The 57,230-nt window shown below is 61.9% G+C and carries 52 protein-coding genes and 1 pseudogene (1 of these 53 running past the window's edge); 32 read left to right on the plus strand and 21 right to left on the minus strand.

Annotated elements, in window-relative coordinates; translation table 11 throughout:
• A pseudogene (locus PG898_RS01975) lies at positions 1-212 on the minus strand (IS5/IS1182 family transposase); the annotation flags it as partial.
• On the opposite strand from PG898_RS01975, the gene PG898_RS01980 reads away from it, so the two are divergent.
• Complete coding sequence (locus tag PG898_RS01980; protein WP_270823568.1) at positions 211-1,248, plus strand: hypothetical protein; 1,038 nt, start codon at positions 211-213, stop codon at positions 1,246-1,248. The pseudogene PG898_RS01975 and the gene PG898_RS01980 overlap by 2 nt on opposite strands.
• A 145-nt stretch (positions 1,249-1,393) precedes the next feature.
• Here PG898_RS01980 and PG898_RS01985 read toward each other — a convergent pair whose 3' ends face one another.
• Entirely contained in the window at positions 1,394-1,879 is a 486-nt protein-coding gene (locus PG898_RS01985; protein ID WP_270823417.1) for a VOC family protein, read from the minus strand.
• Between the two features lie 218 nt (positions 1,880-2,097).
• On the opposite strand from PG898_RS01985, the gene PG898_RS01990 reads away from it, so the two are divergent.
• Positions 2,098-2,853 (plus strand): class I SAM-dependent methyltransferase, encoded by a 756-nt coding sequence (locus tag PG898_RS01990; RefSeq protein ID WP_270823418.1) that lies wholly within the window; start codon positions 2,098-2,100, stop codon positions 2,851-2,853.
• 121 nt (positions 2,854-2,974) lie between these two features.
• On the opposite strand, the gene PG898_RS01995 is transcribed toward PG898_RS01990, so the two are convergent.
• On the minus strand, positions 2,975-3,220 hold the full coding sequence (locus PG898_RS01995) for a hypothetical protein (protein WP_005324333.1): 246 nt from the start codon (positions 3,218-3,220) through the stop codon (positions 2,975-2,977).
• A gap of 116 nt (positions 3,221-3,336) precedes the next feature.
• Here PG898_RS01995 and PG898_RS02000 point away from each other — a divergent pair, with 116 nt between their 5' ends.
• Positions 3,337-4,638, plus strand: coding sequence for an MFS transporter (locus PG898_RS02000; protein ID WP_270823419.1), 1,302 nt, complete (start codon positions 3,337-3,339; stop codon positions 4,636-4,638).
• Between the two features lie 73 nt (positions 4,639-4,711).
• Here PG898_RS02000 and ahpF read toward each other — a convergent pair whose 3' ends face one another.
• From ahpF to PG898_RS02015, 3 genes are all read right to left on the minus strand, one after another.
• Positions 4,712-6,298 carry an alkyl hydroperoxide reductase subunit F gene (gene ahpF / locus PG898_RS02005; protein WP_270823420.1) on the minus strand — a complete coding sequence of 529 codons (1,587 nt, stop codon included), beginning with the start codon at positions 6,296-6,298 and terminating at the stop codon, positions 4,712-4,714.
• Positions 6,299-6,439: 141 nt separating this feature from the next.
• A complete protein-coding gene (ahpC, locus tag PG898_RS02010; RefSeq protein WP_005324327.1) occupies positions 6,440-7,006 on the minus strand; it encodes an alkyl hydroperoxide reductase subunit C in 567 nt (188 codons plus the stop codon).
• A 642-nt stretch (positions 7,007-7,648) separates the two neighbouring features.
• Positions 7,649-8,095, minus strand: coding sequence for a CBS domain-containing protein (locus PG898_RS02015; RefSeq protein ID WP_042650441.1), 447 nt, complete (start codon positions 8,093-8,095; stop codon positions 7,649-7,651).
• A gap of 275 nt (positions 8,096-8,370) precedes the next feature.
• On the opposite strand from PG898_RS02015, the gene queA reads away from it, so the two are divergent.
• The 7 genes from queA to nlpI all read left to right on the plus strand — a co-directional run bounded on the left by queA (position 8,371) and on the right by nlpI (position 15,405).
• A complete protein-coding gene (gene queA / locus PG898_RS02020) occupies positions 8,371-9,438 on the plus strand; it encodes a tRNA preQ1(34) S-adenosylmethionine ribosyltransferase-isomerase QueA (RefSeq protein ID WP_270823423.1) in 1,068 nt (355 codons plus the stop codon).
• A 117-nt stretch (positions 9,439-9,555) separates the two neighbouring features.
• Positions 9,556-10,692: a tRNA guanosine(34) transglycosylase Tgt gene (tgt, locus tag PG898_RS02025; RefSeq protein WP_005324320.1), complete on the plus strand. Its 1,137-nt coding sequence runs from the start codon at positions 9,556-9,558 to the stop codon at positions 10,690-10,692.
• Between the two features lie 50 nt (positions 10,693-10,742).
• Positions 10,743-11,078, plus strand: a complete 336-nt coding sequence (gene yajC, locus PG898_RS02030; RefSeq protein ID WP_041205953.1) for a preprotein translocase subunit YajC — start codon at positions 10,743-10,745, stop codon at positions 11,076-11,078.
• An 18-nt stretch (positions 11,079-11,096) separates the two neighbouring features.
• Positions 11,097-12,950: a protein translocase subunit SecD gene (gene secD, locus PG898_RS02035; RefSeq protein WP_042650445.1), complete on the plus strand. Its 1,854-nt coding sequence runs from the start codon at positions 11,097-11,099 to the stop codon at positions 12,948-12,950.
• Positions 12,951-12,959: 9 nt separating this feature from the next.
• Positions 12,960-13,907 carry a protein translocase subunit SecF gene (secF, locus tag PG898_RS02040; RefSeq protein WP_182310057.1) on the plus strand — a complete coding sequence of 316 codons (948 nt, stop codon included), beginning with the start codon at positions 12,960-12,962 and terminating at the stop codon, positions 13,905-13,907.
• A gap of 106 nt (positions 13,908-14,013) precedes the next feature.
• Entirely contained in the window at positions 14,014-14,382 is a 369-nt protein-coding gene (locus PG898_RS02045; protein ID WP_042650447.1) for a rhodanese-like domain-containing protein, read from the plus strand.
• A 90-nt stretch (positions 14,383-14,472) separates the two neighbouring features.
• Positions 14,473-15,405 (plus strand): lipoprotein NlpI, encoded by a 933-nt coding sequence (gene nlpI / locus PG898_RS02050; RefSeq protein ID WP_284069885.1) that lies wholly within the window; start codon positions 14,473-14,475, stop codon positions 15,403-15,405.
• A 76-nt stretch (positions 15,406-15,481) separates the two neighbouring features.
• On the opposite strand, the gene PG898_RS02055 is transcribed toward nlpI, so the two are convergent.
• Complete coding sequence (locus PG898_RS02055; protein WP_270823425.1) at positions 15,482-16,354, minus strand: U32 family peptidase; 873 nt, start codon at positions 16,352-16,354, stop codon at positions 15,482-15,484.
• Positions 16,355-16,366: 12 nt separating this feature from the next.
• Positions 16,367-17,362 carry a ubiquinone anaerobic biosynthesis protein UbiU gene (gene ubiU, locus PG898_RS02060; RefSeq protein ID WP_270823426.1) on the minus strand — a complete coding sequence of 332 codons (996 nt, stop codon included), beginning with the start codon at positions 17,360-17,362 and terminating at the stop codon, positions 16,367-16,369.
• Positions 17,363-17,552: 190 nt separating this feature from the next.
• Between ubiU and ubiT the strand changes: the two genes are divergently transcribed.
• Positions 17,553-18,068 carry a ubiquinone anaerobic biosynthesis accessory factor UbiT gene (gene ubiT / locus PG898_RS02065; RefSeq protein ID WP_041206966.1) on the plus strand — a complete coding sequence of 172 codons (516 nt, stop codon included), beginning with the start codon at positions 17,553-17,555 and terminating at the stop codon, positions 18,066-18,068.
• Here ubiT and PG898_RS02070 read toward each other — a convergent pair.
• On the minus strand, positions 18,033-18,449 hold the full coding sequence (locus tag PG898_RS02070) for a hypothetical protein (protein WP_042650451.1): 417 nt from the start codon (positions 18,447-18,449) through the stop codon (positions 18,033-18,035). The genes ubiT and PG898_RS02070 overlap by 36 nt on opposite strands.
• 184 nt (positions 18,450-18,633) lie before the next feature.
• Between PG898_RS02070 and trmJ the strand changes: the two genes are divergently transcribed.
• From trmJ to PG898_RS02170, 20 genes are all read left to right on the plus strand, one after another.
• Positions 18,634-19,368, plus strand: a complete 735-nt coding sequence (trmJ, locus tag PG898_RS02075) for a tRNA (cytosine(32)/uridine(32)-2'-O)-methyltransferase TrmJ (protein WP_042650452.1) — start codon at positions 18,634-18,636, stop codon at positions 19,366-19,368.
• A 93-nt stretch (positions 19,369-19,461) separates the two neighbouring features.
• Entirely contained in the window at positions 19,462-19,965 is a 504-nt protein-coding gene (iscR, locus tag PG898_RS02080; protein ID WP_025327241.1) for a Fe-S cluster assembly transcriptional regulator IscR, read from the plus strand.
• Positions 19,966-20,017: 52 nt separating this feature from the next.
• Positions 20,018-21,232 carry an IscS subfamily cysteine desulfurase gene (locus PG898_RS02085; RefSeq protein WP_041205949.1) on the plus strand — a complete coding sequence of 405 codons (1,215 nt, stop codon included), beginning with the start codon at positions 20,018-20,020 and terminating at the stop codon, positions 21,230-21,232.
• A gap of 54 nt (positions 21,233-21,286) precedes the next feature.
• Positions 21,287-21,670, plus strand: a complete 384-nt coding sequence (gene iscU, locus PG898_RS02090; RefSeq protein ID WP_005299770.1) for a Fe-S cluster assembly scaffold IscU — start codon at positions 21,287-21,289, stop codon at positions 21,668-21,670.
• Positions 21,671-21,685: 15 nt separating this feature from the next.
• Entirely contained in the window at positions 21,686-22,009 is a 324-nt protein-coding gene (iscA, locus tag PG898_RS02095) for an iron-sulfur cluster assembly protein IscA (protein ID WP_005324290.1), read from the plus strand.
• A gap of 86 nt (positions 22,010-22,095) precedes the next feature.
• The gene (gene hscB / locus PG898_RS02100) at positions 22,096-22,614 is read left to right on the plus strand and encodes a co-chaperone HscB (RefSeq protein ID WP_270823427.1); all 519 of its coding nucleotides are present in this window, start codon (positions 22,096-22,098) and stop codon (positions 22,612-22,614) included.
• A gap of 28 nt (positions 22,615-22,642) precedes the next feature.
• Complete coding sequence (gene hscA, locus PG898_RS02105; RefSeq protein WP_042650454.1) at positions 22,643-24,499, plus strand: Fe-S protein assembly chaperone HscA; 1,857 nt, start codon at positions 22,643-22,645, stop codon at positions 24,497-24,499.
• 1 nt (position 24,500) lies between these two features.
• On the plus strand, positions 24,501-24,839 hold the full coding sequence (fdx, locus tag PG898_RS02110) for an ISC system 2Fe-2S type ferredoxin (protein WP_005324284.1): 339 nt from the start codon (positions 24,501-24,503) through the stop codon (positions 24,837-24,839).
• Positions 24,840-24,998: 159 nt separating this feature from the next.
• Positions 24,999-26,303, plus strand: coding sequence for an aminopeptidase PepB (gene pepB / locus PG898_RS02115; RefSeq protein WP_042650455.1), 1,305 nt, complete (start codon positions 24,999-25,001; stop codon positions 26,301-26,303).
• The gene (pepB, locus tag PG898_RS02120) at positions 26,300-27,592 is read left to right on the plus strand and encodes an aminopeptidase PepB (RefSeq protein WP_042650456.1); all 1,293 of its coding nucleotides are present in this window, start codon (positions 26,300-26,302) and stop codon (positions 27,590-27,592) included. The genes pepB (PG898_RS02115) and pepB (PG898_RS02120) overlap by 4 nt, the downstream gene beginning before the upstream one ends.
• A 270-nt stretch (positions 27,593-27,862) precedes the next feature.
• The gene (gene ndk, locus PG898_RS02125) at positions 27,863-28,291 is read left to right on the plus strand and encodes a nucleoside-diphosphate kinase (protein WP_005324280.1); all 429 of its coding nucleotides are present in this window, start codon (positions 27,863-27,865) and stop codon (positions 28,289-28,291) included.
• A 168-nt stretch (positions 28,292-28,459) separates the two neighbouring features.
• Positions 28,460-29,563: a bifunctional tRNA (adenosine(37)-C2)-methyltransferase TrmG/ribosomal RNA large subunit methyltransferase RlmN gene (locus PG898_RS02130; protein ID WP_041205947.1), complete on the plus strand. Its 1,104-nt coding sequence runs from the start codon at positions 28,460-28,462 to the stop codon at positions 29,561-29,563.
• A gap of 12 nt (positions 29,564-29,575) precedes the next feature.
• Positions 29,576-30,367, plus strand: a complete 792-nt coding sequence (gene tapF, locus PG898_RS02135; protein WP_082030168.1) for a PilW family type IVa pilus biogenesis/stability lipoprotein TapF — start codon at positions 29,576-29,578, stop codon at positions 30,365-30,367.
• The gene (locus PG898_RS02140) at positions 30,357-31,286 is read left to right on the plus strand and encodes a RodZ domain-containing protein (protein ID WP_042650458.1); all 930 of its coding nucleotides are present in this window, start codon (positions 30,357-30,359) and stop codon (positions 31,284-31,286) included. Before tapF ends, PG898_RS02140 begins: the two co-directional genes overlap by 11 nt.
• A gap of 10 nt (positions 31,287-31,296) precedes the next feature.
• Positions 31,297-32,412, plus strand: a complete 1,116-nt coding sequence (gene ispG, locus PG898_RS02145; protein WP_042650459.1) for a flavodoxin-dependent (E)-4-hydroxy-3-methylbut-2-enyl-diphosphate synthase — start codon at positions 31,297-31,299, stop codon at positions 32,410-32,412.
• A gap of 139 nt (positions 32,413-32,551) precedes the next feature.
• Positions 32,552-33,829 carry a histidine--tRNA ligase gene (gene hisS / locus PG898_RS02150; protein WP_043131699.1) on the plus strand — a complete coding sequence of 426 codons (1,278 nt, stop codon included), beginning with the start codon at positions 32,552-32,554 and terminating at the stop codon, positions 33,827-33,829.
• Positions 33,830-33,832: 3 nt separating this feature from the next.
• Positions 33,833-34,483, plus strand: a complete 651-nt coding sequence (locus PG898_RS02155) for a YfgM family protein (protein WP_270823429.1) — start codon at positions 33,833-33,835, stop codon at positions 34,481-34,483.
• Positions 34,476-35,660 carry an outer membrane protein assembly factor BamB gene (gene bamB, locus PG898_RS02160; protein WP_270823430.1) on the plus strand — a complete coding sequence of 395 codons (1,185 nt, stop codon included), beginning with the start codon at positions 34,476-34,478 and terminating at the stop codon, positions 35,658-35,660. Before PG898_RS02155 ends, bamB begins: the two co-directional genes overlap by 8 nt.
• 74 nt (positions 35,661-35,734) lie before the next feature.
• Positions 35,735-37,231 carry a ribosome biogenesis GTPase Der gene (gene der / locus PG898_RS02165; protein ID WP_041205938.1) on the plus strand — a complete coding sequence of 499 codons (1,497 nt, stop codon included), beginning with the start codon at positions 35,735-35,737 and terminating at the stop codon, positions 37,229-37,231.
• Positions 37,232-37,317: 86 nt separating this feature from the next.
• Positions 37,318-37,548, plus strand: a complete 231-nt coding sequence (locus PG898_RS02170; protein ID WP_042650463.1) for a zinc ribbon domain-containing protein — start codon at positions 37,318-37,320, stop codon at positions 37,546-37,548.
• A gap of 343 nt (positions 37,549-37,891) precedes the next feature.
• Here PG898_RS02170 and mltF read toward each other — a convergent pair whose 3' ends face one another.
• Positions 37,892-39,385 (minus strand): membrane-bound lytic murein transglycosylase MltF, encoded by a 1,494-nt coding sequence (mltF, locus tag PG898_RS02175; protein WP_270823431.1) that lies wholly within the window; start codon positions 39,383-39,385, stop codon positions 37,892-37,894.
• A gap of 149 nt (positions 39,386-39,534) precedes the next feature.
• Between mltF and purL the strand changes: the two genes are divergently transcribed.
• On the plus strand, positions 39,535-43,428 hold the full coding sequence (gene purL / locus PG898_RS02180; RefSeq protein ID WP_270823432.1) for a phosphoribosylformylglycinamidine synthase: 3,894 nt from the start codon (positions 39,535-39,537) through the stop codon (positions 43,426-43,428).
• 260 nt (positions 43,429-43,688) lie between these two features.
• Here purL and nuoN read toward each other — a convergent pair whose 3' ends face one another.
• The 11 genes from nuoN to nuoC form a co-directional block, all read right to left on the minus strand.
• A complete protein-coding gene (gene nuoN, locus PG898_RS02185) occupies positions 43,689-45,152 on the minus strand; it encodes an NADH-quinone oxidoreductase subunit NuoN (RefSeq protein ID WP_042650465.1) in 1,464 nt (487 codons plus the stop codon).
• A 49-nt stretch (positions 45,153-45,201) separates the two neighbouring features.
• Positions 45,202-46,719: an NADH-quinone oxidoreductase subunit M gene (gene nuoM, locus PG898_RS02190; RefSeq protein ID WP_270823433.1), complete on the minus strand. Its 1,518-nt coding sequence runs from the start codon at positions 46,717-46,719 to the stop codon at positions 45,202-45,204.
• A 68-nt stretch (positions 46,720-46,787) separates the two neighbouring features.
• Positions 46,788-48,635, minus strand: a complete 1,848-nt coding sequence (gene nuoL / locus PG898_RS02195; protein ID WP_171268900.1) for an NADH-quinone oxidoreductase subunit L — start codon at positions 48,633-48,635, stop codon at positions 46,788-46,790.
• Positions 48,632-48,940, minus strand: coding sequence for an NADH-quinone oxidoreductase subunit NuoK (gene nuoK / locus PG898_RS02200; protein ID WP_005314891.1), 309 nt, complete (start codon positions 48,938-48,940; stop codon positions 48,632-48,634). Before nuoK ends, nuoL begins: the two co-directional genes overlap by 4 nt.
• The gene (gene nuoJ, locus PG898_RS02205) at positions 48,937-49,488 is read right to left on the minus strand and encodes an NADH-quinone oxidoreductase subunit J (RefSeq protein WP_171268901.1); all 552 of its coding nucleotides are present in this window, start codon (positions 49,486-49,488) and stop codon (positions 48,937-48,939) included. Before nuoJ ends, nuoK begins: the two co-directional genes overlap by 4 nt.
• Positions 49,489-49,497: 9 nt before the next feature.
• Positions 49,498-50,040: an NADH-quinone oxidoreductase subunit NuoI gene (gene nuoI / locus PG898_RS02210; protein ID WP_025327221.1), complete on the minus strand. Its 543-nt coding sequence runs from the start codon at positions 50,038-50,040 to the stop codon at positions 49,498-49,500.
• Positions 50,041-50,047: 7 nt separating this feature from the next.
• Positions 50,048-51,016, minus strand: a complete 969-nt coding sequence (gene nuoH / locus PG898_RS02215) for an NADH-quinone oxidoreductase subunit NuoH (RefSeq protein ID WP_025327220.1) — start codon at positions 51,014-51,016, stop codon at positions 50,048-50,050.
• Positions 51,013-53,742 (minus strand): NADH-quinone oxidoreductase subunit NuoG, encoded by a 2,730-nt coding sequence (nuoG, locus tag PG898_RS02220; RefSeq protein WP_171268902.1) that lies wholly within the window; start codon positions 53,740-53,742, stop codon positions 51,013-51,015. The genes nuoH and nuoG overlap by 4 nt, the downstream gene beginning before the upstream one ends.
• A gap of 58 nt (positions 53,743-53,800) precedes the next feature.
• Positions 53,801-55,186: an NADH-quinone oxidoreductase subunit NuoF gene (nuoF, locus tag PG898_RS02225; protein WP_171268903.1), complete on the minus strand. Its 1,386-nt coding sequence runs from the start codon at positions 55,184-55,186 to the stop codon at positions 53,801-53,803.
• Positions 55,183-55,722, minus strand: coding sequence for an NADH-quinone oxidoreductase subunit NuoE (gene nuoE / locus PG898_RS02230; protein ID WP_043131686.1), 540 nt, complete (start codon positions 55,720-55,722; stop codon positions 55,183-55,185). Before nuoE ends, nuoF begins: the two co-directional genes overlap by 4 nt.
• A 72-nt stretch (positions 55,723-55,794) precedes the next feature.
• On the minus strand, positions 55,795-57,230 hold the 3' portion of the coding sequence (gene nuoC, locus PG898_RS02235) for an NADH-quinone oxidoreductase subunit C/D (protein ID WP_171268904.1). Its footprint extends 370 nt past the window's final position; 1,436 of the gene's 1,806 nt are visible here — the last part of the coding sequence; its start codon lies beyond the right edge, outside the window — the gene reads right to left on this strand; its stop codon occupies positions 55,795-55,797.

Genomic DNA, 57,230 nt, shown 5'->3' on the forward strand with positions numbered 1-57,230 from the left:
TTGTACCAATGCTGCATGCAGTGAATGCGTAGCATGGTTTCCAGCGGATAAGGTCGCCGGCCATTACCAGCCTTGGGGTAAAACGGCTCGATGACTTCCACCATGTTTTGCCATGGCAGAATCTGCTCCATGCGGGACAAGAAAATCTCTTTTCTGGTCTGACGGCGCTTACTGCTGAATTCACTGTCGGCGAAGGTGAGCTGATGACTCATGATGAACCCTGTTCCATGGCTCCAGATGACAAACATGATCTCATATCAGGGACTTGTTCGCACCTTCCTTAGTGCTCTTTTTAATGAGCGCCGTGATGGATTAAGTCTAAGACATGAATCATTCACGTCACAACAATTGCTCCGGCTTTTACGTTTGGCTTATCAGCATGTCAGGCCAGAAGATGATGCCGAACATGAAGGTAGTTTTACGCCAGATGTACGGGATGATGCTGAACATGCCCGTAATGCTGTCGTAAGCGCTCTGTTCGATGCAAAAGGCGAGGAAGGATGGAAAGCAAAGTTGGCAATGGCAAGCGACCCACTCTTCAGCCATATCAAGGATCGTATTTTGGCGGTGGCTCAAGAGGCATTAGCTCAGGAAGCTGACTCAGTCTTATTAAATGAGCAGGAATGTGTTGAGCTTGACAAAAAAGGTGAAGCACCACTCACAACAAACTCAGCAATGTTTGCTTTGCTACGTGACCGTTTGGTCGACCTTGATGAACTGCTAAAAAGTGATGTTTCGCCACAAGAGGCATGGGCGCAAATTGATCAAGAGCGAATTATGCGCCGCGAAATCGCGCGCGAGTTACAGCATGCAGCCAATGGTATATATAAGGTGGATCAAGAGTCAGTGACCGCTGATGAAAAGGAGACCGATATTCGCCTTCGTTCGACGGCTTCTGAATATGAGACAGTAATTGAGTTGAAACTTGGTGATAATCGCTCGGCTCGAGACCTGCGTGACACGATCGAATCTCAATTGGTAAAAAAATACTTGTCGCTTGAAACTCGCCGATCCGGTGCATTACTTATCACCTTGTCCAAGGTGCGGGACTGGGATCATCCTGATAGCGGGGAAAGAATCGGCTTAGAAGAGCTCAAGGAGCTGTTGGATGATGAAGCCAGACGTGTAGAGCGGGAAATGGGAGGTGCAGTTTCATTGACCATACATGTGCTGGATCTTAGACCGAGGCTGCTGACAGAAAAGCAGTCTCGGTCTGGGGTGATGAAGAAAAGGGTTAATCCTGCGTAAAGTTGCCAGTCTTTCGAACAGGATTTATCTCAGGCTGCAGTGAGAAATAGCTTCCAACCAGTACCTTTGGTAGGGTCTTTTCAGCACAATCTCCCACGGTGTTAGCTTTTGATCAATTAGCGAGATGTCGAGGGTTATGGTCACTTCAACCACGCCGTGCCGCCTCGATGGCGGCAATATCAATCTTGCCCATCTGCATCATGGCCTCGAAGGCGCGCTTGGCAGCCTCGGGGTCGGGATCGGTGATCGCCTCGGTGAGGGCGAGGGGGGTGATCTGCCAGGAGATGCCCCACCTGTCCTGGCACCAGCCGCACTCGCTCGCCCGGCCGCCGTTCTCGATGATGGCGTGCCAGTAGCGATCCGTCTCGGCCTGGGTCGTCGTTGCGACTTGAAACGAGAAGGCCCAGTTGTGGCTGACCCCGGGCCCGCCGTTGAGGCCGAGGCAGGGGATCCCCATCACCCTGAACTCGACCGTCAGCACATCCCCTTCCTTGCCGGCGGGATAGTCGGCCGGGGCGCGGTGTACGGCGTCGACGGCAGAGTCGGGGAAGAGGCTTGCGTAAAACCGTGCCGCCTCCTCGGCATCCCCGTCATACCAGAGGCAGATCCTGTTCTTTGCGGTTGTCATCATCTGTCGCTCCTGCCGGTTGCTGTCATCCTGTGCCCCTCCCTTTCTCTTGCCCCATTGGTTGCTACCTGGCGCCCTCTGTTGCCAGCCGGAGAGTTGCATGATGTCGTCAAGTGTAGTGGCATAGGGATCCGGCCCGCCCGGTCTGGCGTGCAACGCGGCAGGAAGAGAAACGGGATGCGGGCAGATGGTGCCCGTCACTGACAAGAGAGGTGTGCGCGATGGACAGTACCCAGCGATTCTCGACCCGGGTCGAGGCTTATGTGAAGTACCGCCCCGGTTATCCGGCGGCCATGCTGGACTTTCTGGCTGACGAGCTTGCCATGGTGCCCGAGGCCCAGGTGGCCGACATAGGGGCAGGCACCGGCATTCTGACCACCCTGCTCGCCCCCCGGGTGGCGCGGGTCTGGGCGGTAGAGCCCAACGATGAGATGCGTGGCGCCGCCAGGCGGCTGCTGGCGGATATGGGCAACATAGGCTGGTCCCACGGCAGTGCGGAGGCCACCGGCCTGCCGACGGGCTCGGTGGATCTGATCACGGTTGCCCAGGCGTTTCACTGGTTCGATCGCGCGGCCTTTCGGCTGGAGTGCCAGCGCCTGCTCAGACCCGGTGGCCGGGTCGCCCTGATCTGGAACGATCGGCTGACGAACACCGATTTTCTCAAGGCTTACGAGGAGGGGCTGCACGCCTATTCGGGGGATTACGAGGAGGTCAATCATCGCAACCTCGGCGAGCACGATTTTCGTGCCTTCTTCGAAGGGGAGTATCGGCTCGATCGCTTCGAGAACCGCCAGCTGTTCGATCTGGACGGCGTGCTGGGGCGGCTCAACTCCTCCTCCTATGCGCCCGCCGTCGGCACCCCGGCTCATGAGCAGATGACGGCGCTGATCCGCCGTGAATTTGGCCGTCATGCGGTCAACGACAGGATCTCCTTCAACTATTGCACCCTGGTTTACAGTGGTCGGGTGTCGGCCTGACCGAGGCCGGCTTCCCGACATGACAAGGCCCTCGTCGTTTACGGCGAGGGCCTTTGTTATTTCCTGAATGCCTCGTCTGGGTGTGCTGCGAAGCAGACCGTCGCGAGGGGGTACCATGACCTTACTCCATGTCGATGCCCAGGATGGCCATGGCTTTGGCCAGGGTATCGACGGATTCCTGATGTTTGCCTGCCTTGTGCAGGGTCTCTCCTTCTGCTCTCAACTGTTTTACCTCGGCCAGTTGCTCGGCGCTGAGGGCGGGGTTCGTTGCCAGGGCATCATCAATCTTCTTCATGTCCATGGGGCAGTGGAAGGCGATGGCGCTCCCGGCGAAGAGCAGGGTTGCCAACAACAGCATGAGTCTCATCTCTATGACCTCCTTGATGGGATCCCGTTAAGAATAGCCCGAGAGGGCCTGGGCCATTGGGTTGAACCGGGCAAGAAACAAAGGCTACCATGACCCTTTCGTCACGAGGAGGTGCCATGACACTCACGAGATTGCTGTCACCCCTGACCAGCCTGGTGATCTTCATTCTGGGCCACGGCATGTTCAACACCCTGCTGACGGTGCGCCTCTTTGCCGAGCAGGTGTCGGTGCAGGCCATCGGCCTGGTGTCGGCCGCCTATTTTGGCGGCCTGGTGCTGGGGGCCTTTGTCAATGCTCGCCTCATCATCCGGGTGGGCCATATCCGGGCCTATGCGGCCTACGCCTCCCTGCTCTGCTTCCTGTTCCTGCTGCACGGCATGGTGGTGGACCCTATCGCTTGGGCGGCGCTGCGGCTGCTGGGAGGCTTTGCCACCGGCGGCCTGTTCGTGGTGCTGGAGTCCTGGATGCTGGTCTCAAGCACCCCGGCCAACCGGGGGCGGCTGATGTCCCTCTACATGATCCTGCTCTATGGATCCCTGGCCATGGGCCAGTTGTTGCTCAAGTGGGTGGATCCCATGGTGTTGACCCCCTTTGCCCTGTGCGCCATGGCCGCCACCCTGTCGGTGGTGCCGCTCGCCCTCTCCCGGGTGCCCACTCCAGCCATGGTGGCACCCCAGCCGGTCGGGGTGCTGGAGCTTGTCCGGCTCACCCCGGCGGGCATGGGCAGCAGCTTCACCTCGGGCCTCATCCTCGGGGCCATCTACGGCCTGCTGCCGCTTTACTTTACCGACAGCGGCGCCTCGCTCTCGCGGGTGGCTGACATGATGGCGCTGGTGATCCTGGGGGGCATGTGCCTGCAATACCCCATCGGCCGGATGTCAGATCGTTATGACAGGCGGCTGGTGATCCTGCTGCTGTGCGGGGCGCTGACTCTGTTCGCCCTGCTGATGGTGCTGCTGCCCGAGGCGTGGCGCGAACCGATCGCGGGTGCCCTGGTGTTCCTGTTGGGGGGAATGGCGTTCTCCATCTACCCCCTGAGCCTCAGCCACGCCTGTGACGAGCTGCGCCCGGACCAGGTGTTGGGGGCCAATCAGGGGCTGCTGCTCGCCTACAGCCTGGGGGCCATGACGGGGCCACTGTTGGCGCCCTTCGTCATGGTGCAGTTCGGGCCAGAGGGGCTGTTTATCTACTTCGCCCTGTGCGGTGCCCTGCTGGCGGGTTATCTGGGCTGGCGCAGGCGGCAGCGGGCGCCCATTCCCCTGGCCGAGCACCAGGTGTTCATGCCGGTGCCGCCCAATACCCCGATGACGGCCGAGCTGGAGCCGAGAACGGATCTGGAAGGGGAGGCGGTGCCTGCGAGTTATGCCGCGCCCGAGGTTGAGGATGTGGAGGGGATGGAGGAGCCGCAGGTTCGCTGAGGGCAGGTCTGCCCGAAGACGCGCATAAAAAAGCCGACTCCAGGGAGTCGGCTTTTTACTGGCGATGAGCCTGTCAGGCGGTCACGGTATCGGCCTTGGCGGCAGCGGCTTCCGGCGCCGCATTGCGGATGAGGTAATCGAAGGCCCCCAGGGCGGCGGTGGCGCCAGCGCCCATGGAGATGATGATCTGCTTGAACGGCACAGTGGTGGCATCCCCTGCGGCGTAAACGCCGGGCAGGGAGGTGGCGCCCTTGGTGTCGATCTCGATCTCGCCGAAGCGGGTCAGGGCGACCTCGCTCCCCTTGAGGAACTCGGTGTTCGGTACCAGACCTATCTGCACGAAGATGCCGGCCACCGCCAGGTGCTTGATCTCGCCCGTGGTGCGATCCTCGTAGTCCATGCCCACCACCTTGCTGCCGTCACCGATCACTTCGGTGGTGCGGGCGCTCATGATGATGTCGATGTTGCCCATGGATCGAGCCTTCTTCTGCAGCACTTCGTCGGCGCGCAGGGTATCGGCAAACTCCACCACGGTGACGTGCTCGACGATGCCAGCCAGGTCGATGGCTGCCTCGATACCGGAGTTGCCGCCCCCGATCACCGCGACCCGCTTGCCCTTGAAGAAGGGGCCGTCACAGTGCGGGCAGTAGGCCACGCCCTTGGTGCGGTACTCGAGCTCGCCCGGCACGTTCAGGTCGCGCCAGCGGGCACCGGTCGCCAGGATCACGGCGCGGCTCTTCAAGGTGGCACCGGAGGCCAGATCCACGTTCACATAGCCATCCTTGCTGATGGCGGCGGCACGCTGCTCGGTGATCACTTCCACGCCGTACTGTTTGACGTGCTGCTCCAGGCTGGCGGCCAGCTTGGGGCCTTCGGTGTAGGGCACGGAGATGAAGTTCTCGATGCCGACGGTATCCATCACCTGACCACCGAAGCGCTCGGCGACGATGGCGGTGCGAATGCCTTTACGAGCTGCATAGATGGCCGCTGCGGCGCCAGCCGGGCCACCGCCCACTACCAGCACGTCGTAGGGGGCCTTTTCGCTCAGCTCTTGCGCCTTGCGCTCTGCCGCGCCGGTATCGAGTTTGGCGACGATCTCTTCGAGCGAGGTACGGCCCTGGCTGAATGGCTGGCCGTTCAGGTAGACGTTCGGGACCGCCATGATCTGGCGCTCGTTCACCTCGTCCTGGAACAGGGCACCGTCGATCATGGTGTGGGTGATGCCGGGGTTCAGGGTGGCCATCAGGTTCAGGGCCTGTACCACGTCCGGGCAGTTGTGGCAGGAGAGGGAGATATAGGTCTCGAAGTGGAACTCACCCTTGAGGTTCCTGACTTGCTCCAGAACGGCCGGATCGGCCTTGGAGGGGTGGCCGCCGCTTTGCAGCAGGGCGAGCACCAGGGAGGTAAATTCATGACCCATGGGGATGCCGGCAAAATGCACGCGCGGTGTCTGGCCTTGTGGCGCCACGCTCATGGAAGGCTTGCGGGCGGCAGTGCCATCGGTCATGGAAATCTTGGGGGACATCTCGGCTATCTCGTTGGCCAATGCCAGGAGCTCTGCGGATTTGTCGCTGTCATTGCCGGACACGCTGATCTCGATGGGATTGACGATGTACTGCAAGTAACCGTTGAGTTGTTGTTTGAGGTTGGTATCTAACATGGTCGAATTCCTTCTTGTTATGGCGGTCGGCACTATTAATGAATACAGAAAGCACTGGATGCAAAAAACAGTGAATACAGGAAGCGCTGGGCCAGAAAGCAGACCGGCCCTTGAGTGGGCCGGTCTTGGAGAGCAGGAGGCTTAGATTTTGCCTACCAGATCCAGGGACGGGGCCAGGGTGGCATCGCCTTCTTGCCATTTGGCCGGGCACACTTCACCCGGGTGAGCGGCAACGTACTGGGCAGCTTTGACCTTGCGCAGCAGCTCCAGAGCGTCACGGCCGATGCCACCGGCGTTGATTTCAACGATCTGGATGACACCTTGCGGGTCGATGACGAAGGTACCGCGGTCAGCCAGGCCAGCCTCTTCGATCATCACGCCGAAGTTGCGGGTGATGGTGCCGGTCGGGTCGCCTATCATCGGGTACTGGATCTTCTTGATGGTGTCAGAAGTGTCGTGCCAGGCCTTGTGAGTGAAGTGGGTGTCGGTAGAAACGGCGTAGATCTCGACGCCCAGCTTCTTGAAGGCAGCGTAGTTGTCAGCCAGGTCGCCCAGCTCGGTCGGGCAAACGAAGGTGAAGTCAGCCGGGTAGAAGAACACCACGGACCACTTGCCTTTCAGGTCAGCGTCAGACACCTGAACGAATTTGCCATTGTGGTAGGCGGTAGCGTTGAACGGCTTGATTTCAGTGTTGATATAGGTAGACATGTATTTGCTCCTTGGTGATGTACATATGCCCGTCTGGTCGTGAAGTGCTTGGCCAGGCGAGGCGCTTAACTTTCGATGGAGGCATCATAGGGCTTTTCGCTAATCGGTCAAAGCCACAATTTTGAATCACTTAAATCTATTTATTAGATAGCCCATCGCAACTGTACCTAACATGAATATCTCAGGCCTTCAGAGATAACTCATTGTCGAAGTTCAATTTCTGTCCGCCATGTCACATTTTCAAGTCCCGGATGGGAACTTGTTTTATGCCGGAGGTGATGAGAGGAGTGTTGAAGGTGCGTCGGGCAGAGGGGGAGGGCGTGAGAGACGGGCAAAAAAATCCCGGCGCCGTCGCACAGACAGGGCCGGGTCATCAAACAAGGAATGGCGATATAAAAATGCTTTACAGCAAAGACTAACTACGGGGTGTGCAAACTTGCAGACATATGAAGAGAAGACATCGGGTGCACAATCCTCATCTCCTCTTCGGCAACCATTGCATGGACGGCATCATAGTGTGATGAAGATCACAAAGCAAGTTTGTGGTGTAAGTTTTCAATCAAACTGAAAGTGTTTCAGCTATTTAGCCGATTAATCAGGCTGAAAACGCTTTTATTGTAATTTAATTACAGTTTTTTGTGATCAAAAATCGGAGGGCGGCTCCTGCTCCTCCATCAGTTCCAGCAGATTGATGGCGACAGTGATGAAGTCCGACTCCGTGACGATGCCCACCAGCTTGCGTCCCCGCACCACCGGCAGGCAGCCATATTTGTGGCGCTGCAGGTAGAGGGCCGCTTCCTTGATGCCGGCGTGGGGATCCACGCTCGCCACCTGGCGGGTCATGATCTCGTCGAGCTGGACGCTGTCGGTGAATTCCGCCTCCCGCTCCGGATTGATGAGCAGCAGCTTGGAGTCGCGGGTTGCCAGGATGTCGGAGAGGGTGACCAGCCCCAGCAGATGCAGGTGCTCGTCGACGATGGGGATGTGGCGGATCTGCTCCTGCTGCATCAGCTCCATCGCCTGCTTGACGCTGTTCTGCGGCCCCAGGGTGAAGGGGTGTTCGGTCATGATTTCAGTCAGGGTCATCATGGTGGGCCTCCTTGTGTTTCTGATCTCACCCTAGCTCAGCTCCTGGCGGTGGAACCTGATCAGGGTCAATACAGATCATTAAAGAATCATTAACCCAGGGGTTGTTGGTACGGCGGGGTACAAATTGACGCCCAAGTGTCCGTGTCGGTGCGCCAAGGGGCCCCCAGGCTCGCAAAAAGAGCTCTATCCCTTGCCGGCCTTGGGTTTTTGGTCTTTTGGGTTGCCTTGGAAGAGGGGGATAACTAGACTAGCCGCCGATTCCCCCGAGGTGAAAGATGCAAGTATCCGATTTTCATTTTGATCTGCCAGACGAGCTGATTGCCCGCTATCCGATGGCAGAGCGCACCGCCAGCCGCCTGTTGCAGCTCGATGGTCAAAGCGGCGCCCTGCGCCACGGTCAATTTGTGGATGTGCTGGACCAGCTCAACCCGGGCGACCTGCTGGTGTTCAACAACACCCGGGTCATTCCGGCGCGCATGTTTGGCCAGAAGGCCAGCGGCGGCAAGCTGGAGGTGCTGGTGGAGCGCATCCTGGACGAGCACAGCGTGCTGGCCCATGTCCGCTCTTCCAAGTCTCCCAAGCCCGGCACCCGCCTTATCCTCGATGGCGGCCCCGATGGGGAGACGGTGGAGGCAGAGATGCGCGCCCGCCACGATGCCCTGTTCGAGATCCACTTCCTGGACCCACGCCCTGTGCTTGAGATCCTGGAAGCCATAGGCCACATGCCGCTGCCCCCCTATATCGACCGTCCCGACGAGGACGCCGACAAGGAGCGCTACCAGACCGTCTACAACCAGAAGCCGGGCGCCGTGGCTGCGCCGACCGCGGGTCTGCACTTCGACGAGCCGCTGCTCGAGAAAATTCGTGCCAAAGGGGTTGAAACGGCCTTCGTCACTCTGCACGTGGGGGCGGGCACCTTCCAGCCGGTGCGGGTGGAGAAGATTGAAGATCACCACATGCATTCGGAATATGCCGAAGTGCCGCAGGAGGTGGTGGACGCCATCGCCGCGACCCGTGCCCGCGGCGGTCGCGTGGTTGCCGTGGGCACCACTTCGGTGCGATCCCTCGAGAGCGCGGCCAAGGTGACCCTGGCCCAGGACAAGCCGCTGGCGCCCTTCTTCAGCGACACCGACATCTTCATCTTCCCCGGCTACGAGTTCCAGGTGGTCGATGCCATGGTCACCAACTTCCACCTGCCTGAATCCACCCTGATCATGCTGGTCAGCGCCTTCGCGGGTTACGACAACGTGATGGCGGCTTACCAGGCAGCCGTGGCGGAGCAGTACCGTTTCTTCAGCTACGGGGACGCCATGTTCGTCACCCGTCGCCAGGTTGAGGCATAAGCCTCGGCCTTCAGAAGCCGTTCAGGGAGGCCTTGTCAGGATCCTGGCCGGTTTCTTGTATCGGGCCCATGGGGCCCTCCGTTGTCAGACTGTTTCTCTGACTGAATCGAGGTAGCAATGAAATTTGAACTGAAAACCACAGATGGTCGCGCCCGTCGCGGTCAGCTGGTATTCGAGCGCGGTGTGGTCCAGACCCCGGCCTTCATGCCGGTCGGTACCTACGGCACCGTCAAGGGGATGACCCCGGAAGAGGTGCGCGAGACCGGCGCCCAGATCCTGCTTGGCAACACCTTCCACCTCTGGCTGCGGCCGGGCCAGGCGGTGATGCGCGCCCACGGGGATCTGCATGACTTCATGAACTGGCAGGGTCCCATCCTGACCGACTCCGGTGGTTTCCAGGTGTTCAGCCTCGGTCACATTCGCAAGATCACCGAGGCCGGTGTGCACTTCCGCCATCCCATCAACGGCGAGAAGATCTTCCTCGACCCCGAGAAATCCATGGAGATCCAGTACGATCTGGGCTCCGACATCGTGATGATCTTCGACGAGTGCACGCCGTACCCCGCGACCTACGAAGAGGCGCGCAAGTCCATGGAGATGTCCCTGCGCTGGGCCAAGCGCTCCCGCGAGAAGTTTGATGCACTGGGCAACAAGAACGCCCTGTTCGGCATCATTCAGGGCTCCGTCTACGAGCCGCTGCGGGATGTGTCGCTGGACGGTCTGCTGGAAATAGGCTTTGACGGCTATGCGGTCGGCGGTCTGGCGGTGGGCGAGCCCAAGGAAGACATGCATCGCATCCTGGATCACGTCTGCCCGAAGATCCCGGCCGACAAGCCGCGCTACCTGATGGGGGTGGGCAAGCCGGAAGATCTGGTGGAAGGGGTGCGCCGCGGCATCGACATGTTCGATTGCGTGATGCCGACCCGCAACGCCCGCAACGGCCATCTGTTCACCACCGACGGGGTGGTCAAGATCCGCAACGCCAAGTATCGCGAAGACACCAGCACCCTGGATGCCGACTGCGATTGCTACACCTGCAAGAACTACACCCGCAGCTATCTGTACCATCTGGACAAGTGCAACGAGATCCTCGGTGCCCGTCTGAATACCATTCATAACCTGCGTTATTACCAGCGTGTGATGCAGGGTTTGCGGGACGCGATCGAGCAGGGTAAATTAGACGACTTTGTAACTGAGTTTTACCGTCGGCAAGGGAAGCCCGTGCCTCCGTTAACTGAAAATGACGTGAAATAACAACGACATATAAGTTAGTTTTCAAATCTACATCAATAAGAGGTTGTTAAATGAGCATTATCTCCAAGGCGTATGCAGAAGGCGCAGCTCCGGGTGCACAGGGTGGTGGCATGGAAATGATCATCATGCTGGCCGTGTTTGGCCTCATCTTCTATTTCATGATCTACCGTCCCCAGGCCAAGCGCGCCAAGACTCATCGCGATCTGATGAGCTCCCTGGCCAAGGGTGACGAAGTGCTCACCTCCGGTGGCCTGGTTGGCAAGATTGCCAAGGTGTCCGCCGATAGCGACTACATCGTGCTGGCCCTGAACGATCAGACTCAAGTCACCATCAAGCGTGATTTCGTCTCTGCCGTTCTGCCCAAGGGTTCTATTCAGTCCCTTTAATCTCCCGAGGAGCACAGCGTGTTAAATCGCTATCCGCTGTGGAAATACCTGATGGTGATCGTCGTGATCGCCATCGGTTTTCTATATGCAGCCCCCAATCTTTACGGCGAAGACCCGGCCTTGCAGGTCTCTGCCAGCCGTGGTGCCGAAGTCAAACTAGAGACGCTCGATCAGGTGAAGGAGACGCTCGAAGCGGCTCAGATCCCGGTCAAACATGCTGCGTTCGAACACGGTTTCATTCTGATCCGGTTCACCAATACCGAAGACCAGCTCAAGGCTCGTGACGTTGTCGCCAACAAGCTGGGCGACAACTTCATCACTGCCCTCAACCTGGCACCTTCCACGCCTGCCTGGCTCGAAGCCATCGGCGCCGCTCCCCTCAAGCTGGGTCTGGACCTGCGAGGTGGCGTGCACTTCCTGATGGAAGTGGACATGGCCGAGGCGCTGACCAAGCAGCAAGAGCAGATGGTGCAGGATTTCCGCTCCGAGCTGCGCACCCAGAAGATCCGTTACTCCGGTGTGCGCCGGGTGGGTGATCAGGTGCAGGTGGTGTTCCGCGAGGAGGCCGATCAGGCCAAGGCCGCCGCCTTCCTGCGTCGGCAGAATCCAGATCTCACCTTCACCACAGAGCAGAAAGGGGATGACTTCATCCTGCTGGCTGGCCTGAGTGAAGCCAAGATCAAGGAAGTGAAGAAGTACGCCCTCGAGCAGAACATCACCATCATCCGTAACCGGGTGAACGAACTGGGTGTGGCCGAACCGCTGGTACAACAGCAGGGTGCCGAGCGCATCGTGGTGGAGCTGCCCGGTATCCAGGACACCGCCCGTGCCAAGGAGATCCTGGGGGCTACCGCGACCCTGGAGTTCCACATGGTCGATGAGGCCGCCGACATCCAGGCCGCGGCCGCAGGCCGGGTGCCGCCGAGCTCCAAGGTCTACAACGATCGCAACGGTCGTCCCGTGGTGCTGCAAAAGCGCGTGATCCTGACCGGTGACCACATCGTGGGTGCCCAGTCCGGTTTCGACGAATACAGCCGTCCCCAGGTCAACATCAAGCTCGATGGCCAGGGTGGCAACAAGATGGCCAACTTTACCAAGGACAACGTTGGTAAGGGCATGGCCACCGTCTTCATCGAGTACAAGCCGGTCGGTCAACCCGGTCCGGACGGCAAGCGCAAGTTCCGCAAGCAGGAGGAGGTGATCAACGTCGCCACCATCCAGTCGCGCCTTGGCAGCCAGTTCCGCATCACAGGTATCGACAACGCCAACGAAGCCCACAACCTGGCGCTGCTGCTGCGTGCCGGTGCCCTGATAGCCCCGATCCAGATCGTCGAAGAGCGCACCATAGGCCCGAGCCTGGGTCAGCAGAACATCGACAGCGGGATGGAAGCCATCGGCTGGGCCATGCTGGTGATCGTGCTGTTCATGGGGATCTACTACCGTGCGTTCGGTTGGGTGGCCAACCTGGCTCTCTCCATGAACCTGGTGCTGATCGTCGGCATCATGTCGATGATACCGGGGGCCACCATGACCCTGCCGGGTATCGCCGGTATCGTGCTGACGCTGGGCATGGCAGTGGATGCGAACGTGCTGATCTACGAACGTATTCGTGAAGAGATCCGTAACGGCCGCGGCGTGCAGCAAGCCATCCACATGGGCTTTGACCGCGCCTTCTCGACCATCGCCGACTCGAACGTCACCTCGCTCATCACCTGTGTGATCCTGTTTGGCATCGGCACCGGCGCCATCAAGGGCTTCGCCCTGACGCTGGGCATCGGTCTGACCGCCTCCATGTTTACGGCCATCACGGTATCCCGCGCCATCATCAACCTGGCCTGGGGCGGACGGCGCATCGACAAGCTGCCGATCTAAGGAAGAGACATGTTTCAGATTCTACATTTTGAAAAGCCCATCCCCTTCATGCGCTTCGCCAAGTCGGGAATGGTGTTCTCTGCCTTGCTGACGATGCTCGCCCTGTTCTGTCTGTTCGATCGCGGTTTGAACTGGGGTCTGGACTTCACCGGGGGGACCACCATCGAGGTGGGCTTCCAGCAATCGGTGAGCCTGGACAAGATGCATGAGGCGCTGGACGAGCAGAAGATTGAAGGGGCGACCCTGCAATTCTTCGGCTCCAGCCGCGACGTGCTGGTGCGCATGGCTCCGAAAGAGGGGGTCAAGGTCGAGCAGCAGGGCAACGAGGTGCTGGCGGCCGCCAAGCTGATCGACGAGAGCGCCGTGCTCAAGCGGGTCGAGTTCGTCGGTCCTTCGGTCGGTGACGAGCTGGCGACAGACGGTGCCCTGGCCATGCTGGCCTCCATCCTCTGTATCCTGGCCTATGTGGCGGTGCGCTTCGAGTGGCGTCTGGCGATGGGGGGTATCCTCTCTCTGGCGCACGACGTGATCATCACCCTCGGCATCTTCGCCTATTTCCAGTACGAGTTCGACCTGACCGTGCTGGCGGCGTTGATGACGCTGGTGGGTTACTCCCTGAACGATACGATCGTCGTGTTCGACCGGGTGCGGGAGAACTTCCGCAAGGTGCGCCGGGGTGATACCGCCGAGATCATGGATCTCTCCATGACCGAGACCCTGAGCCGGACCATCATCACCTCGGGGTTGACCTTCGTGGTGGTGGTGGCGCTGCTGCTCAAGGGCGGCCCGCTGATCCACGGTTTTGCCATCGCCATGGTGATAGGGGTGGCCTTCGGGACCTACTCCTCCATCTATGTGGCGAGTGCCTCTGCCATGTTCTTCGGGGTCAAGCGGGAGCACATGCTGCCGACCCAGGTGGAAAAAGAAGGTGCGGATCAGCAAGAGATCTTGCCGTAACAGACAAGGGCGCCACAGGGCGCCCTTTCTCTTGGGGTGCGGCTGAGTCATTATGCTCCCCAACAGCCATCCTCATGACCCATTACAAGTACGCAAGGAGCAAGCCATGCAACACAATCCCCGTTTTCTGGCCCTGGTAGAGGCCATTCGCCCGCAGATACGGGAAACCGATGTGCACCAGATCAGGCGCTGGCAGGAAGAAGGCCGTGCTTTTCACCTGATCGACGTGCGGGAAGATAACGAGTGGGCGAAAGGGCACCTGCCGGGGGCGGAACACTTGGGCCGCGGTGTGATGGAGCGGGACATAGAGACCCGTTTTCCCGATCCCGACACCGAGCTCTACCTCTATTGTGGTGGGGGTTTTCGCTCCATCCTGGCGGCGGACAACCTGCAAAAGATGGGGTATTCCCGGGTGGTCAGCGTCGATGGAGGCTTTCGTGGTTGGAGTGATGCCGGATACCCTGTCGAATCCTGATTTATTTGAGGGATAGGGGTTGCGCCACATGACAAAAGGCCGGTTGACCTTTACCATATGCGGGGTCAAGCGTAAGCGTCGGAGTGTTCATTGAACGTCAGGAAAGGGATTGGATACCTCACCGGTATTCTGTTGTTGCTCCCCATGTGGGGATGCAGCAGTAGCAGTCAGGTTACAGCGCCTCAAGTTCCCAAGCCGCAACCCGCTTCATTGGTATTGGCGACCCCCTTGCAGGTCTCCTACCAGAGCGAGTTGGCGTTGGCGCGACTCGGGCAGATGCTCAGTGAAATGGAATTGACGACCGAACAGCGGGCGGAGCTGTTCTATGAGCGTGCCGTGGTGTTTGACCGGGTTGGCTTGCGTTCCCTTGCTCGGCTCGACTTCAACCGTGCCCTGCGGGAGAAGCCCGACTTTGCCGAGGCTTACAACTTCATCGGTGTCTATCTGGTTCAGCAACAGAACTATGACGAGGCCTATGAGGCGTTCGACTCGGCACTCGAGCTCGCCCCGGATTACGATTACGCCTATCTCAACCGTGGCATCGCGCTCTATTACGGCAATAGACCAGAGCTTGCCACCGCCGACATGAAGCGTTTCTACGAGGCGCAGCCGGAAGATCCCTACCGGGTGATCTGGCTCTATCTGGCCGAGCAGAAGCTCAACGGGCCGGCGGCCATGAGCCGGATGCGCGAACGCCTCAACAAGTACGACGACGACGCCTGGAACTGGGATCTGGTCCGCCTCTATACCGGCGAGATCAACGCCACCCAGCTGATGGGCAACGTGGTGAAAGGGGTGAAGGACAACCGGGAGCTCGCCGAGCGCCTGTGCGAAACCTACTTCTACCTCGGCAAGTTCGAGCTGGCCAAGGGCAACCGCAAGGAAGCCATCAGCTACTTCAAGCTGGCGCTGGCCAACAACGTCTATGACTTCATCGAGCATCGCTATGCCCTGCTCGAGCTGGAGCTGATGGCGCGCAAACCCTTGCCGCCGGGTGCTCAGGGCAAAAGCAGCAAAGCGTGAAAAGGGTGTCAGCCCTCAGTGAAAAAGGCCTCTTGATGAGGCCTTTTTGCTGTCTGCTGCAGTCGTCCCTGCGTGATCACTCCACCAGGCTCATGCCGGGGATCTGTCGCCAGTAACCGTTGCAGTCCCGTTCCTGCTGCAGGGGGAGGGGAGCCTGACCCTGCTGGTTGGCCTTGAAACGCGCCAGCATGTCGAGTGTCTCCATCCCTTCGGGAGAGAGGCGCACTACATCCACCAGTCCCGCCATGCCTTCGAGCTCGTTGCCGAGGTTGTAGCAGTAGCCGGACTGGGTCTGGATGCCGTTGAGATTGAACACTTTCTGCCCCTCACGGCTGTTGGCCAGCCGTCCGGTCGGGTAGTGGATGCAGGCGAGCTCGCAGTTGTCCTTGGGCTTGTCGAGGGAGCGGGCGGTGAAGCAGCGCGCCGAGTAGGCGAGCGGCAGGTGGCCGTAGGCGAACACCTCCACCTCGAACTGCTGGCGGAGCGGGCCAAGATCCTCATTGAGTTGCACCAGCCAGTCTCGGGAGAGCTCCACCGGCATCACCCAGCGCTGCATCCCCTGTTTGAGCAGCATGCGCAGCACGTCTGCGTTGTAGGCATTGATGGCCGGGCCACACACGAAGGGCAGGCCCGCCTCACAGGCGAGCTGGACGGTGCCGAGATCGTTGGCCTCGACCATGAGATCGCCGTTGTCCACCAGCCGTTTCACCTCCTTGAGCTCGGACGGCGCCGAGATCAGCGCCAGAGTGGAGAGCACGGTCTGTTTACCCGTGCTTGCCACCTGGCGGGCCAGGGTAATCCAGTCATCTACTTTCAGTTCCCGGCGTTTGCTGCACACCGTCTCACCCAGATAGATGATGTCTGCCTGGCTCTGCGCCGCCGCCTCATAGAAGGCCCGGGTGTCGGCCTTGGGCCAGTAGAAGAGCAGGGGCCCGAGAGAGAATTTCATGAACAGTGCTCCTTATTGCCACTGGCGGTGATAGGCGCCGAGGGTGGTCTGGCTTCCCTCGGAGACGCGGGCAAGCTGGGCATCCCACTCGCTCTTGACGCTGTAGGCGTCAGGGTTGGCTTGATAAGCATCGATGGCGGCGCGCCAGACCCGGGTCACCTGCTCGACATAGGCGGGGCTGCGCTGGCGGCCCTCGATCTTGACCGACTGGATCCCGGTCTGGAACAGCTCGGGCAAGAGGCCAAGCGTGTTGAGACTGGTGGGCTCCTCCAGGGCGTGATAGGTCTGGCCATCCACCTCGAAACGTCCCTTGCACAGGGTTGGGTAACCGGCGTTTTCCCCTGGGCCGTAGCGATCGATCAGCACCTCGTTGAGACGGGATTCGAGACCGCGGGGGGTCTCTTCCCAGCGTACGAACTTGGCGGGGGAGCAGGCGCCCACGGTATTGGGGCTCTCGCCGGTCATGTAGGAGGAGAGATAGCAGCGCCCCTCCGCCATGATGCAGAGGCTGCCAAAAGCGAACACCTCGAGGCCGACGTCGGTCTCGCGAGCCAGCTGCCTGACCTGGTGCATGGAGAGTACCCGTGGCAGCACCACCCGACCGACGTTGAAGTGCTGCTGGTAGAAGCGGATGGCGGCGGCGTTGGTGGCGCTCGCCTGCACCGAGACATGGAGCTCCATGTCGGGATGATGGCGGCTGGCGTAATCCAGCACGGCGAGATCGGCGATGATCAGGGCATCGGCACCGAGCGCCACCCCTCTGTCCACCGCCTGCTTCCATCTGGCATCCGAGCCCGGGTGGGCGAAGGTGTTGATGGCGATGTGCAGCTTTCGACCATGTTGATGCACATAATCCACCGCCTTTTCCAGTTTGCTGTCCGTGAAGTTGAGTCCGGCGAAGTGGCGGGCGTTGGTGTCATCCTTGAAGCCGATATAGACCGCATCGGCCCCGTTATCCACGGCTGTCTTCAGTGCCGGCAGGCTACCTGCCGGGCAGAGTAATTCCATCGGGTACGCTCCGAGAGGGCAAAAATGCAAAAAGTGGCCCGATTGTATGCAGGCTTGACCCCCCGCTTTTTGACCTGAGGCAGCTTTGTGTGGCTTTACCCTTCTAGAGGTAAGTAGGCACAAGTTTGATTTTCAACAGGATCCTGATAATTGCACTGTGTTTGAATGCGCAAAAAACTGGGAGTTTATCGTGTTTCAACAACTGCAACGCCGCCTGGTCGAACAGGCTCCTCGTCTCTTGCGCCGCCCGCTCAAGCTGGTGCCCTTCACCCTGCAGCAAAACCTGATGGAGGCTTTGTTGGCACAGGCGTTCAAGGAGGCCATCCAGGACGGGGATTTCGCCTTCCTGGCCGGCAAGTGGCTGAAAGTTGAGGTGTCGGACCTCGAACTATGCTGGTTTGTCAGCGAGCGAGAGGGAAAACTGGTGGTGGCCCGTGACTGCGAGCGAGCCGATGTCTGCTTCAGCGGCAGCAGCCAGGATCTCATCCTGATTGCCGGTCGCAAGGAGGATCCGGACTCCCTCTTCTTCCAGCGCAGGCTGAAGATAGAAGGGGATACCGAGTTGGGCCTCGAGGTGAAGAACCTGATGGACAGCCTGGATCTCGATGGGCTGCCCGGGCTGATGAAATATCCCCTGATGGACCTGGCAACCCTGATAGAGCGGGTCCGATCAGCGCAGGATCCGCTGCCCGCGTCGATGGCCTGAGCCGCGTCTCAGCTGCATCGCCAGCCCCGGGGTATGATGGCGATGACGCCGCCTGGTCCATAGGCAGCGACCAGCCCAGAGACAGGGGAGCAGGGCGAGCAGGGCCGTGGTGTCAGGCAGGCGCAGCAGCACCAGCCCGAGCGCCAGCCACAGGAAAGGCAGGGCCTCATAGTACCACTCCGGTTGCAGCCAGCGTTTGGCGGGATAGATGACCAGATCGGTGCGCCTGTAGTTGGAGCGCATCATCCAGAGGAGAGCACCCACCACAAACAGCAGGATCGCCGCGAGCCAGAACAGCGGTGAGTGGGCAAAGAACCACAACACGGCGGAGAGCAGCAGGTAAAGCAACGGCAATTGTTCATAGATCCAGGGGGGAAGCATGAGAGGAGTGCTCCGGGTAATGCAGCTTGACCCTCTAAGGTTAGCTCTCCCTTTTCCCGCCTTCAGGCCGGTTGGTTATACAAGCGGTGATTTTTGTTCTGAAATGCAGGGTCAGAAGCGATGCCAAAATAGCGATTCGTTATGTTACTATTACGCGCCATTTTTGACTGAAGATTGACTGGGCATGTTGGATCAGATTCGTATCGTTTTGGTAAACACCTCTCACACCGGCAACATGGGCTCTGCGGCGAGAGCCATGAAGACCATGGGGCTGACTCAGCTGGTGTTGGTTGATCCGCAAGCCTTGCCCGATGACGATGCCATCGCCCTGGCGGCGGGAGCCAGCGATGTACTGGTCAACGCCCGCATCGTGCCGACGCTCGATGAGGCCATCGCCGATTGTGGCTTGGTCATCGGCACCAGTGCCCGCTCTCGGACCCTGAGCTGGCCCATGCTGGATCCCCGCGAAGCGGGTGAGAAGCTGGTGACGGAGGGGGTGACGCATCCGGTCGCTCTGGTGTTTGGTCGTGAACGCACCGGCCTCACCAACGATGAGCTGCAAAAGTGCCACTACCACGTGGCCATCCCGGCCAACCCCGAATACAGCTCCCTCAATCTGGCCATGGCGGTGCAGACCCTCTGCTACGAGGTGCGGATGCGCTGGCTGGAGACTCAGGGAACTGCCACGGTGGAATCGGATGCGGAGCGGGTGGATTATCCTAGTGCCCAGCAGTTGGAAGGCTTCTATCTGCATCTGGAGCAGACCCTGCAGAAGACAGGCTTCATTGCCGATGATCACCCCGGTCATGTCATGAGCAAGCTGCGCCGTCTGTTCAACCGCGCCCGGCCGGAAGTGGTTGAATTGAATATCCTGCGAGGCATTCTCACCTCGGTGCAGAAAGCCCGGCCGCAGGATTAATCCCGACTGATTTACTCAACCATATACTTGACTGTTTTAGTCGGGTATGTGACCATGTGCCCATATTGATTTGTTCGCAAGACGGTAAGGCATATGAGACTGACCTCAAAAGGACGTTACGCAGTGACAGCTATGCTCGACGTGGCGTTGCATGCAGAGCAGGGGCCCGTTCCTCTTGCTGATATTTCAGAGCGCCAGGGCATCTCCTTGTCCTATCTGGAACAACTGTTTGCCCGTCTGCGCAAGCATGGGCTGGTGAGCAGCGTGCGCGGCCCGGGCGGCGGTTATCGCCTCGGCCTGGCCCCTGGCGAGATCTCGGTAGGTCAGGTGATCACCGCGGTCGATGAATCGGTCGATGCGACCAAGTGCCTCGGCAAGGGTGGCTGCCACGGTGGTACCCAGTGTCTGACCCACTCCCTGTGGCGTGACTTGAGTGAGCGCATTTCCAGTTTCCTGGGGGACATCACCCTGGCGGAGCTGGTCGGTCAGGCCGATGTGCGCCGCATCGCCGGCAAGCAAGATGAACAAATGAAGACCGTGTTGTCCCTGGTTGACCGGGCCGAACGCGGTGATGTGAGCTTGAAAGTCCAACTATAAACGTGCTTTCCACGACGAGTCGCTGTGTGGCCGCGTCGTAACGGAGAAAAACATGAAACTGCCTATTTACCTTGATTATTCGGCAACCTGTCCGGTGGACCCGCGTGTCGCAGAAAAAATGATGCAGTGCCTCACCATGGACGGCCTGTTTGGCAATCCTGCCTCCCGCTCTCACCGTTTCGGCTGGCAGGCCGAAGAGGCGGTGGACCTGGCCCGTAATCAAGTGGCAGAGCTGATTGGTGCAGATCCTCGCGAGATCGTCTTCACCTCCGGCGCGACCGAATCCAACAACCTGGCCATCAAGGGCATAGCCCACTTCTATGCTGGCAAGGGCAAGCACATCATCACCTCCAAGACTGAACACAAGGCGGTGCTTGACACTTGCCGCCAGCTGGAGCGTGAAGGCTATGAGGTGACCTACCTCGAACCGATGCCAAACGGCCTGTTCACCCTGGAGCAGATCGAAGGTGCCCTGCGCGATGACACCATCCTGGTCAGCATCATGCATGTGAACAACGAGATCGGTGTGGTGCAGGATATCGCCGCCATCGGCGAGCTGTGCCGCTCCCGCAAGATCCTGCTGCACGTGGACGCGGTCCAGAGCGTGGGCAAGATCCCGGTGGACGTGGAAGCGTTGAAAGTGGATCTGCTCTCCATGTCCGCCCACAAGGTATACGGCCCCAAGGGGATCGGTGCCCTGTACGTGCGCCGCAAGCCCCGCGTACGCTTGGAAGCCCAGATGCACGGTGGCGGTCATGAGCGCGGCATGCGTTCCGGCACCCTGGCGACCCACCAGATCGTTGGCATGGGTGAGGCTTTCCGCATCGCCAAGGAAGAGATGGCGAGCGAGAGCCAGCACATCATGGCCCTGCGTCAGCGTCTGTGGAATGGCATCAAGAACATCGAAGAAGTCTATATCAACGGCGATCTGGACCAGCGCGTCCCGGGTAACCTGAACGTCAGCTTCGCCTATGTGGAAGGGGAATCCCTCATCATGGCGCTGAAGGATCTGGCTGTCTCTTCCGGTTCGGCCTGTACTTCGGCCAGCCTGGAGCCTTCCTACGTGCTGCGCGCCCTGGGCCTGAACGACGAGTTGGCACACAGCTCCATCCGCTTCAGCATCGGTCGCTTCACCACAGAGGAAGAGATCGACTACGCAATCAAGCTCATCTGCGACTCCATCGGTCGTCTGCGCGAGATGTCCCCCCTGTGGGAGATGTTCAAGGACGGCGTCGATCTGAACACGGTCGAATGGGCACATCACTGATCCTTGCCAGCGTGGCAAGTGTTTGGTGAACAACGGAATTAGCAGGAGTTAGATATGGCTTATAGTGAAAAAGTAATCGACCACTACGAGAATCCCCGCAACGTCGGTGGTTTTGACAAGAACGACCCCAGCATCGCGACCGGCATGGTCGGCGCCCCGGCCTGTGGCGACGTGATGAAGCTGCAACTGAAGATCAGCGACGACGGCATCATTGAAGACGCCAAGTTCAAGACCTACGGCTGTGGCTCCGCCATCGCCTCCAGCTCACTGGTGACCGAGTGGGTCAAGGGCAAGACCCTGGACGAAGCCGCCGGCATCAAGAACACCGACATCGCCGAAGAGCTGGCCCTGCCACCGGTGAAGATCCACTGCTCCATTCTGGCGGAGGATGCCATCAAGGCCGCCATCGCCGATTACAAGCAGAAGAAAGGTCTCTAAGGTCCGGAGAGCAGTATGGCCATTACCATGACAGACGCCGCAGCGGCACGGGTTTCCTCTTTCATAACCAACCGGGGCAAGGGCATAGGCCTGCGCCTCGGCGTTAAGACCACCGGCTGTTCTGGCCTTGCCTATGTGCTCGAGTTTGTGGATGAGCTGGCCGCTGAGGATCAGGTGTTCGAGCAGAACGGTGTCAAGATCATCGTCGATGCCAAGAGCCTGATCCATCTGGATGGCACCGAGCTGGACTTCGTCAAGGAGGGCCTCAACGAGGGCTTCCAGTTCAACAACCCGAACGCCAAGGGCGAGTGCGGTTGTGGCGAGAGCTTCAGCGTCTAATCGATGAAGCCGGCAGCCTGCTGCCGGCTTTGCCGTTCAAGATGGATGGTGAGCAAGGCACTAGCCTTCGAGTCTGAGGACACAGAATGAATCATTTCGAGCTGTTCGGGCTGGCAGAGGGCTTCGAGCTCGATACCCGCCAGCTGGCAGACACCTACCGCCAGTTGCAAACCCGGTTTCACCCCGATCGTTTTGCCACCGCCCCCGAGTGGGAGCAGTTGGCCGCGGTGCAGCGTGCCGCCCAGATCAACGATGCCTTCACTACCCTCAAGTCCCCCCTGCGCCGAGCAGAATACCTGCTCTCCCTGCGCGGTACCGACATTCGAGGCGAGCAACAGACCCTGCAAGACACCTCTTTCCTGATGCAACAGCTGGAGTGGCGCGAGCGCCTGGCCGAGTTGAAAGGAGAAGCGGATCCTGAGGGGGCCATCGAAGATTTTCGTCGCGAGATCAGGCATGATCACCAGTCTCTGATGCAACGGCTGACCGATACCCTCACCGCGGGTGAAGATCTGGCGGCGGCCGATTGCGTGCGCAAACTCAAGTTTGTCGACAAGCTCCTCGAGGAGCTGGAACGATTCGAAGACTCGCTGTTCGAGTCTTGACCCTCTAACGCTGGAATTGTGATTACCCATGGCATTACTGCAAATCGCCGAGCCCGGCCAGAGCGCCGCGCCTCATCAGCACAAACGTGCCGTAGGCATCGATCTCGGCACCACCAACTCCCTGGTTGCCGCCGTACGCAGCGGCCAGGCCGACACCCTGTGTGACGAGCAGGGGCGCGATCTGCTGCCCTCTGTGGTGCACTATCAAGCTGGCCAGGACGCCGCCATCAGGGTGGGCTTTGACGCCAAGCGCGAAGCCGCCCTCGATCCCCACAACACCATCGTCTCGGTCAAACGGATGATGGGCAAGGCGCTGGCCGACATGGATACCCGTCAGCAGCCTTACGAGTTCGTGGCCGCCGACAACGGCATGCCCCAGATCCAGACCCGCCAGGGGCTGGTCAATCCGGTGCAGGTCTCGGCGGAGATCCTGAAAAAACTGGCCGAGCGCGGCGCCGCCTCCCTGGGGGGCGACCTCGACGGTGTGGTCATCACAGTGCCCGCCTATTTTGATGACGCCCAGCGCCAGGGCACCAAGGATGCGGCCCGTCTGGCCGGTCTGCACGTGCTGCGCCTGCTCAACGAGCCCACCGCCGCCGCCATCGCCTACGGCCTCGACTCCGGTCAGGAAGGGGTGATTGCCGTCTATGACCTCGGTGGCGGCACTTTCGACATCTCCATCCTGCGTCTGCATCGCGGGGTGTTCGAGGTGATGGCCACCGGCGGCGACTCGGCGCTGGGGGGCGATGACTTCGATCACCTGCTGGCGGACTGGATCAAGGCGCAGGCCGGTTTGAGTGGCCAGCTCGATGCCCGCACCCAGCGCGAGTTGCTGGACGTGGCGGCGGCGGTCAAGCACGGCCTGACGGATGCCGACCGCGTTGCCTGCTCCTTTGCCGGCTGGCAGGGGGAGGTGAGCCGCAGCCAGTTCGACGAGCTCATCCTGCCGCTGGTCAAGCGCACCCTGCTGGCCTGCCGCCGCGCCCTGCGCGATGCGGGGCTCGAGCAGATGGAAGTGCTGGAAGTGGTGATGGTGGGGGGCTCCACCCGGGTGCCGCTGGTGCGCGAGCTGGTGGGGGCGTTCTTCCAGCGTACGCCGCTCACCAGCATAGATCCGGACAAGGTGGTGGCCATCGGCGCCGCCATCCAAGCCGACATCCTGGTGGGCAACAAGCCCGATGCCGAGATGCTGCTGCTGGACGTGATCCCGCTCTCTCTGGGTCTTGAGACCATGGGGGGGCTTGCTGAGAAGGTGATCCCGCGCAACACCACCATACCGGTGGCCCGTGCCCAGGAGTTCACCACCTTCAAGGATGGCCAGACTGCCATGGCCATCCACGTGGTGCAGGGAGAACGCGAGCTGGTGGCGGATTGCCGCTCCCTGGCCCGCTTCACCCTGACCGGTATTCCGCCCATGGCGGCCGGTGCCGCCCACATTCGCGTCACCTTCCAGGTGGATGCGGACGGACTGCTGTCGGTCAGCGCCATGGAGAAATCCTCCGGCGTGCAGGCTGAGATCCAGGTCAAGCCCTCCTATGGCTTGGCGGAAGAGGACATCCTCAGCATGCTGAGCGCCTCCATCGCCAATGCCCAGCAGGACATGGATGCCCGCATGCTGGCGGAGCAGCAGGTGGAAGCCGATCGGGTGGTGGAGAGCCTCAATGCGGCGCTGGCCGCCGATGGCGAAGCGCTGCTCAATGCTGCCGAACGTGCCGAGATCGACGCCGCGATCACTCATCTGCTGGCCATGCGTGCCACAGGCACAACCAATCAAATCAAAGATGCCATCGAGGCGGCGGATGCCGTCAGTGGCGAGTTTGCGGCCCGTCGCATGGATGCGTCCATTCGCAAGGTGCTGACCGGCCAAAACGTCAACAAGGTGTAATATGCCAAAACTGATCATTCTGCCTCACCCCGAACTCTGTCCGGACGGCGCAGCCCTCGAGGGCGCGACCGGTGAGACCATACTGGACATCGCCCTGCGCAACGGCATCGAGATCGAGCATGCCTGCGAGAAGTCTTGTGCCTGTACCACTTGCCACTGCGTGGTGCGGGAGGGTTTTGACTCCCTCGAGCCGAGTGATGAGCTGGAAGACGACATGCTGGACAAGGCATGGGGACTGGAGCCGGAATCCCGCCTGAGTTGCCAGGCCCGTCTGGCGGATGAGGATCTGGTGGTGGAGCTGCCCAAGTACACCATCAACCTCGCCTCCGAGCGTCATTGATTGACCCGCTAATTACACATGAGTGAATTGCGCGTGCAGCATCTCATGGTGCAGTGATGATATGGTGAAGGCCGTACCCCTCGGGGGAACGGCCTTTTTTGTCTCCGTTACCCCGCGTTGTTAATGAATCGTGCCAAGAAGAAAAGGAAGCAAGAGAAAATGGCTGACATGATGAAGGTACTGTTATCCGCCCAGGCTGCTGCCGCCCACTGGGGTGAAGGCGCCCTGCTCAGTTTCAGCGGTGAGGAGACCCTGATCCACCTGGGTTCCACCGTCTTGCAGCAGGATATCCTGCGCACCGTTCAGCGTGCGGCTCGCCGACTCGAATCGAGCGGCATCAAGCGGGTGAGCCTGGTCGGTGAGGGTTGGGATCTGGAGCGCCGTTACGCCTTCGCCCAGGGCTTCTATGCCGCCAAGGGGCAGCGTGAACTGGACTTCGGCGAGCAGAGCGCAGCGGATGCCCTTGAGCTGGAGGCGCTGGTCAAGGCTACCCGCTGGGTGCGCGAGGTGACCAACGGTTGCCCGGAAGAGATCTACCCCATGAGCCTGGCGGAGTCCGCCCTGCTGCTGATCCGCGGCCTGGGTGGCGATCAGGTCACCGCCCGCATCACCGCAGGCGAAGCTCTGCGCGAGGCCGGCCATATCGGGATCTGGTCGGTGGGCCGCGGCAGCGAGCGCGAGCCCGTGCTGCTGGAGCTGGACTACAACCCGACCGGGGATCGCAACGCCCCCGTGGTGGCGGCTCTGGTGGGCAAGGGCATCACCTTCGACTCCGGTGGCTACTCCATGAAGTCCTCTGACAACATGCTGCCGATGAAGTCCGACATGGGTGGAGCCGCCATGGTGACCGGCGCCCTGGCGCTCGCCATCAGCCGCGGTCTGGACAAGCGGGTGAAGCTCATTCTCTGCTGCGCCGAGAACCTGGTCTCCGGCCACGCCTTCAAGCTCGGTGACATCCTCACCTACAAGAACGGCATCTCGGTGGAGATCCAGAACACCGATGCGGAAGGGCGCCTGGTGCTGGCCGATGGCCTGCTGGCAGCCTCCGACAGCGGCGCCGCCCACATTCTCGATGCCGCCACCCTGACCGGCGCCGCCAAGACCGCGCTGGGCCGCGACTACAATGCCGTGTTTGCCCTGGACGAGTGCGAGCAACAGCGCGCTCTGGCCGCCGCGAAAGCCGAGCAGGAGAAGGCCTGGCCGCTGCCGCTGGAACCCTGGCATGTGGGGCAGCTCACCTCGGCCTTCGCCGAGCTGGGTAACGTCGCCTCCGCCGAAGGCACCGCCGGGGCCACCACGGCCGCCGCGTTCTTGTCGCGCTTCGTGCGTGACGAGGGCAAGGGCTGGGTGCACCTGGATCTCGCCGCCTCTTATCAAAAATCGGGCAACGATCTCTGGGCGACCGGTGCCAAGGGTCACGGTCTGCGCACCATCGCACGCTGGCTGCAGGAGGTGACTGCATGAATGTCTGGTTAAGTCGTGAATTTGCACCAGCCGAGTGGGGTGAGGGGGCGCTGCTCTCCCACCGTGCCGATGGCATGGTGATCCACCTGGTGACGGCGTCCCCCTTGCTGGACATCCAGCAGGCGGCCCGCCGTCTCTGCGGTCAGGGGATCCAGACGGTCGCCCTGTGCGGTCACTGGGAGCGCGAGCAGCAGTGGGCCTTCGCCCAGGGGCTGCAGACCCCCAAGGCCGAGGTGGAGCTGCAGTGGGCGACCTCGTCCGAAGAGGACAGGGAGGAGCTGGAGGCGCGCTGGCTGTGCGGGCGCTGGGTGCGCGAGATGACCAATGCCACCCCGGAACAGCTGGGGCCGCTGGAGCTGGCGGTGGAGGCGGCAGCTTTCATCACCGAGCTGGCACCGGACAGGATCAGCCATCGCATCCTCAAGGGTGAAGCCTTGCAGCAGGCGGGTTGGGTCGGTCTCTATCAGGTTGGCCGCGGCAGCGATCGCGAACCCGTGATGCTGGAGCTGGACTACAACCCCACCGGGGATCGCAACGCCCCCGTGGCGGCGGCCCTGGTAGGCAAGGGCATCACCTTCGACTCCGGCGGCTACTCCATGAAAACCTCCCAGGGCATGCTCACCATGAAGCATGACATGGGGGGGGCGGCCATCGTCACCGGCGCCCTGGCGCTGGCCATACTGCGCGGCCTCGACAAGCGGGTGAAGCTCATTCTCTGCTGCGCCGAGAACCTGGTCTCCGGTCACGCCTACAAGCTGGGTGATATCCTCACCTACAAGAACGGCACCACGGTCGAGATCGTCAACACCGACGCCGAGGGGCGCCTGGTGCTGGCCGACGGTCTGCAGCTCGCCGGGGAGTCCGGCGCACCGCTCATCATCGACGCCGCCACCCTGACCGGGGCCGCCGTGATGGCGCTGGGGGGGCGCTACAACGCCCTGTTCGGCCTCGACAAGGGATTGGTGAGCCGTGCTATGGCCTATTCGGATGCGGAGCAGGAGCCAGCCTGGCCGCTGCCGCTGGAACCTTGGCACCGCCAGCAGTGCCCGTCCCACTACGCCGATACGGCCAACAGCCGTCCGGTGCCGGGCGGTGGCCCGGGCGGCGCCTCCAACGCGGCGGGTTTCCTCTCCCGCTTCGTCGGCAATGAAGGGCGGGGCTGGCTGCACGTGGATCTGGCCGCCTGTTTCAGCGAGAACGGTGACAACCTCTGGGCCCCCGGGGCCAACACCCTGGGGATGCGCACCATCGCCCATACCCTGCTGGCGGAGACGCGCCGAGGGGCATGACAAGGCGAAAGGGCACCTCGGGGTGCCCTTTTCAACGGTGCTGGTTATATGAGCAATAGATAGGGTTTTAGCGGGTTAGCGTGACTATCGTGCACAAGCGCACATTTTTTCTCAGTGCCATGGCACAAGATGAGTCACCATGTTGTTTCAAGGAATTTTTTGTTTAATAAAAAGTTGCTATTTTGTGTGTTATTTCGGTTTTTGTTTACGTATAATCGCCGCCGAACATGGATTCCTACAATAAAACTCTGTAGTTAAGGAAAGAACTCAATGGCTATCGAACGTACCTTCTCTATCGTCAAGCCGGACGCGGTCAGCAAGAACCTGATCGGTGCCATCTACAGCCGCTTCGAGAGCGCCGGCCTGAAAGTGGTCGCCGCCAAGATGCTGCACCTGAGCAGCGAGCAGGCCGCCGGTTTCTACGCCGAACACCAGGGCAAGCCTTTCTATGATGGACTGGTTGCTTTCATGACCTCTGGCCCCGTCATGGTACAGGTGCTCGAAGGGGAAGACGCCATTCGCCGTCATCGCGAAATCATGGGCGCCACCAACCCGAAAGAGGCCCTGGCCGGCACCCTGCGCTCCTGCTATGCCGAGAGCATCGATCGCAACGCCGTGCACGGTTCCGATGCCCCGGCCTCTGCCGCCCGTGAAATCGCCTACTTCTTCTCCGACGCCGAGATCTGCCCACGCGGCTGATTTTCGTCAGAAGATCATCAAGGGAGCCTCGGCTCCCTTTTGTTTTTTGGTCATTCGGTCAATATCCTCTTATTCTCCAGGTGGAAAGGCAGACCCATTATTTGTACAATGCCGCCCCCTGACGTAGGTCAGCCGATAATTTATGAAGTGTGTGAGCTGAGGCCCTTGATGAGCGAAACAAAAACCAACCTGCTGGATCTCGATCGGGATGCCATGCGTGCCTTCTTCGTCGAGCTGGGCGAGAAGCCGTTCCGGGCAGATCAGATAATGAAGTGGATCTACCACTCCGGTTGTGATGACTTCGATCAGATGAGCAACGTCAACAAGGCGTTGCGTGAGCGTCTCAAGGCCATTGCCGAGATCCGAGCCCCCGAGATCAGCCGTGAACAACGCTCCGCGGATGGCACCATCAAGTGGGCCCTGCAGGTCGGGGATCAGGAAGTCGAGACCGTCTACATCCCGGAGGCGGATCGGGCGACCCTCTGTGTCTCCTCCCAGGTCGGCTGCGCCCTGGCGTGCACCTTCTGCTCCACCGCCCAGCAAGGTTTCAACCGCAACCTGAAGGTCTCCGAGATCATCGGCCAGGTCTGGCGTGCCGCCAAGGTGGTGGGCGGCAAGCGCCCCATCACCAACGTGGTGATGATGGGCATGGGCGAGCCGCTGCTGAATCTCGCCAACGTGGTGCCGGCCATGAGCCTGATGATGGATGACTTTGGTTTTGGTATCTCCAAGCGCCGCGTCACCCTCTCCACCTCCGGCGTGGTGCCGGCGCTGGACATGCTGGGCGACCAGATCGACGTGGCGCTGGCCATCTCGTTGCATGCACCGAATGACAAGCTGCGCTCCGAGATCATGCCGATCAACGACAAGTACAACATCGAGGCCTTCCTGGCGGGGGTGCGCCGCTATCTGGCCAAGTCCAACGCCAATGGCGGCCGGGTGACGGTGGAATATGTGCTGCTCGATCATATCAATGACGACATGCAGCATGCCCACGAGCTGGCGCAGGTACTCAAAGATACCCCTTGCAAGGTCAACCTGATCCCCTTCAACCCCTTCCCGGGCAATCCGTTTGGCAAGCCGAGCAACAGTCGCATCGACCGCTTCTCCAAGGTGCTGATGGAATACGGTATGACCGTCATCGTCCGCAAGACCCGCGGGGATGACATCGATGCGGCCTGTGGCCAGCTGGTGGGGGAGGTGATCGACCGCACCAAGCGCACCATGAAAAATCGGATGCAACAGGATGGGATTTCCGTCAAAATGGTTTAACTCGCTAAGCCATTGTATAGACAGGAAATGGATATCCGTACATTGATCGTAGTGGCAGCGCTCTGCGCGCTGCCTGGCTGTGTCACCGAGACCACTTACGCTGGCCAGAATTCTACCCAGCGTGAAGTGGGTCCCGACTTCAAGGCGGCTGCCCAGACCCGCCTCGATCTGGGTATTCAATATCTGCGTCAGGGCAATGCCGAACAGGCCAAGTTCAACCTCGATCGGGCCCTCCAGTACGACCCCAGCAACCCTCAGGTGTATATCGGCTTCGCCTATTTCTACCAGCAGGTATCCGATTTCAAGGCGGCCGAAGAGAATTACAAGAAGGCACTGGCCATGGATCCGACCAACGCTGACGCGATGAACAACTACGGTGCCTTCCTGTGCAACCGTGGGCGCTTCGACGAGGCGGAGAAGGCATTCCTGCAGGCGGTCAGCCAGCCGGATTACATCAAGATCGCCGATACCTACGAGAATGCGGCGCTCTGCTCGATGCAAAATCACAGAAATGACAAGGCCAACGAGTACTATCGTCTGGCCTTGGGGTATAATCCCCGCAATCCAAGGTTATTGCTGGACATGGCCGAGCTTTCCATGAAAGATGGCAAGCTGCCTGATGTGCAGTCTTACCTCGCGCGTTTCGCCGACGTGGCAGACGAGAACGAGGAGAGCCTCTGGCTCCGGCTGAGGCTTGCCCAGGCCATGGACAAACCGGCATTACTTCACCAATTCGGGACTGAGCTGGTAAGGCAATATCCCACTTCGCAACAAGCCAAGCGTTACTTAGCCAATGACTACTGAACAGCCACACGATTTCCAAGACGACTCCCAGGCAGTTGGCCCAGGCCAGCTGCTGCGCAACGCCCGTGAACAGCTCGGCTGGACACGAGAGCAGGTTGCGTCCCGCATTCACCTTCGTCTGACCCTGATCGCCGCTATCGAATCGGATACCTACGACAAGCACACGTCCCATACCTTCATTCGGGGCTATCTGCGTACTTATGCCAAGCTGGTCGGCATTCCCGAGGAAACCATACTCGCGGCCTACGACAAGCTGGGGCTGACGCCGCCCGATAACATCGACATGCAGAGCTTCTCCCGCCGCTCCCGCCAGCAAGCCAACGACAGTCGGCTCAAGGTGGTGACCTGGCTGGTGATCCTGGTACTGATTGCGCTCTCCATCGCCTGGTGGTGGCAGAGTACAGCACGTCGCTCCGCCGGGGATGAAGCCCTTGCGGCGAGCGAGATGGGCACGGACCCGACCGCGTCGGTCGCCAACGTGACGCCTACGGTGGACGTGGCCGACCCCGTGTTGCCCGTGGCCTCCGATGCCGTGGCGACTGAGCCTGCGGTGAGTGACGCCGCCGCCACAGCACCGGATGTCGTTGCCGCGACCAGCGCCGCCCTGTCTACCGAGGCCTCGGCAGCAGAGGCGACCCTGGCGCCGGCAGAGACGGTCGCCACCGAACCTGGCAAGGCGCCCCAGCTCAAGATGAGCTTCACCGCCGACTGCTGGCTGGATGTCAAGGATGCCAACGGCAAGACCCTGTTCAGCGGTCTGAAGAAGGCGAACGACGAGCTTGTGCTGGAAGGACCCGAGCCACTCAGATTCATCATTGGCGCGCCCATGGCGGTCAATCTCGAATACCAGGGCAAGTCCTTCGACATGAGCCGTTACAACAACGGCCGGACTGCTCGCTTCTCACTGCCGCAGGAGTAATCTGTCCGCCATGTCCGCTCACGAATCCCCCATTATTCGTCGTCAATCCAGGCAGATCATGGTCGGCAACGTGCCGGTTGGGGGCAATGCCCCCATCACGGTGCAAACCATGACCAACACCAAGACTACCGATGTTGCCGCCACCGTCGAGCAGATCCAGCGGATCGAGCGGGTCGGTGCTGACATAGTCCGGGTCTCGGTGCCCACCATGGAAGCGGCGGAAGCCTTCCGGCTCATCAAGCAGCAGACCCGCATTCCCATCGTCGCCGACATCCACTTCGACTACCGTATCGCTCTGAAAGTGGCCGAGTACGGTGCTGACTGCCTGCGCATCAACCCGGGCAACATCGGCAACGAAGAGCGGGTGCGCGCCGTGGTCGACTGTGCCCGCCATTACAACATTCCGATCCGCATCGGCGTTAACGGCGGCTCTCTGGAACGTGACATCCAGGAAAAGTATGGCGAACCGACCCCGGAAGCCCTGCTCGAGTCGGCCATGCGCCACGTGGATTACCTGGATCGCCTCAACTTTGAGAACTTCAAGGTGAGCGTCAAGGCCTCCGACGTCTTCCTGGCGGTCGGTGCCTATCGCCTGCTGGCCAAGCAGATCGACCAGCCGCTGCACCTGGGGATCACCGAGGCGGGCGGATTCCGTGCCGGCGCGGTGAAATCCGCCATCGGGCTCGGCATGCTGCTGGCCGATGGTATAGGCGACACCATCCGCATCTCCCTGGCCGCCGATCCGGTGGAAGAGGTGAAGGTGGGCTTCGACATTCTCAAGTCTCTGCGCATCCGCTCCCGCGGCATCAACTTCATCGCCTGTCCCTCCTGCTCCCGTCAGGAGTTCGATGTGATAGGGACGGTGAACGCCTTGGAAGAGCGGCTCGAGGACATCATCACCCCGATGGACGTCTCCATCATCGGCTGCGTGGTCAACGGTCCGGGCGAGGCCCTGGTCTCGGATCTCGGCCTTGCCGGTGCTGCCAACAAGAGTGCCTTCTATGAAGGGGGCCAGCGGGTCGACAGGCTCGACAACAAGGATCTCATCCCCGTGCTGGAGCGCCGCATCCGCGCCCGGGCGGCCATGCTGGATCCCGCCAACCAGATCCAGGTGGACAAAGGTTGAACCATGAAGGGGCCACCTGGGGTGGCCCCGGCTTTAGGTTGTTGATTTTACATCCCGCATCCGGGCACCCTGATTTTACCTCGGGGCCGAAAATCCCTATAATGCGGCCAAATTTTACCTCTTTTTCTCGAGTATCAACGTGGCAAAACAGATCCAAGCTATTCGCGGTATGAATGATTGCCTGCCGGAGCAGAGCCCGGTATGGCAGAAAGTGGAACAGATCCTGCGCCAGGTCGTCGCCAGCTACGGCTACAGCGAAGTGCGCATGCCCATCGTCGAGCAGACCCATCTGTTCAAGCGCGCCATCGGTGAAGTGACCGACGTGGTCGAAAAAGAGATGTACACCTTTGAAGACCGTAACGGCGACAGCCTGAGCCTGCGCCCGGAAGGGACCGCCAGCTGCGTCCGTGCCGGTATCGAGCACGGCCTGCTCTACAACCAGGAACGCCGGATGTGGTACATGGGCCCCATGTTCCGTCACGAGCGTCCCCAGAAGGGCCGTTATCGCCAGTTCCACCAGTTCGGAGTCGAGCTGTTTGGTATCAACGGGCCGGACATCGATGCTGAGCTGATCATGCTGACCCACCGTCTGTGGCGCCTGTTCGGCATCAGCGATCATGTCACCCTGCAGCTCAACACGCTCGGTCAGAGTGAAGAGCGCGCCGCCTACCGCGATGCCCTGGTCGCCTACTTGGAGCAGTACAAGAGCGAGCTGGACGAAGAGAGCCAGCGCCGCATGTACAGCAACCCGCTGCGGGTGCTCGACTCCAAGGACGAAAAAGTGCAAGCCATCCTGGTGGGTGCGCCCCGTCTGTTCGATCACCTGGGCGAAGAGAGCCTAGCCCACTTCGAGGGGCTCAAGCGCTTGCTCGAGTCCGCCGGTATCCAATACGAGGTGAATGAGCGTCTGGTGCGCGGCCTCGACTACTACAACCTCACCGTGTTCGAGTGGGTGACCAACAGCTTGGGTGCCCAGGGCACCGTCTGTGCCGGTGGTCGTTACGACGGCCTGGTGGAGCAGCTCGGCGGTCAGGCGACCCCGGCCGTGGGCTTTGCCATGGGCATGGAGCGTCTGGTGCTGATGCTCGAAACTCTCGAACTCAACGCCGATATCCGCCCGGCGGTGGATGTCTATCTGGCCATGGTGGGCGAGGGGACGGAACAGGCTGGTTTCCAGCTTGCCGAGCGGCTGCGCGATGCCCTGCCGGACTTGCGTCTGATGAGCCACTGCGGTGGCGGCAACTTCAAGAAACAACTCAAGCGTGCCGACAAGAGCGGCGCGGCCATTGCCCTGATCCTCGGCGAGACCGAGGTGCAAAGCGGGGAGATCACCATCAAATATCTGCGTGGCCAGGCCGAGCAACAGACCGTCTCGGTCGATGCCGCCATCGCCCTGCTGGCAGCTAAAGGAGAGTAAGCTGTGGAAGTGTATACCACTGAAGAACAACAGGTTGAGGTCATCAAGAGCTGGTGGAAAGAGAACGGCACCTCGGTACTCGCGGGGACCGTGATCGGTCTGGTCGGCCTCTTTGGCTGGCGTTACTACAACGAGCTGCAGCAGACCAACCAGGAAGCCGCCTCCCAGGCTTACAACGCCATGACAGCCCAGCTCGCCAAGGGTGACGATGCTGCCCTTGAGCAGGCCAAGAACTTCATCAGCGCCCATCAGGGCGACGCCTATGCGGAGCTGGCTGCCCTGCAACTTGCCGCGGCTGCGGTCAAGGCGGGCAAGCTGGATCTGGCTGCCGAGCAGCTGACCCAGGTGGCCGCGAATGGCGACGAGAGCATCAAGCCCATCGCCGCCCTGCGCCTGGCCCGGGTGCTCAAGGATCAGGGCAAGGCCGACGAAGCGCTGGCCCAGCTTGGCAAGATCAACAACGATGCCTTCAAGGCCCAGGTGGCGGAAGTGCGTGGTGATGTGCTGCTGGGTCAGGGCAAGCCCGAAGAGGCGCGCGATGCCTATCAGGTCGCGGCCGATGCCGGCGGCCTGCAGAGCAGCGCCGAGCTCAAGCTGAAGATGGACGATCTGGCGCTGCCAGCGGTGACAGCGGGTGAGGCTCCGGATGCGTAATCTGTACAAGAAAATGGCGCTGGGGGTGGCAGTTTCCCTGGCCCTGCAGGGCTGCTCCCTGTTCAGTTCCGAGGAAGACCTGACCCCGATGGCCCCCCTGCCCGTGGTCGAGTCCGCCTTCACGGCCGACACGGCCTGGTCTTCCTCCGTCGGCGATGGCATCGGTGATTTCTACTCCCAGTTGCAACCCGTGGTGGAAGAGGATCACATCTATGCCGCCGCCCGTGATGGCGACGTGACCGCCTTCGATCGCAGCAGTGGTGAGACCCTGTGGAGCGTGGATCTGGCGGACCTGCCCATCAACGCCGACAAACGCAGCGCCCGTCTCTCCGGCGGTCTGGTCTCCCGTTATGGCAAGTTGTTCCTCGGCTCCGAGAACGGGGTGGTCTACGCCCTGAACGAAGCGAACGGGGAAGTGCTGTGGCAGACCACGGTCCCCGGTGAAGTGGTGGCGAGCCCCGCCGTCGAAGATGGTCGCGTGGTGGTGCTGACCACCTCGGGTCGTCTGGTGGCGCTCGACACCGATGAGGGCAAGTTGCAGTGGACCCTGTCCGAAGAGCAGCCGCCCCTGACCCTGCGCAGTGCCGGGACCCCGGTCATCACCAACGGCGCCGTGCTCTATGGCCGTGCCGATGGCAAGGTGGGCATCGCCCTGCTGAGCAACGGCCAGCCGGTGCGCCAGTCCAAGGTGGCTGACCCGCGCGGCGCCACCGAGCTGGACCGCATGGTCGACGTGGACGCCAGCCCGCTGATTGCCGGTGATGAGCTCTACGCCATCGCCTACAATGGCCAGCTGATGGCCCGCAAGCTGATGACCGGTGACGAGGTGTGGAAGCGCAAGTATTCCGGCTACCGCGACATGGCTGTGACCGGCAATGCCATCGTGCTGACCGACAACCGCAGCCACCTGTTTGCGGTCGACAGGCGCAATGGTCTTGAGCTGTGGTCCAACACCCAGCTGGAAAACCGCACCGTGACCGCCCCCGTCGTCCTGGGTGACTATGTGGTGGTCGGTGATGTGGAAGGCTACCTGTATTGGCTGGATCGTACCGACGGGTCCATCAAGGCCATGCAGCAGCTCGACAGCAGTGGTCTCTATGCCGCGCCCCTGGTGGACGGTGACACCCTGTATGTGCAGAGCCGTGGCGGCAAGTTGTACGCAATCAAGCGTCCCTGATCGCCCGTCAATCTGAATATCCGGCTCCTGGTCTTCGGACCCGGAGCCTTTGTCGTCTTGAGAATGAGGCTTTTATGACTCCTGTAGTAGCCCTGGTGGGCCGCCCCAACGTGGGGAAATCCACCCTGTTTAACCGCCTGACCCGTACCCGGGATGCCCTGGTTGCCGATTTCCCCGGCCTGACCCGGGACCGCAAATACGGCCAGGCGAAGTTGGGCGAGCTGGAATTTATCGTGGTCGATACCGGCGGTATCGATGGCACCGAGGAGGGGATCGAGCTGAAGATGGCCGAGCAGTCCCTGTTGGCCATCGAGGAGGCCGATGTGGTGCTGTTCATGGTGGATGCCCGTGCCGGTTTGACCGCCGCGGATCAGGCCATCGCCGAGCACCTGCGCAAGACCCACAAGAAGGTGTTCCTGGTCGCCAACAAGACCGATGGCATCGACGGTGACTCCGCGGTCTCCGAGTTCTACGGTCTGGCGCTGGGGGAGGTCTACCAGATCGCCGCCGCCCACGGCCGTGGCGTGTTGAGCCTGCTGGAGCTGGCGCTGGCTCCCCACCTTGAGACCCTGGTCGAGGCCGCCGAAGAAGAGACGCAGGAAGAGGAGGACTTCGACGAAGAAGCCCTGCTGCGCATGGTGGCCGCCGGTGATCTCGATACCCGGGAAGACACCAAGGAGACCCCGTTTGCCGACCTGCCCATCAAGTTCGCCATCGTCGGTCGCCCCAACGTCGGCAAGTCGACCCTGACCAACCGCATGCTGGGTGAAGACCGGGTCATCGTCTATGACATGCCGGGCACCACCCGCGACTCCGTCTACATCCCCATGGAGCGTGACGAGCAGAAGTACGTGGTCATCGACACCGCCGGCGTGCGCCGTCGTGGCAAGGTGCACGAGACGGTGGAGAAGTTCTCCGTCATCAAGACGCTCAAGGCGATTGAAGATGCCAACGTCTGCCTGCTGGTGATCGACGCGCGCGAGACCATCACGGATCAGGACTTGAGCATCCTTGGCTTCGTCCTCCACAGCGGCCGCTCCGTGGTGCTGGTGGTGAACAAGTGGGACGGTCTGGATCAGAAGGTGAAAGAGGACGTCAAGAACGAGCTGGACCGTCGTCTGGGCTTCATCGATTTCGCCCGCGTCCACTTCATCTCCGCCCTGCACGGTAGCGGTGTCGGCCATCTGTTCGAGTCCATCAATGAGGCTTACCAGTCCGCCACCCGTCGTACCAGTACCGCCATGCTGACCCGCATCATGCAGATGGCGCAGGAAGACCACCAGCCGCCGATGGTGAATGGTCGCCGCGTCAAGCTCAAGTATGCCCACGCCGGTGGCTACAACCCGCCGCGTATCGTGATCCACGGCAACCAGCTGAACGACTTGCCGGACTCCTACAAGCGGTATCTCATCAACTACTTCCGCAAGTCCCTGAAGATCATGGGGACCCCGATCAGGGTCGAGTTCCAGGAATCGGTCAACCCGTTCGAGGGCAAGAAGAACACCCTGACCCTGAGCCAGGAGCGGCAACGGGATCGCCTGCTCAAGGCGAAGAACAAGAGCAAGAAATAAGCCCTGACGGCTGCCCCGGTGGCAGCCGTTTTTTTATCTGCAAGATGAGAGGTGAGCCCAGCGCTCATGCCTGAGAGGAGATGACCATGAGTCTCTTGACATGCCCGGCCTGCCACGCCGAGCTGGACAGCCGCAGTGCGGAGGCGAGCTGCGGCCAGTGCCATGCCAACTATCGGATCCGGGCGCTGTGCCCTACCTGCCAGCATGAGCTTGAACGGCTCAGGGCATGTGGCGCCGTGGATTACTTCTGCCACCACTGCAACAGCCTCATCTCCAAACGTACTGTCCAGTTTGAGCTGACGCCGGTCGAGGCATAAAAAGGCATTAAAAAAACCCGGCCTTGGCCGGGTTTATGCTGTGTGCTCCGCAATCAGCAAGGTGTAGGAGCGGTTTCGGTGCCATATCTTGCGTTTCATGTCGGCCAGTTTCAGCTTGCGTCTGGGGCTCCAGGCGCATCTGGTCTTTCTGGTCAACGTGGCTCTTCTGCGTGTTCGCATCTGGTTTTCCTCTCTGGTCATCCCGGCGACGCTGACAGCCCTGACATAGGGGGCCATCGGTGTCGCAAGTTGATGAATATATTGCAACAAGCCTCTCTCAGACAGGCTTGGGTCTGGGAGGATGGTAACAGAGAATTTCCCCAGACGACACACCCGGCAGGGCTCAGGGGGTGATGATCTGCTTGACCACTTCGGCGATGATGGCGGGGCGCTCTGCCGGGGCGGCCGGCTCGCTGCCGTCGTCCTCGTCCAGGGTTTCGCGGCGATGAGCCTTCTGTTGCTCGTTGTCGAGCCACAGCAGGCTCTGGTAGTACTGGCGTACGTTGTTGACATAGTTGCGCGCCTCGCCACCCCGGGCATAGCCATAGCGTACCTTGCGATGCCAGCGTGACTGCTGCAGCAGGGGCAGCACCTCTTTCACGTCCCCCCAGGCATCGGGGTTCTTGCCGAGCTCCTTGGTCAGGCGACGGGCATCCATCATGTGGCCATAGCCGATGTTGTAGGCGGTGAGGGCAAACCACACCTTCTCGTCGGCCGGTACCGAGTCGGGCACCTTCTCCATCATCTCCTGCAAGTAGCGGGCGCCCCCCTTGATGCTCTCCTCCGGGTGCAGCCTGTCATTCACTCCCATCGCCTTGGCGGTAGGGCCGGTGAGCATCATCATGCCGCGCACCCCTGTGTAGGAGCGTGCCAGAGGATCCCAGTGGGACTCCTGATAGCTGATGGCGGCCAGCAGGCGCCAGTCGATCTCCTTGGCGTGAGTCTGGAACAGATCCTGGTACTTGGGCAGCAGGCTCTTGGCCCGCTGCAGGAAGGTGCGGGTGTCGACGAAATCGAAGTTCTGCACGTGGCCAAAGTACTTCTCGTCGAGCTTGGCGATGGAGCCATCCATGAAGCGCTGACCGAAGAAGTCGATGATGCTGGCATAGAGGCTGTCATCGGGCAGCTTGGTCATGGCCCAGGCCACGGTCTGCTTGCTGGCGAGGGTCAGCCCCTCGGTGAGTTCGGGGTAGTAACGCTGGGTGCGGGCCAGTACGGTGTCCTGCACTACTGTGTAGTCGACCTCGCCGTCGGCGACCTGTTTGAGCAGCTCCTCCACGTCGGCATCGCGGTTGATGCGCCAGTTCAGATTGGGGTACTGACTGGCCATCTCCTTCATCAGGTCCTCACCGGTGGAGCCGGCAGGCACCACTATGGTGCCCTTGATGTCGCCGAGATCCTTGGGCCTGGGAGAGCCGTTGCGATAGACCAGCTTGGGGGATACCTGGTAGAAGCCCGGGCCGAAGCGAAACAGCTTGCGTCGCTCCGGAGTCACGACGATGGCGGCGGCGGCGAGATCCAGCTTGCCCTTTTGCAGTTGCTCGACCAGCTCGGCGGTGGAGTAGGCCGGGATTATGGTCAGCTTGACCCCCAGCCAGTCGGCATAGTGCTGCGCCAGCTCGTAATCGAACCCCTGGGCGGTGTCGTCGCGCTGGTAATAGGAGGTGGGACCATAGAGGGTGCCAACACGGATCTCGCCCCGTTGGCGGATCTGCTCCAGCTGGCTGGAGGGGGAATAGAAGTCACAGCCGGCCAGGGCCAGCGTCAGCAACATCCCGATAAACAGTCGAAAAATGCAGCGCAAGTAGGTGAGTACCCTTGTTGAAAAAATCGGCATTTGTCAAAAAAGAGGCACCTTTATACCAGAGACGGTGGAGGGAGTCACATCGTGGGAGATGAGAAAAACGTTTGTTCGCGATGGGCCTGATCCCTATAATACGCGCGTCTCAAATCCCCCCACACTCTAAAACTTGGTGAGAAAGGTATATGGAAATCTTGCGTGGTGCCCCAGCACTGTCTGAGTTTCGTGTCCACAAGCTGCTGCAGAGCTGCGCACAGAGAGGAGTAGAGATAGCAGACGTCTATGCCGAATATGTGCACTTTGCCGAGCTTTCGAGCCCGCTGTCGCCCCCTGAGCGAGCGACCTTGGGCCAGCTTCTGCGCTACGGCCCGACCATCCCGGAACACACCCCCAGCGGTCAGCTGTTTCTCGTTACCCCCCGCCCCGGCACTATCTCCCCCTGGTCTTCCAAAGCAACCGACATCGCCCACAACTGCGGCCTGCACCAGGTCAAGCGGCTGGAGCGCGGCATTGCCTATTACGTGCAGGCCAAGGGTGAGCTGACCGCAGCCCAGCGTGGCGAGGTCGCGGCCCTGCTGCACGATCGCATGATGGAGACGGTGTTCGATGAGCCGAGCCAGGCCGCCGCCCTGTTTGCCCATCACGAACCGCGCCCCTTCACCCAGGTGGACGTGCTGGGTGGTGGCCGCGCCGCCCTGGCCTCGGCCAACGTCGAACTGGGCCTGGCCCTGGCCGACGACGAAATCGACTACCTGGTGGAGAACTTCACCAAGCTTGGTCGCAACCCCAATGACATCGAGCTCTACATGTTCGCCCAGGCGAACTCCGAGCACTGCCGTCACAAGATCTTCAACGCCGACTGGACCATAGACGGCGAGGCGCAGCCCAAGTCGCTGTTCAAGATGATCAAGAACACCTTCGAGCAGACGCCGGATCATGTCCTGTCTGCCTATAAAGACAACGCTGCCGTGATGGAGGGCAGCCAGGGTGGCCGTTTCTTCCCGAGCCCCGCCAGCGGTGAGTACCAGTATCACCAGGAGCGCGTCGACATCCTGATGAAGGTGGAGACCCACAACCACCCGACCGCCATCTCCCCCTTCCCGGGGGCGGCCACCGGTTCCGGTGGCGAGATCCGCGACGAGGGTGCGACAGGCCGTGGCGCCAAGCCCAAGGCGGGCCTGGTGGGCTTCTCCGTCTCCAACCTGCGCATCCCCGGTTTCGAGCAGCCCTGGGAGCAGGATTTCGGCAAGCCGAGCCGCATCGTCAGCGCCTTTGACATCATGCAGGAGGGGCCCCTTGGTGGCGCCGCCTTCAACAACGAGTTCGGTCGTCCCGCCATCCTCGGCTACTTCCGTACCTTCGAAGAGCAGGTGCCGAGCCACAACGGCGTCGAGGTGCGTGGCTACCACAAGCCCATCATGCTGGCGGGCGGCATCGGCAACATCCGCAGTGAACACGTCCAGAAGGGAGAGATCCCGGTAGGGGCTGCCCTCATCGTGCTGGGCGGCCCGGCCATGAACATCGGCCTGGGGGGCGGCGCAGCCTCCTCCATGGCCTCTGGTCAGTCTGCCGAAGACCTCGATTTCGCCTCGGTGCAGCGGGACAACCCCGAGATGGAGCGCCGTTGCCAGGAGGTGATCGATCGCTGCTGGCAGCTCGGCGATGACAATCCCATCGTCTTTATCCACGACGTGGGGGCCGGTGGCCTCTCCAACGCCATGCCGGAGCTGGTGAACGACGGCGATCGGGGCGGCCGCTTCGACCTGCGAGCCATCGCCAGCGACGAGCCGGGCATGAGCCCGCTGGAGATCTGGTGCAACGAATCCCAGGAGCGTTACGTGCTGGCGGTCGCCCAGGACAAGCTGCCCCTGTTCAAGGCTCTGTGCGAGCGCGAGCGCGCTCCTTATGCCGTGATCGGCACCGCCACCGAAGAGAAGCATCTGACTCTCTCTGACAGCCACTTTGACAACCAGCCCATCGATTTGCCGCTGGACGTGCTGCTCGGCAAGGCGCCCAAGATGCACCGCGACGTGGTGACCCTGCCCGCCCAGGGCAAGGCGCTGCAACTGGATGGCATCACCCTGAACGAGGCGGCCGAGCGGGTACTGCGCCTGCCGACCGTGGCGGAGAAGTCCTTCCTCATCACCATCGGCGATCGCAGCGTGACCGGTCTGGTCAACCGTGACCAGATGGTCGGCCCCTGGCAGATCCCGGTGGCCGATTGCGCCGTCACCGCAGCGACCTACGACAGCTATCATGGCGAAGCCATGTCCATGGGGGAGCGTACCCCGGTGGCGCTGCTCTCCCACGCCGCTTCAGCCCGTATGGCGGTGGCCGAGGCCCTGACCAACCTGGCACCGGCCCACATCGGATCGCTGAAGCGGGTCAAGCTCTCCGCCAACTGGATGTCCGCCGCCGGTCACCCGGGGGAAGATGCCGGCCTCTACGAAGCCGTGAAAGCGGTGGGCGAGGAGCTCTGCCCGGCCCTTGGTATCACCATTCCGGTGGGCAAGGACTCCATGTCCATGAAGACCCGCTGGCAGCAGGACGGGGAGGAGCGCAGCGTCACCTCGCCGCTCTCCCTGCTCATCTCGGCGTTTGCCCGGGTCGAGGACGTGCGCAATACCGTCACCCCGCAACTGCGCACCGATCTTGGAGAAACCGATCTTATCCTGATTGACCTTGGCAACGGCAAGCAGCGCCTCGGCGCCTCTGCCCTGGCCCAGGTCTATCGCCAGCTTGGCGAGAGTGCCCCGGATCTGGACAACCCGGTCCAGCTCAAGGGCTTCTTCAACGCCATCCAGGCGCTGGTGGCAGATCGCAAGCTGATTGCCTACCACGACCGCTCCGACGGCGGCCTCTTCGTCACCCTGACCGAGATGGCCTTCGCCGGTCACTGTGGCCTCGACATCCAGCTCGACCGCGTGGGCGGCGACCTGCTGCCGGCCCTGTTCAACGAGGAGCTGGGCGCCGTCATCCAGGTGCGCCGCGACGACAAGGAAGCCGTGCTGACCCTGTTGGCCGGACACGGTCTGGCGGCCTGCTCCCACGTGCTGGGCACGGTACGTGAGGATGATCTCATCCTGTTCCAGCGCGCCGGCACCGAAGTGTACCGCGCCAGCCGCACCGCCCTGCGCACCCTTTGGGGTGAGACCAGCTGGCAGATGCAGCGCCTGCGGGACAACCCGGAGTGCGCGGATCAGGAACACGCCGCCCGTCAGGACGCCACCGATCCGGGTCTGCAGGCCAGGCTGACCTACAACCCGTCCGAGGACGTGGCCGCCCCCTATATCGCCCGCGGGGTCTCCCCCCGTCTGGCGGTGCTGCGCGAGCAGGGGGTCAACTCCCACGTGGAGATGGCCGCGGCGTTCGACCGAGCCGGGTTCGCGGCGGTGGATGTGCATATGAGTGACATCCTGTCCGATCGCATCAAGCTGGAAGAGTTCCAGACCCTGGTGGCCTGTGGCGGCTTCTCCTACGGCGACGTGCTGGGGGCGGGGGAAGGCTGGGCCAAGTCCATCCTGTTCAACGACGGGGCCCGCGAGCAGTTCCAGCGCTTCTTCGAGCGTGGCGATACCCTCTCCTTGGGTGTGTGCAACGGTTGCCAGATGATGTCCAACCTGCGTGACCTCATCCCGGGGGCCGATCTCTGGCCGCGTTTCGTGCGCAACCGCTCCGAGCGTTTCGAGGCGCGCTTCAGCCTGGTGGAAGTGCAGGAGTCACCCTCCGCCTTCTTCGCCGGCATGGCGGGCTCCGTGATGCCGATTGCCGTCTCCCACGGGGAAGGGCGGGTGGAGGTGCGCGACGCCGCTCACCTTGCCGCGCTGCAACAGAGCGGCCTGGTGGGGCTGCGTTTCGTGGACAACCGGGGTCAGGTCACCGAGCAGTACCCGGCCAACCCGAACGGGGCGCCGGCGGGCATCACCGCGGTCACCACCACGGACGGCCGCGCCACCATCATGATGCCGCACCCGGAGCGGGTGTTCCGCACCGTGGCGAACTCCTGGCACCCGGACAACTGGGGCGAAGATGGCGCCTGGATGCGGATGTTCAGAAACGCTCGCGTGCGTCTGGGTTAATCCCGCGCTGACATGGTAGAAAATCATAAACCGGCCCCGTGGCCGGTTTTTTTATGGGCGCGGGAGAGGCTTTATGCCCCTTGGGGTGATGGCTGGTGAATGGTGACTGAGGGAGGGGAGAGCAAAGATGAGCGTTGAGGTGAGAGGCTGAACGGGAGGAGGGCATTGGCACGGCGAGCTTGACCCCGGGGCCCGGCAGTCTGGGGAGATAAAAAAACCGGCCACGTAGGCCGGTTTTGCTGTGTGGAGTGGAGCTGAGGCTAGCGCAGCACCACGTGCTGGAAGCCCTGCACTAGGCTGATGACCGGCTGGGGATAGATGCCGAGCGCCACCACCAGGATGGCGGAGAGCAGTACCACCAGCCCGCCGGAGGAGAAGGCCCAGTCGGCCCTGGCATCGCGCAGCTGCATGCCGGGTTCGCGCAGGTAGAGGGTGACCATGACGCGCAGGTAGTAGTAGAGACCCAGCGCACTGCCGAGCACGATGGCGCCGGAGAGCCACCACAGCTTGGCATCGACCGTCACCCCGATGAGGTAGAACTTGCCGATGAAGCCGAGCGTCATGGGGATGCCCGCCAAGGAGAGCATCATCACCGTCATGACGGCGGTCAGGTAAGGACGCTTCCAGAACAGGCCTCGGTAGCTGTGCAGGGAGTCCGCATCCTTGCCGCGATAGGGGCTCGACATCATGCTGATGACGCCGAAGGCCCCCAGGCTGGTGAACAGATACATCAGCAGGTAGACACCCGCCGCTTCCACCGGCATCTGGCCGAGGCGGCTTGCCACCACCACTGCCAGCAGATAGCCGAAGTGGGAGATGGAGGAGTAACCCATCATCCGCTTGATGTTGGTCTGGATCAGCGCCAGTAGGTTGCCGACCACGATGGAGATGACTGCCATGGCTGCCAGCAGCCAGTGGATCATGGGGTCCGAGGTGGCGGGCACCGCCAGGTAGAAGCGCAGCAGCACGCAGAACACGGCTATCTTGCTCACGGTGGCGAGGAAGGTGGCCACAGGCGCCGGGGCGCCCTCATAGACATCCGGGGTCCAGAGGTGGAAGGGGGCCAGGGAGAGCTTGAAGGCAAAGCCCACCAGCATCAGGCCAAAGCCCCCCATCAGCAGCGGGTGGTGAGCCGGGCTCTGGGCCAGGGTCAGGCCAAGATCGCTGAAGCTCAGGCTGCCCGCCTGGGCATAGAGCAGCGCCATGCCGAATAGCAGGAAGGCGGTGGCGGCGGCGGAGAGCACCATGTACTTGATGCTGGCCTCCAGGGAGTGGCGCTCGCGGTAGGCATAGCCCACCAGACCGAACATGGGCAGGGTCAGCATCTCGATCCCGATGAACAGCGACGCGAGGTGACGGGAGCCCGCCAGTACCAGGCCGCCTGCGGTGGCGATCAAGAGCAGCAGGTAGAACTCTTCCCGGTTATCCGGGTAGCCCTTGAGCCAGGAGCGACCGAAGGTACAGGTGGCCAGGGCGCCGATGAGCACCAGCCCCATGTAGAAGACCGCATAGCTGTCCACTTGCAGCAGGGGAGTGACCCCCTGATCCCCCTGGGCCATGACGATGGGCAGGGAAAACAGCGCCAGGTTGAGACCTGTGATGGTCACCACGAAGGCGGTGTCATCGCAGCGCTTCCAGGCGATGGCGAGCATCAGGGCGACCATGGCCCCCGTGGTCAGCAACAGGGGCAGCAGGGCCAATAGTTGGGCGGCGGTAAACGTCATGACAAGGCTCCCGGCGTGGACAAAGAAAGGGAGAGAGAAGGAGAGGGCATCATTGCAGTGCTCCTGTGACTGGCAGCGCGTACCAGTGCAGCACGCTCAGCAGACTGCTGCTGGCGGTGTCGAGCACGGGTTGCGGGTAGAGACCGAGCAGCACCAGCAGGCCGGCGATGGTCAGCATCATGGCCAGCTCCCGTCTGTCCAGGCCCTTGAGGACGCTCTCGTCCCTGGGGGCACCGAAGCAGGCGCGCTGCAGCATGATGAGGGAGTAGACCGAGGCCAGCACCAGGCCGAAGGTGGCGATGATGGTGATGATGGGGGCTACCTGGAAGCTGCCGATGAGGATCAGGAACTCACCGACGAAGTTGCCGGTACCCGGCATGCCAAGGGAGGCCACCGAGAAGAACAGCATGACGCCGGGCAGGTAGCGCAGCCGACCCCAGAGGCCGCCCATCAGGCGCAGATCCCGGGTGTGCAGCCGCTCGTAGAGCTGGCCGCACAGGATGAAGAGACCGGCGGCGGAGAGGCCGTGGGCGATCATCTGCACCACGGCCCCCTGCAGGGCCAGCTCACTGCCCGAATAGATGGCAATCATCACGAAGCCCATATGGGAGATGCTGGTGTAGGCCACCAGACGCTTGATATCGGTCTGGGCGAAGGCCAGCAGGGCGCCGTAGACGATGCCGAACAGGCCAAGGAGCATGGCGTAGGGGGCGAACTCGGCGGAGGCCTCTGGAAAGAGCGGCAGGGTGAAGCGCAGCAGGCCGTAGGCAGCGGTTTTCAGCAGGATCCCTGCCAAATCCACCGAGCCCGCGGTCGGCGCCTGGCTGTGGGCGTCCGGCAACCAGCCGTGCAGGGGCACCAGCGGCATCTTGACTGCGAAGGCGATGAAGAAGCCCAGCATCAGCAGCCACTGTACCGTGCTGCTCATGGGGGTGTTCAGCAGCTCCTGATAGTTGAAGGTGAAGACGCCTGTGCTGGCGTGGTGGGTCAGCACCAGGCCCAGGATGGCCACCAGCATGATGAGGCCGCTCGCCTGGGTGTAGATGAAGAACTTGGTGGCCGCGTTGATCCGGGATTTGCCGTCGGTGACCGAGTGACCCCATAGCGCGATCAGGAAGTACATGGGAACCAGCATCATCTCCCAGAAGAAGAAGAACAGGAACAGGTCCACCGCCATGAAGACGCCGAGCACGCCGCCCAAAATCCACAGCAGGTTGAGGTGGAAGAAGCCGATGCGCTGCACTATCTCCTTCCAGGAACAGAGGATGGCCAGCACCCCGATGAAGCTGGTGAGCATCACCATCAGGAGTGACAGGCCGTCTACCGCCAGGTGCAATGAGATGCCGAAGCGGGGGATCCAGGGTTGCTGCCACTCGGCCGCCCAGACGGGGAGGCCGGGGCTCGCGAGGGAGAAGTCACCCCCCAGCCAGATGGCACCGGAGAGCACCAGACAGGCGCTCATGGAGAGCAGGGCTACCCAGCGAACGAATTGTCCGCCGAGCCGCTCCATCTGCCAGCAGAGCAAGCCGCCGATAAAAGGAATTAACAAGATCCAGAGTAAGGTCACGATATCAGCTCTCGTCTAGGTTCTAGTCGGGCAGGCCCCGGGCCTGCCACACATATTGGGCTCATGGATCAGCCGAGCAGCAGCAGGGCCAGGATCAGGGCGGCGCCCATCCCCATGGAGGCGGCGTACCAGCGCAGCTTGCCGGAGACGGTCCAGGCCAGCAGCTGGTGGCCACCCTGGGCCAGCACGGCGGGCAGGTTCATCATCCGATCCAGCGGGTCCTTGCCGAGCAAGCGGGTTGTCAGCAGGTAGGGCTTGACCCAGAGCCAGTCATAGAGCCAGTCAAAGCCCCAGGCATTGAACCAGAGGGTGCTGAGGGCGCGGCCCGGCGCACTCTCGGCGATCCCCTTCGCCAGGCGACGTTCGCCGAGGAAGAGGAAGGCGGCGAGCGCAATGCCTGCCACGGCGATGACGCCGGAGAGGATCTCGAGGCTGTGGCGCCCCTCTTCGATATGATCCCCCGGGCCTGCCGGCAGTACCCCGGCGAGCGGCGGTACTATCAATGCACCCACACCAGTGGAGAGCACCAGTAGCACCAGCAGCGGCAGCTGGTGGGCCAGGCCGTGTCCGGCGTGGGCCTGGGTCTGCTCCTTGCCATGGAAGGCGATGAAGATGAGGCGGAAGGTGTAGAGGGAAGTCAGGAAGGCCCCACCCAGACCGGCCCACAGCAGGGCGCTCTGGCCACTGGCCTGCACCTGCCAGAGGATGGCGTCTTTACTGTAGAAGCCGGCGGTGACCAGCGGCAGCGCGGCCAGGGCCGAGCCTCCCACCAGGAAGCAGGCATAGACCAGCGGCAGACTCTTGCGCAGGCCTCCCATCTTGAAGATGTTCTGCTCGTGGTGGGTCGCGACTATGACGGCACCGGCGGAGAGGAACAGCAGCGCCTTGAAGAAGGCGTGGGTCATCAGGTGGAAGATGGCCCCTTCCCAGGCGCCGACCCCCAGGGCCAGGAACATGTAGCCAATCTGGCTCATGGTGGAGTAGGCCAAAATCCGCTTGATGTCGGTCTGGACCAGCGCCGCAAAGCCTGCCAGCACCAGCGTGATGGCACCGACCAGGGCCACCAGATGCAGGATCTCCGGGGCCAGCAGGAACAGACCATGGGTGCGGGCGATGAGGTAGACACCGGCGGTCACCATGGTGGCCGCGTGGATCAGCGCCGAGACCGGGGTCGGGCCCGCCATGGCGTCTGCCAGCCAGGTCTGCAGCGGCAGCTGGGCGGACTTGCCGACCGCGCCGCCGAGCAGCATCAGGCAGGCGAACGACAGGGCAGGGGAGCCCTCGGCAAACATCGCGGGGGCGCGCACCAGCAGCTCGTGGATGTTGAGGGTGCCGAGCTCGCGGTAGAGCACGAAGAGCCCGATGGCGAGGAAAACGTCGCCGACCCGGGTCACCACGAAGGCCTTGAGGGCGGCTGCCCCGTTGGCCGGGTTGCGGTAGTAGAAGCCGATCAGCAGGTAGCTGCACAGCCCCACCCCTTCCCAGCCGAGGTAGACGAACAGCAGATCATCGGCCAGCACCAGGAACACCATGCTGGCGATGAAGAGGTTGGTGTAGGTGAAGAAGCGGGAATAGCCCTCTTCCCCGCGCATGTACCAGGAGGCGAACAGGTGGATGAAGAAGCCCACCCCGGTCACCACCCCCAGCATGGTCAGCGATAGCCCATCCAGGGAGAGGCGGAAGGCGGGCTGGAATTCGCCCACCGACATCCACTGCCACAGGGTCTGGGTATAGACGCCGCCTTCCGGCATGTTGCCGAGAAAGTTGATGCCGACCCACAGGGTAGTGAGGGCCGACAGGCCTATGCTGCCGACACCGATGAGTGCCGCACTGCGCTCGCCGAGACGGCCGATGGAGAAGGCCAGCAGCAGCCACCCCAGCAGGGGGAACAGGAAAGTCAGGTATAGGAGGCTCATCCGCGCATCTCGCTCACAGTGTCCACGTTCAGGGTGTGGTAACGACGATAGAGCAGCAGTAACAGGGCGAGGCCGATACTGGCCTCCGCTGCCGCCAGAGAAATCACCAGTATGTACATGATCTGGCCGTCGGCCTGGGCCCAGCGGCTACCCGCCACCACGAACGCCAGCGCGGACGCATTCATCATGATCTCGATACTCATGAGGATAAACAGCAGGTTGCGGCGGATCAGCAGACCGCACAGCCCGATGCAGAACAGGATGGCCGCCAGCAGCAGACCGTGTTCCATTGGGATTCCATTCATGACTGACCTCCTTCCTGGGATGGGCGAGCTGTGGGTTTGGGGACGGAAAGCACTTCCCCGCTCTTGTCTTCACGGCCAAGGTGATAGGCGGTGACCAGACCCGCCAGCAGCAGGATGGAGGCGAGCTCCACCGCCAGCACATAGGGGCCGAACAGGGCGATGCCGACCTCCTTGGCGCTGACGTCGGTCAGCCCCAGCTCACCGCCGGTGACCCCGAGGATACCGTAGGCCAGAAAGCCAAGCAGGATGAGGGAGAGCAGGGCGGGCCCACCCCAGGTCATGGGGGTGAGCCAGTTGCGCTCCTGATCCTGGGCGGAACCCAGGTTCAGCATCATCACCACGAACACGAACAGCACCATGATGGCGCCGGCGTAGACGATCACCTGCAGGGCGCCTGCGAAGGAGGCCCCCAGGCAGAAGAAGATCATGGCCACGGCGATGAGGGAGATGATGAGATTGAGCAGCGCATGCATGGGGTTGCTGGTGCTGATGACCCGCAGCGTGCTGTAAACGGCGACCAGGGCCGCGGCATAAAATGCCAGTTCCATGATTGACTCCTAGGGCAGCAGGCTCTTGACATCGATGGGCTTGGCTTCGTTCTCGGCATCCCCTTTGGGCTTGCCGTCGATGGCCATCCCGCTCATGCGGTAGAAGTTGTAGTCCGGGTACTTGCCGGGGCCGCTGATCAGCAGATCTTCCTTCTCGTACACCAGATCCTGGCGGCGATACTCTCCCATCTCGAAATCCGGCGTCAGCTGGATGGCGGTGGTGGGGCAGGCCTCTTCACACAGGCCGCAGAAGATGCAGCGGGAGAAGTTGATGCGGAAGAACTCCGGGTACCAGCGACCGTCGTCCCGCTCCGCTTTTTGCAGCGAGATGCAGCCGACCGGGCAGGCCACGGCGCACAGGTTGCACGCCACGCAGCGCTCGTCACCGTCCGGATCCCGAGTCAGTACGATGCGGCCACGGAAACGGGGGGCGGCATAGACCTGCTGCTCCGGGTAGTTCAGGGTCTCGCGGGGGCGCCAGGCATGGGAGAAAACCATCCCCAGACTGCGCAGTTGGGTGCCAACACCCTTGATAATGCTCGTAATTTTCATTGGTGCCTCACTGCACGTTCATAAGCACGACGGCGCCGGTTACCAGCATGTTGAGCAAGGTAAGCGGTAAGCAGACTTTCCAGCCAAAGGACATCACCTGGTCAAAGCGCGGGCGGGGCAGGGAGGCCCGCAGCAGGATGAAGAACACCATGAAACAGGCGGTCTTCAGGGCAAACCAGATGAAGGGCGGCAGCCATGGGCCGTGCCAGCCACCGAAGAAGAGGGTCACGATGAGGGAGGAGATCAGCACTATGCCGATGTACTCGCCCACGAAGAAGAGACCCCATTTCATGCCCGCGTACTCGATGTGATAGCCGTCGGCGAGCTCCTGCTCGGCCTCCGGCTGGTCAAACGGGTGGCGGTGGGTGACGGCAACCCCGGCAAACAGGAAGGTGATGAAGCCCAGGAACTGGGGGATCACGTTCCACAAACCGGCTTGCGCTTCCACTATATCCCGCAGGTTGAAGCTGCCGGTCTGGATGACGATGCCCATGAGCGACAGGCCGAGGAACACCTCGTAGGAGAGGGTCTGGGCCGAGGCGCGCAGGCTGCCGAGCAGGGAGTACTTGTTGTTGCTCGACCAGCCGGCGAACAGCACGGCGTAGACCGCGAGCCCTGCGATGGCCAGGATGTAGAGCAGCCCCACGTTGAGATCCGCCACGCCCCAGGTGGGGGTGATGGGCACCACAGCAAACGCCAGGATGAAGGCGGTAAAGGCGATGATGGGGGCCAGCACGAAGATCCGGCGATCCGCGAACGGCGGGATCCAGTCCTCCTTGAAGAACATCTTGACCATGTCGGCCGCCAGTTGCAGCAGGCCGAAGGGGCCCACCCGGTTGGGGCCGTACCTGTCTTGCCAGAGCGCCAGCAGACGGCGCTCGATGAAGCTCATGAAGGCGCCTGCCCCCACGATCCCCACCAGCACGATCAAGGCTTTGCCTACCTCCAGCAACAGATCGATCAGCTCATTGCTCATGCGATGGCCTCCTGCAAGTCAGTCACATAGGCCTGGTGCAGCGCGGTCGGCAGACCATGGGCGCCCAGGGGCAGGCCGAGCAGGCCCGGTGCCAGCCGTTCGCTGAGCCGCAGTGTCAGCCGCCAGTGGTGGCCACCCCAGGAGAAGGCCACCAGATGGCCGGCATGAAGGGCCAAGCGGGCAGCGTCGGCCGGGTTCAGCACCAGCTCGGGTTCTCCCATGCGGGCCTGGATGACGGGGCTGCGCGCGGAGAGCTCGTCGCCACCGAACAGCTGGTCATAACTGACCACCTGCAGGGCTGCCTCTGCCCTGAAGGGCGCGGGAATGGTGTCGAACCAGCCGAGGGACTCGCTGCCTGGCTCCAGCAGGCGACGACCGGGATCGCCGGCCCGCAGGTTGCCACCCACCTCATCCTGGAACTTGTTCCAGGCAGAGGGGGAGTTCCAGCCCGGCGCCCAGGCGAACGGCACCTGTTGCAGGGGCTGGCGGGCACCTGCATAGCCTTCCATGGAGAAGTTGAAGGGGGAGTCGGGGTCTTGCGCCACACGGGGCTCGCTCACGTTCTGATCCGCCAGCATGGAGGTGCGGCCGCTGTAGCGGTGCGGCTCGCGGGCGAGCTTCATGCCACGGATGCGCAGACCCGCGTTGGGGGCGGCTTCGCGCATGGTGGCCAGTAGCGGAGCCGAGGCGGCGCAGGCCGCACTCACCTCGTCGAAGGTGCTCCAGCGCGGGGCCTTTCTGTCCAGCGTGCCTTGCAGCGCGGCCAGCCAGCGCCAGCCCTCGCGTACCTGGATGTCGGCGTCGTAGAAGGCGGGGGCATAGACCTGGAAGAAGCGCTGGGCGCGGCCTTCCATGTTGATCAGGGTGCCATCGGCCTCCGCGAAGCTGGCGGCAGGCAGCACCAGGTGGGCCTGCCGGGCAGTGCGGGTGTCCTGATGATCCACCACCAGCAGATACTGCAGGCGCTTGATGGCGGCATCGATCCGGTTGCGGGGAGCACGGCGGTAGAGATCGTTCTCCAGGGTGATCAGCGCAAGCCGATCGCTCCCTTCGATGCGCTCGAGGGCGGCTTCAAGCGGGGCGGCGTTGCCAGCCAGCATGGCCAGCCCCAGGCTGTTGGCCTCTTGGGCCACCAGCGCCAGTTCGACGGCCTGACCGCGACCCTTGAGGGCGTGGGCTATGTTGCTGGCCGCCTCGATCAGCGCCTGACTGCGGGCACCTGAGCCCGCGATGATGAGGGGCTTTTTGGCATTGCCGAGCAGCTCGGCCCAGCGGCTGGCTTGCGCCAGCTGATCGGCGTCCAGATCCTGCGGGGCAGGGGCCAAGCCGTCGAGCAGGTGGGCGATGGCAAAGCCGAGGCGGGCCTGATTGGCGTGGGGGGCGTGCAGTGTATCGGCGGCCACGTCGTCGAGACGGGTCTGATCCAGGCTGGTGATGAGCAAGGGGTAGCGCTCATTCTGAGCGAGCGTCTGCACCGCGGCGACCTGCCACAAGTCCACCTTCAGCTTGCGGGCGATCTCGCGTCCCTTGCCCTTGACCGCCTGACGCAGGGCCAGGGCGATGCGGGCGGCGGTCTGGGTGACATCTTCACCCAGCACCAGCACGGCGTCTGCCTCTTCCATATCGCGCAGGCTCGGGGTGCGTACCCCGCCCTGGTGCAGCACATGCAGCATCTTCTGTAGGCAGGCCCATTCGCTCTGCTCAACGCCTGCGTAGAAGTTGTCGGCGCCTACCAGCTCGCGCAGGGCGAAGTTGCTCTCGAGCGAGGCGCGGGGCGAGCCGATACCGATGATGCCGGAGGCGGTGCGCAGGGCATCGGCAGCGCGGTTCAGGGCACCATCCACCGTGATGGCCAGCTTGTCATTGCCATCGCGCAGCAGCGGCTGGCGCGGGCGGTCGGCCTGGTTGACATAGCCGTAACCGAAGCGGCCACGATCACAGAGGAAGTAGTGGTTCAGGGCGCCGTGGAAGCGGTTCTCGATGCGGCGCAGCTCGCCATAACGCTCCCCCGGGCTGATGTTGCAGCCGACCGAGCACTGCTGGCAGATGCTGGGCGCAAACTGCATGTCCCACTTGCGGTTGTAGCGCTCGGAGTGGGTCTTGTCGGTGAAGACGCCGGTGGGGCAGACCTCCACCAGGTTGCCGGAGAACTCGCTCTCCAGGGTGCCATCCTCGACCCGACCGAAGTAAACGTTGTCGTGGGCGCCATAGACCCCCAGATCCTCGCCGCCGGCGTAATCCTTGTAGTAGCGCACGCAGCGATAGCAGGCGATGCAGCGGTTCATCTCGTGGTTGATGAAGGGGCCGAGATCCTGATTCTGGTGGGTGCGCTTGGTGAAGCGGTAGCGGCGGCTGTTGTGGCCCGTCATCACCGTCATGTCCTGCAGGTGGCAGGCGCCGCCCTCTTCGCACACCGGGCAGTCGTGGGGGTGATTGGTCATCTGCCACTCCACCACCGTCTTGCGAAACTCCTTCGCCTCTTCGTCCTCGATGGAGATATAGGTGCCATCGGTGGAGGGGGTCATGCAGGACATGACCAGGCGGCCGCGCTTGTCGTCGGCATTCTGGTACTGTTTGACCGCGCACTGGCGGCAGGCGCCGACGCTGCCGAGCGCCGGGTGCCAGCAAAAATAGGGGACGTCCAGACCCAGAGACAGACAGGCTTGCAGCAGGTTGTCTGCCCCGTCTACCTCGAACTCTTTACCGTCTACATGAATGGTTGCCATACAACTTCCCTGAAACCTGTTTTGTGAAATCGGCTATTGCCCGATGCGTCCTGGCGTATTACCAGCGCTCGCCCAGCAGATTGGGCTGGATACCCTTGAACAGCTTGTGATTGTCGTGGGGGGCCTTGACCCCGGCCTCGAACTCGGACCGGAAGTACTTCATGGCACTGCCAAGGGGCTCGACGGCGCCGGGAGCATGGGCACAGAAGGTCTTGCCTGGCCCCAGGAAGCTGACCAGCTGCTCCAGGGTGGCGAGATCCTCGGGTTGGCCTTCGCCTCGCTCCAGGGCCCGCAGGATCTTGACGCTCCAGGGCAGGCCGTCGCGGCAGGGGGTGCACCAGCCGCAGGATTCGCGGGCGAAGAACTCTTCCATGTTGCGCAAGAGGCCTACCATGTTGATGCTGTCATCCACCGCCATGGCGAGCCCGGTGCCCATGCGGGTGCCGACCTTGCCGATGCCGCCTGCGTACATCTGGGCATCCAGGTGCTCGGGCAGCAGGAAGCCGGTACCGGCGCCCCCCGGTTGCCACGCCTTGAGGCGATAGCCGGGCTTCATGCCGCCGGCGTACTCCTCGAACAGCTCGCGGGCTGTGATGCCGAACGGCAGCTCCCAGAGACCGGGGTTGTTCACCTTGCCGGAGAAGCCCATCAGCTTGGTGCCGTGATCCTCCGACCCCGGCAGCGCCAGCCCCTGATACCAGGCAACACCGTTGCCTATGATGGCGGGCACGTTGCACAGGGTCTCGACGTTGTTGACGCAGGTGGGCTTGCCCCAGACACCGGAAACGGCGGGGAAGGGGGGTTTGGCCCGCGGGTTGGCGCGCCGCCCTTCCAGGGAGTTGATGAGGGCCGTCTCTTCGCCACAGATGTAGCGGCCGGCGCCGGTGTGGACGAACAGCTCGAAGTCAAAGCCCGAGCCCAGGATGTTCTTGCCCAGCAGACCGGCCGCTTTGGCCTCTTCCACCGCGCGGCGCAGGTGGATGGCGGCATCCACGTATTCACCGCGCAGGAAGATGTAGCCGCGATAGGCTTTGAGGGCCCGGGCACTGATGATCATCCCCTCGATCAGCAGGTGGGGCAGTTGCTCCATCAGCAGCCGATCCTTGTAGGTGTTCGGCTCCATCTCGTCGGCGTTGCAGAGCAGGTAACGGATGTTCATGCTCTCGTCCTTGGGCATCAGGCCCCACTTCACCCCGGTGGAAAAGCCGGCGCCGCCGCGCCCCTTGAGGCCAGCGTCCTTGACGGTGCTGACGATATCATCCGGGCTCATCTGGCCCAGTGCCTTGCGGGCGGCTTCATAGCCCTGTTTGGCCTGATATTCCTCCAGCCACACCGGCTGGCCGTCATCACGCAGCCGCCAGGTGAGGGGATGGGTCTCGGGGGCGCGGGGGATGCGGTTGGCGGTGCCGAGGGAGGCGAGTGTCTTGCCTGGCTGGATGCTCATGGGTAAGCCTCCAGGGTTTTCAGCAACGTCACCGGATCGAGTCCGCCATAGGTATCGTCATCTATCATGATGGCCGGTCCCTTGTCGCAGTTGCCGAGGCAGCAGACCGGCAGCAGGGTGAAGCGGCCATCCGGGGAGGTCTGGCCGGGGACCAGATTGACGACCTCTTTCAGACCGGCCAGCAACTGCTCGTGACCGTTGATGTAGCAGACCATGCTGTCGCAGACGCGGATGATGTGGCGACCCACCGGTTGGCGGAAGATCTGGCTGTAGAAGGTGGCGACCCCCTCCACGTCGCTGGCGGGGATGCCGAGCTCGGCACCGATGGCGTGAATGGCGCCGTCGGGCACCCAGCCGCGGGCCTGCTGCACTATCTTGAGCGCTTCTATGCTGGCGGCACGGGGATCTTCGTAGTGGTGTTTCTCATGTTCGATGGCATCGCGCTCAGCCTGGCTCAGGACGAAATCGCCCTGTGTGCTGCTGCATGCCCCTTGCCCTTGGGGGGTCTGGTTATTGTGACACTGACATTGGCTCATGACTTGACCTTTTGTGGCTTTTCCCTTTACTGCGCGTCTTGCCCTTCGCCCCGTCGGCCGGGGCGAGAGGACTCAACGATCCACATCTGACATAACGAAATCGATACTGCCCAGGTAGACGATGAGGTCCGACACCATCTGGCCACGGATCACCGAGGGGATCTGCTGCAAGTGGGCAAAGCTCGGGGTCCGGATCCGGGTCCGGTAGCTCATGGTGGAGCCGTCGCTGGTCAGGTAGTAGCTGTTGACGCCCTTGGTCGCCTCTATCATCTGGAAGGACTCGGCGGCCGGCATCACCGGGCCCCATGACACTTGCAGGAAGTGGGTGATCAGGGTCTCGATGTCCTGCAGGGTGCGCTCTTTGGGGGGCGGCGTAGTGAGCGGGTGATCCGCCTTGAAGGGCCCCGCCGGCATGTTCTTCATGCACTGCTCTATGATGCGCATGCTCTGGCGGATCTCCTCGATGCGAACGGTGGCGCGATCGTAAGCATCCCCGTTGCTGCCCACCGGCACCTCGAACTCGAACTGATCGTAGCCGGAATAAGGGCGCCATTTGCGCACATCGAAGTTGAGGCCGGTGGCCCGCAGACCGCCCCCCGTGGTGCCCCAGGCGAGCGCCTGCGCCGTGTTGTAGGCGGCGACCCCGATGGTGCGGCCGCGCAGTATGCTGTTGCGCATGGCGGCTTTTTCATACTCCATCAACCGCTTGGGCAGCCAGCTCAGCAGATTGTCCTGGATGAGGCGGGCCCAGCCGGTGGGCAGATCGTGGGCCACACCGCCGATGCGGAACCAGGCCGGGTGCATGCGGGCGCCCGTGATGGCCTCGATGATGGTGTAGATCTTCTGCCGGTCGGTGAAGGTGAAGAAGACAGGGGTCATGGCCCCCACGTCCTGGATATAGGTGCCAAGGAACAGCAGGTGGCTCTGGATGCGGAACAGCTCCGCCATCATCACCCGGATCATGTCGACCCGGTTGGGTACTTTGATCCCCGCCAGCTTCTCGACCGCCAGCACATAGGGCAGGTTGTTCATCACCCCCCCCAGGTACTCGACCCGGTCGGTGTAGGGGATGTAGCTGTGCCAGGACTGGCGCTCGCCCATCTTCTCGGCACCGCGGTGGTGATAACCGATGTCGGGCACGCAGTCGCGGATCTCTTCCCCGTCGAGCTGCAACACCAGGCGGAAGGCACCGTGGGCCGAGGGGTGGTTGGGGCCGAGGTTAAGGAACATGTAGTCCTCGTTCTCGTTGCCACGGGCCATGCCCCACTCTTCGGGCTTGAACAGCAGGTTGTCCTGCTCCTGATCCTGCTTGACCGCATCGAGCATGAAGGGATCGAACTCGGTGGCGCGGGCCGGGTAGTCCTTGCGCAGCGGGTGTCCCTGCCAGCTCTTGGGCATCATGATGCGGGTCAGATGGGGGTGACCGTCGAAGGTGATGCCCATCAGATCCCAGACTTCCCGCTCGTACCAGTTGGCGTTGGGGAAGTGGCGGCTGATGGTGGGCAGGT

The organism is Aeromonas sp. QDB31 (assembly GCF_027707605.1).
Classification (GTDB): Bacteria; Pseudomonadota; Gammaproteobacteria; order Enterobacterales; family Aeromonadaceae; genus Aeromonas; species Aeromonas media.

Excerpts from the sequence above, each read along its gene's own strand:
- PG898_RS01980 (WP_270823568.1), top strand. The coding sequence starts at position 211 with ATGATGAACCCTGTTCCATGGCTCCAGATGACAAACATGATCTCATAT.
- PG898_RS01985 (WP_270823417.1), bottom strand. The coding sequence starts at position 1,879 with ATGATGACAACCGCAAAGAACAGGATCTGCCTCTGGTATGACGGGGAT.
- PG898_RS01990 (WP_270823418.1), top strand. The coding sequence starts at position 2,098 with ATGGACAGTACCCAGCGATTCTCGACCCGGGTCGAGGCTTATGTGAAG.
- PG898_RS01995 (WP_005324333.1), bottom strand. The coding sequence starts at position 3,220 with ATGAGACTCATGCTGTTGTTGGCAACCCTGCTCTTCGCCGGGAGCGCC.
- PG898_RS02000 (WP_270823419.1), top strand. The coding sequence starts at position 3,337 with ATGACACTCACGAGATTGCTGTCACCCCTGACCAGCCTGGTGATCTTC.
- ahpF (WP_270823420.1), bottom strand. The coding sequence starts at position 6,298 with ATGTTAGATACCAACCTCAAACAACAACTCAACGGTTACTTGCAGTAC.
- ahpC (WP_005324327.1), bottom strand. The coding sequence starts at position 7,006 with ATGTCTACCTATATCAACACTGAAATCAAGCCGTTCAACGCTACCGCC.
- PG898_RS02015 (WP_042650441.1), bottom strand. The coding sequence starts at position 8,095 with ATGATGACCCTGACTGAAATCATGACCGAACACCCCTTCACCCTGGGG.
- queA (WP_270823423.1), top strand. The coding sequence starts at position 8,371 with ATGCAAGTATCCGATTTTCATTTTGATCTGCCAGACGAGCTGATTGCC.
- tgt (WP_005324320.1), top strand. The coding sequence starts at position 9,556 with ATGAAATTTGAACTGAAAACCACAGATGGTCGCGCCCGTCGCGGTCAG.
- yajC (WP_041205953.1), top strand. The coding sequence starts at position 10,743 with ATGAGCATTATCTCCAAGGCGTATGCAGAAGGCGCAGCTCCGGGTGCA.
- secF (WP_182310057.1), top strand. The coding sequence starts at position 12,960 with ATGTTTCAGATTCTACATTTTGAAAAGCCCATCCCCTTCATGCGCTTC.
- PG898_RS02045 (WP_042650447.1), top strand. The coding sequence starts at position 14,014 with ATGCAACACAATCCCCGTTTTCTGGCCCTGGTAGAGGCCATTCGCCCG.
- PG898_RS02055 (WP_270823425.1), bottom strand. The coding sequence starts at position 16,354 with ATGAAATTCTCTCTCGGGCCCCTGCTCTTCTACTGGCCCAAGGCCGAC.
- ubiU (WP_270823426.1), bottom strand. The coding sequence starts at position 17,362 with ATGGAATTACTCTGCCCGGCAGGTAGCCTGCCGGCACTGAAGACAGCC.
- PG898_RS02070 (WP_042650451.1), bottom strand. The coding sequence starts at position 18,449 with ATGCTTCCCCCCTGGATCTATGAACAATTGCCGTTGCTTTACCTGCTG.
- trmJ (WP_042650452.1), top strand. The coding sequence starts at position 18,634 with ATGTTGGATCAGATTCGTATCGTTTTGGTAAACACCTCTCACACCGGC.
- iscR (WP_025327241.1), top strand. The coding sequence starts at position 19,462 with ATGAGACTGACCTCAAAAGGACGTTACGCAGTGACAGCTATGCTCGAC.
- PG898_RS02085 (WP_041205949.1), top strand. The coding sequence starts at position 20,018 with ATGAAACTGCCTATTTACCTTGATTATTCGGCAACCTGTCCGGTGGAC.
- iscU (WP_005299770.1), top strand. The coding sequence starts at position 21,287 with ATGGCTTATAGTGAAAAAGTAATCGACCACTACGAGAATCCCCGCAAC.
- iscA (WP_005324290.1), top strand. The coding sequence starts at position 21,686 with ATGGCCATTACCATGACAGACGCCGCAGCGGCACGGGTTTCCTCTTTC.
- hscB (WP_270823427.1), top strand. The coding sequence starts at position 22,096 with ATGAATCATTTCGAGCTGTTCGGGCTGGCAGAGGGCTTCGAGCTCGAT.
- hscA (WP_042650454.1), top strand. The coding sequence starts at position 22,643 with ATGGCATTACTGCAAATCGCCGAGCCCGGCCAGAGCGCCGCGCCTCAT.
- fdx (WP_005324284.1), top strand. The coding sequence starts at position 24,501 with ATGCCAAAACTGATCATTCTGCCTCACCCCGAACTCTGTCCGGACGGC.
- pepB (WP_042650455.1), top strand. The coding sequence starts at position 24,999 with ATGGCTGACATGATGAAGGTACTGTTATCCGCCCAGGCTGCTGCCGCC.
- pepB (WP_042650456.1), top strand. The coding sequence starts at position 26,300 with ATGAATGTCTGGTTAAGTCGTGAATTTGCACCAGCCGAGTGGGGTGAG.
- ndk (WP_005324280.1), top strand. The coding sequence starts at position 27,863 with ATGGCTATCGAACGTACCTTCTCTATCGTCAAGCCGGACGCGGTCAGC.
- PG898_RS02130 (WP_041205947.1), top strand. The coding sequence starts at position 28,460 with ATGAGCGAAACAAAAACCAACCTGCTGGATCTCGATCGGGATGCCATG.
- PG898_RS02140 (WP_042650458.1), top strand. The coding sequence starts at position 30,357 with ATGACTACTGAACAGCCACACGATTTCCAAGACGACTCCCAGGCAGTT.
- ispG (WP_042650459.1), top strand. The coding sequence starts at position 31,297 with ATGTCCGCTCACGAATCCCCCATTATTCGTCGTCAATCCAGGCAGATC.
- bamB (WP_270823430.1), top strand. The coding sequence starts at position 34,476 with ATGCGTAATCTGTACAAGAAAATGGCGCTGGGGGTGGCAGTTTCCCTG.
- der (WP_041205938.1), top strand. The coding sequence starts at position 35,735 with ATGACTCCTGTAGTAGCCCTGGTGGGCCGCCCCAACGTGGGGAAATCC.
- PG898_RS02170 (WP_042650463.1), top strand. The coding sequence starts at position 37,318 with ATGAGTCTCTTGACATGCCCGGCCTGCCACGCCGAGCTGGACAGCCGC.
- mltF (WP_270823431.1), bottom strand. The coding sequence starts at position 39,385 with ATGCCGATTTTTTCAACAAGGGTACTCACCTACTTGCGCTGCATTTTT.
- purL (WP_270823432.1), top strand. The coding sequence starts at position 39,535 with ATGGAAATCTTGCGTGGTGCCCCAGCACTGTCTGAGTTTCGTGTCCAC.
- nuoN (WP_042650465.1), bottom strand. The coding sequence starts at position 45,152 with ATGACGTTTACCGCCGCCCAACTATTGGCCCTGCTGCCCCTGTTGCTG.
- nuoL (WP_171268900.1), bottom strand. The coding sequence starts at position 48,635 with ATGAGCCTCCTATACCTGACTTTCCTGTTCCCCCTGCTGGGGTGGCTG.
- nuoK (WP_005314891.1), bottom strand. The coding sequence starts at position 48,940 with ATGAATGGAATCCCAATGGAACACGGTCTGCTGCTGGCGGCCATCCTG.
- nuoJ (WP_171268901.1), bottom strand. The coding sequence starts at position 49,488 with ATGGAACTGGCATTTTATGCCGCGGCCCTGGTCGCCGTTTACAGCACG.
- nuoI (WP_025327221.1), bottom strand. The coding sequence starts at position 50,040 with ATGAAAATTACGAGCATTATCAAGGGTGTTGGCACCCAACTGCGCAGT.
- nuoH (WP_025327220.1), bottom strand. The coding sequence starts at position 51,016 with ATGAGCAATGAGCTGATCGATCTGTTGCTGGAGGTAGGCAAAGCCTTG.
- nuoG (WP_171268902.1), bottom strand. The coding sequence starts at position 53,742 with ATGGCAACCATTCATGTAGACGGTAAAGAGTTCGAGGTAGACGGGGCA.
- nuoF (WP_171268903.1), bottom strand. The coding sequence starts at position 55,186 with ATGAGCATCCAGCCAGGCAAGACACTCGCCTCCCTCGGCACCGCCAAC.
- nuoE (WP_043131686.1), bottom strand. The coding sequence starts at position 55,722 with ATGAGCCAATGTCAGTGTCACAATAACCAGACCCCCCAAGGGCAAGGG.